The sequence below is a fragment of the Qipengyuania xiamenensis genome (assembly GCF_019711495.1).
GTDB lineage: Bacteria > Pseudomonadota > Alphaproteobacteria > Sphingomonadales > Sphingomonadaceae > Qipengyuania > Qipengyuania xiamenensis.
In genome coordinates this window covers 624,157-669,035 of the sequence record NZ_JAIGNM010000002.1, presented here as the reverse complement: position 1 = coordinate 669,035, position 44,879 = coordinate 624,157, and the positions used below count along the sequence as shown (strand labels likewise).

The following is a 44,879-nucleotide window of genomic DNA, read 5'->3' as shown; positions in this document are numbered from 1 at the left end:
GTGGCCCGTTCGTCTAGCGGTTAGGACGCGGCCCTTTCACGGCTGAAACACGGGTTCGATTCCCGTACGGGTCACCACTTCTTCCATGACAATCTGCACCGGGTACTAGCGCTCCCAGAATAGCCTCGCTAAGCGCGGCATCGTAATGAGCGAACGCGATTTTCCCTGGTCGGCATTTGCACTGGCGATCGCGACGGCCATCGGGCTGCTTGCGCTCGGCTTCCCGGTCGTCCCGGTAGCAGCCATATTGCTGGTCTGGGCCGGGTCGCTCTGGCTGGTAGGCGCCACGCCTCCGCCACCCGCACCCACCAATGGTAATGGCGCGATCTCCCGTGATAATATGGGCGATCTCTTCGAACATTCCGAAACCCCGGTGATCGTGACCGAAGGCGGGCGCGTCATCATTGCGAATCTCGCCTCGCGACGCCTCCTTGGCGCGCATATCCTGGGGCAGGACGTGAAGATGGCGCTTCGCCAGCCCGAAGCGGTGGACCTGCTCGACAGCGACCGTGACGGCGCAGCAGTTGTACGCGGGATTGCCCGGCGGCGGGATATCTGGCGCATCAACCGCAAGAAGCTCGAAAACGGGCTCGCCATCATCGAGTTCGTGAACAAAACCGCCGAGGCGGACATAAGCCGGGCACACACCGATTTCGTGGCCAATGCCAGCCACGAGCTGCGCACCCCGCTCGCCTCGATCCTTGGATATGTCGAGACGCTGCGCGAAGACGTGGACGACCTCGACCCCAAGATGGGCGACAAGTTTCTCGCTACGATCCAGCGCGAAGGCAAGCGCCTGCAGGACCTGGTCAGCGACCTGATGTCGCTCTCCCGGATCGAGGCGGAAAAGCACGACCTTCCGAGCGAGTCGATCGATCTGGGCAAGCTGGTCGACCGCGCGGCACGTGACGCCGCCGGAGATCGCGCTGAACGGCTCGACATCGATACGCATGGCGACTTCACCGTCAGCGGCGACCAGCAACAGCTCGAACAGCTCGTGCGCAACCTCGTCGACAACGGCCTCAAATATGGTGACGAGGACAAACAGGTGACGGTCCGCCTCCAGCCGCAGGGAGAAAAACGCGTTCTCCTGTCCGTGCAGGATCGCGGTGACGGGATTGCGCCGGAACACCTCCCGCACCTGACGCGCCGGTTTTATCGCACCGATCCGGGCCGCAGCCGCGCATCGGGCGGCACCGGTCTCGGCCTCGCCATCGTGAAGCACATCGTCGAGCGCCATCGCGGCAAACTCGCGATCGACAGCACGCTGGGCGAAGGAACCCGGGTCAAAGTGACCCTGCCCCTCGCTCGCTAGCGCGCCCACAACTCCCAGGAATCCGCTGTTTTCGACAGGCTGTCCATAGCCCGATGGCCTGCGCGCGCGAACTGTCACATTGCCGTAATAGAGCAGTCATAGAGGCGACCCCGGATCGTAACCTTGTAAGGGATTCGTAACATGAAGACCGCATTCCGGCTCTCCGTCCTCGCGGCGGCCATGAGCTGCACTATCGCCACTCCCGTCCTCGCGCAGGACGCCGCCCCGACCGCCGAAGAAGAGCTCGCAACCATGCGCGCAGAGCTTCAGGCACTCGTTTCGCGTATCGACCAGCTCGAAGGCGAACTGGCCGAAACCAAGGCTGCCAACGAAGTGCAGGAAACGGCCATCGCCGCGAATGCCGAGGCAGCAGCGCAGCCGGCCCCCGAGCCTGCTCCCGCAGCCGAACTCGAAAAGAAGGACGGCTGGAGCTTCAAGCCCCGCGGTCGCCTGATGTTCGACGCCGGCACGATCGGCGCGCCCGAATCGACCGGCGCAGACGACGGCTTCGGCAATGAAGTCCGCCGCGCACGTCTTGGCGCCTCGGGCGACCTGCCCGGCGGCTTCGGCTACAAGTTCGAACTCGATTTCGCCGGAAACGACGTCGAAGCAGCCGATGCCATCCTGACCTACGATGCTGGCAATGCCGAAATCGCTGTCGGTCACCACAACAACTTCCAGTCGCTCGAAGAGCTGACCAGCTCGCTGCACACCAGCTTCATCGAGCGCGCTGCCTTCACCGATGCCTTCGGTTTCGAGCGCCGGATCGGTGCTTCGGTCAGCTTCAACAGCGGCATCGTTCTTGCACAGGCCGGCGTCTTCACCGACAATTTCGATGACACCGGCACGGACAACCGCGGCTTCGACGGTCGCCTCGTCGTCATGCCGAAGATGGGCGATACCCAGTTCCACCTGGGTGGCTCGATCCATTTCAACGAGCTGGGCGAAGACGACGCGACCGTTCGCTATCGCCAGCGTCCCTTCGTGCACTTCACCTCGACCCGTTTCGTGAACACCGGCAATCTCGATGCCGACAGCGAATTCGGTGCAGGCATCGAAGCAGCAGTGATCTCGGGACCGTTCCACGCAGCAGCCGAAGGCTACTGGCAGAACGTCGACATGCCGCTGGCAATGGAAAACCCGACCTTCTTCGGCGGCTATGTCGAAGCCGGTTACTTCCTGACCAAGGGCGATACCCGCGGCTACAAGGGCGGCAAGTTCGACCGCGTGAAGCCGCAGAATCCGCTGGGTGACGGCGGCATCGGTTCGGTGCAGTTCAACCTGCGCTACGACCACCTCGACCTCAACGACGCCGGCATCATCGGCGGCGTGCAGAACGGCTACCAGGCCTCGCTGATCTGGAAGCCGGCCTCTAACACGCTCTTCAGCGTGAACTATGGCCGCATGGACTACGAAGATGCAGTCCTGCCGACCGGTTCCGGTGATACCGATTACGGCGTCGATGCCTTCGGTGTCCGCGCACAGGTCGATTTCTGATTTCAATGCCGTTATGGGGCCGCTGAAGAGATTCGGCGGTCCCGTAGCGAAAGTCACACTCTTGTCGTCAACACGTAACAATTCCGCGCTCTTGCGCGGCTAGTTGGACACCAAAGGGGTACCCACATGACCAAGACTTTCAAATTCGCACTCGCAGCCGCTTCGGCTCTCACCCTCGCCGCTTGCGGCGGCAATGAAGCTGGCAGCGCCTCGCGCGACCAGATCAAGGGCGTCGGTTCGTCGACCGTCTATCCGTTCGCGAAAGCGGTTTCCGAAACCTTCACCCGCGACAACCCGAACTTCAAGTCGCCGATCATCGAATCGACCGGCACGGGCGGCGGCATGAAGCTGTTCTGCGCCGGCGTCGGTGCTGAAACGCCCGACATCGCAAACGCCTCGCGCCGCATGAAGGCCAGCGAGTTCGAAACCTGCCAGCAGAACGGCGTTACCGACGTCATCGAAATCCAGGTCGGCCTCGACGGTATCGCTCTCGCCTCGGCGAAGGGTGGCATCACCATGAACCTGACCCCGAAGATGGTTTACGAAGCACTGGCTGCTTCGCCCTACGGCGGCGAGCAGACCAACCAGACCTGGGCCGACGTCGATCCCTCGCTTCCGGCGATCGATATCCTCGTCTACGGTCCGCCGAGCACCTCGGGCACCCGCGATGCGCTGAAGGAACTGATCCTCGAAGCGGGCTGCAAGACCGACGAAGCCACCAAGGCTCTGAAGGAAACCGACGAAGATCGCTACGACCAGGTTTGCACCGAAGTCCGCAGCGACGGCAAGTACGTCGACCAGGGCGAGCAGGACAACCTCATCGTCCAGAAGATCGAAGGCAACCCGAACGCTGTGGGTATCTTTGGCTATTCCTATCTTGAGGAAAATGCCGACAAGGTGCAGGGCCTCAACATGAATGGCGTTGCCCCGACATACGAGAACATCGCCAGCTTCGAATATCCGGGCGCGCGCCCGCTCTACGTCTATGTGAAGAAGGCACACCTCGAAGCCATCCCCGGCCTCAAGGAATTCCTCGCGCAGTGGACGCAGATGTGGGACCGCGGCGGCGAACTGGCCAAGATTGGCCTGGTTGCCAACCCTGAGGACGTAATGGCTCGCGCAGTTTCGGCCGCGACCAACTACGACACCCTCGACGGTTCCGAACTCAAGTAAGGAATAGCACAAGCACCATGTCGCCGACCCTCCTGCTTCTCCTGGCCCTCGGGCTCGGGCTCGCCGGTTGGTTGGCGGCTCGTGCGCGTGCATGGACCTTCAGGCGCGCCAGCTCCTCCGGGCGGCTGGCGAGCCTTCCCAGCTACCACGCATGGTACGTGGCGCTGTGGATCGTCCTTCCGGTCGTTGCCTTCGTCGCGATCTGGAGCGCTATCGCTCCCGGCCTCGTGACCCAGTCGGTCCTCGCATCGCCTGCGGCCGACCAGCTGCCCGCCTTCGGCTTCCAGCGCCAGACCATCCTCAATGAAGCGCGCGCGGTAGCCACAGGCGCTGCCAACGGCGTTTTCAACCCGCTCGCACGCGAATTCATCGAGCCGTATCGCGAAGCCATTTCGCGCTACAACTGGATCGGCATCATCGTGACGCTGCTGATCGCCTTCCTGGGCGGGGCCTATTCCTTCCTCAGGCTCAAGCCCGATTTTGCCGCCCGCAACCGTGTCGAAAAGATCGTCATGGCGATCCTGCTCGGCGCATCGCTGGTCGCCATCCTGACCACGATCGGCATTTTCGTCAGCCTCGTGTTCGAGACCATCCGCTTTTTCGGCATGGTCAACCCGATCGACTTCCTGTTCGGCACACACTGGGCACCGGACCCGATGGCGAATGCGGCGAACCCCGACCCCACCCGCTACGGCGCTATCCCGCTGTTCTGGGGCACGCTGTTCATCGGCGCGATCATCGCCATGATCGTGGCAATCCCGCTCGGCCTGATGAGCGCGATCTACCTGACCCAATATGCTAATCCCAAGGTTCGCGCATGGGTGAAGCCCGCGCTCGAAATCCTCGCAGGCGTCCCGACGGTCGTTTACGGTTACTTCGCAGCCCTGACGATTGCGCCCGCCATCCGCGACTTCGCGGTTTCACTGGGTATGTCCAACGCCTCGAGCGAAAGCGCGCTTGCAGCAGGCCTCATCATGGGCGTGATGATCATTCCCTTCGTCTCCTCGATGGCTGACGACAGCATCGCAGCCGTCCCGCAGGCAATGCGCGATGGCAGCCTCGCCATGGGCGCCACCACCAACGAGACGATCCGCCGCGTGATCATTCCGGCCGCCCTCCCGGGCATCGTTGCAGGCATCATGCTGGCGATCAGCCGCGCGATCGGTGAAACCATGATCGTCGTCATGGCCGCATCGACCGCTGCCAACCTGAGCGCGAACCCTCTCGAATCCATGACCACGGTTACGGTCCAGATCGTCGCCATGCTGACCGGTGAAGGCAGCTTCGACCATCCGGCCACGCTGAGCGCCTTTGCGCTGGGCTTCGTGCTCTTCATGGTCACCCTCGCCCTGAATTTCATCGCCCTGCGCGTCGTGAAGAGGTTCCGCGAAGCTTATGAGTGAGCAAGTCGCCCCCACACGCACCCCGGCGTTCGAAGCGCGCCTGAAGAAGCGTTACGCCGCTGAAAAGCGGTTCAGAGCCCTCGGCCTGTCGGCAATCGTGTTCTCGATTGCCGTTCTGATCTACTTGCTCGGCTCGATGACCATCAACGGCATCGGCGGTTTCCAGCGTGCAGAGCTGGAAGTGCCGATCGACTTCACGCAGGCAGCCATTTCGGTCGATCCGCAGGCTATCCAGGACGGCAATGCGGTGCAGTCGCTGCAGTCACAGGGTCTCCCCGAAGTCGTGCAATTTTACGCCGTCGAAGCGCTCGGCGAAGAAGGCGCAGAGGAACTCGGTACGCAGGCATGGCGCGATGTCGCCGCAGCGATCGCCCAAGATCCCGGCCTCGTGCAGAGGCAGGCCACGTTCTGGCTGCCGGCAAGCGCGGACCTTTCCGCTGGCTATGACGGCGAAGGGTCGCAGGACATGCAGGAGCTTGCCTCCACCCTCGCGAGCCAAGGCAAGCTGGACGAGAATTTCGACGCCGGCTTCTTCAGCCGCGCCGACGCCACGAACCCGCAGCAGGTCGGTATCTGGGGCGCGCTCAAGGGCTCGATCCTGACCATGATCGTGACCTTGCTGCTGGCCTTCCCGATCGGCGTGCTGGCGGCCCTATACCTTGAGGAATACGCTCCGAAGAACCGCTGGACCGACCTGATCGAACTGTCGATCAACAACCTTGCGGCGGTGCCTTCGATCATCTTCGGACTGCTCGGCCTTGCAGTCTTCCTGACGATCTTCCCGAGCTATCGTTCGGCCCCGCTGATCGGCGGTATGACGCTGGCGCTGATGACCATGCCGGTCATCGTGATCGCTGGACGCAACGCCATCAAGGCAGTCCCGCCAAGCATTCGTGACGGTGCCCTCGCCATTGGCGCATCGCCTGTTCAGGTGGTCTTCCACCACGTGCTGCCGCTCGCCCTGCCGGGCATCCTGACCGGCACCATCATCGGCATGGCCCGCGCGCTTGGCGAGACCGCTCCGCTGCTGATGATCGGCATGCGCGCCTTCGTCGCATCGCCGCCCGACAGCTTTACCGCACCGGCGACGGTACTGCCGATGCAGATTTTCCTGTGGTCCGATGAGATCGACCGCGGCTTCGTGGAACGCACGAGCGCTGCTATCATCGTGCTGCTGGCCTTCCTCCTCGTGATGAATGGCCTCGCAATTTACCTGCGCAACAAGTTCGAGAAAAAGTGGTGACCAAAGTTCACGAAAACCTTGAGAACGTCGAAGCCAAGATGAGTGCGCGGGACGTTTCCGTTTTCTACGGAGACAAGAAGGCGATCGACAATGTCTCGATCGACATCCCGACCGAATACGTCACGGCGTTCATCGGCCCGTCGGGCTGCGGCAAGTCGACTTTCCTGCGTTCGCTCAACCGCATGAACGACACGATCCCCTCGGCACGCGTCGAGGGCCAGATCATGCTCGACGGCGAAGACATTCACAGCCCGAACCTCGACGTGGTGCAGCTGCGCGCGCGTGTCGGCATGGTGTTCCAGAAGCCGAACCCGTTCCCCAAGTCGATCTACGAAAACATCGCCTACGGACCCAAGATCCACGGACTGGCCGAAGGCAAGGACGAGCTCGATGCAGTGGTCGAGAAATCGCTCCGCCGTGCAGGCCTGTGGGAAGAAGTGAAGGATCGCCTCCAGGACAGCGGCACGGCGCTTTCGGGCGGTCAGCAGCAGCGCCTGTGCATCGCGCGCGCCATTGCGGTCGATCCCGAAGTTATCCTGATGGACGAACCGTGTTCCGCGCTCGACCCCATCGCGACGGCGAAGATCGAGGAACTGATCGACGAACTGAACGGCCGTTATGCGATCGTGATCGTCACCCACTCGATGCAGCAGGCTGCCCGCGTCAGCCAGCGCACTGCGTTCTTCCACCTTGGAAAGATGGTGGAATATGGTCGGACATCTGACATATTCACCAATCCGATCGAACAGCGGACCCAGGATTACATCACGGGTCGCTACGGATAAGGCTTTGAAACCATGAACGAACATACCGTAAAAGCCTTCGACGAAGACATTACTCGCCTGCGCGGCCTGATCGCGGAAATGGGCGGGCTCGCCGAGGTCGCCATCCAGGAAGCGCTGGACGCTCTCGTGAAGGGTGACGACGATCTGGCGAAGAAGGTCGTCAAGGGCGACAAGAAGATCGACGCTCTCGAGAGCGAGATCGACAAGCTTGCAGTTCGCATCATCGCGCTGCGTGCGCCGATGGCAGACGATCTGCGCGAAGTCATCGCTGCGCTGAAGATCGCCGGCGTGGTCGAACGTATCGGCGACTATTCGAAGAACATCGCCAAGGCGAGCCGCGAGATCGGCGACAATCGCAAGCAGTTCGAGCCGCTCACCCTGCTCCCGGCCATGGCCGAAGTCGCCAGCGAAATGGTCCATGACGTGCTGACCGCCTATGCGGCCCGCGACCCGGAGCTGGCTCGTGAAGTCATCGCCGCCGACGAAAAGGTCGACGCCTTTTACAACTCGATCTTCCGCAACCTCGTCAGCCACATGGTCGAGAACCCCGCGACCATCTCCAGCGCCGCGCAACTTCTGTTCGTTGCCCGCAATCTCGAACGGATCGGCGACCACGCCACCAACGTCGCGGAAATGGTCCACTTCGCCGCGACCGGCACCTATCCGCCCGATGAAGATGGCTGACGGGACGGCTGACACAATTCTGTAGCTTGAGGGTCATACTGCCGTGCCAGACAAACTGCAGGAAGGGGCCAAGGTGCAGGCTGGCAAGCTACTATTGGTAGAGGACGATCCCGCCCTCTCCGAACTCCTCGAGTATCGCTTTTCGAACGAAGGCTACGACGTCCGCACGACCGCGGATGGCGACGAGGCCCTGCTGCTCGCGAGCGAGGAACTGCCCGACCTCGTAATCCTCGACTGGATGATCGAAGGCACCAGCGGCATCGAAGTCTGCCGCCGATTGCGCCGCGACAAGTCGACCGCGCATGTGCCCATCATCATGCTGACGGCCCGCGAAGCGGAAGACGACCGCATCCGCGGCCTCGAAACCGGCGCAGACGACTATCTGACCAAACCCTTCTCGCCCCGCGAACTGCTGGCCCGCGTCGCTGCCGTGATGCGCCGCATCCGGCCCGTACTCGCCGGGGAAAGCATCGAGGTGGGCGACCTCACTCTCGATCCGGTGGCTCATAAGGTGAGCCGTAAAGGCCAGACGATGAAGCTTGGTCCCACCGAATACCGGCTGCTCAAGTTCTTCATGGAAAGCCCCGGTCGCGTATTCAGCCGCAACCAGCTGCTCGACGGCGTCTGGGGCACCGAGAGCGATATCGAGCTACGAACGGTCGACGTGCATATCCGCCGGCTGCGCAAGGCTATCGAAGTCGATGGTGCCCGCGACCCCGTGCGCACCGTGCGCAGCGCAGGGTATTCGCTCGAAGCGGTCTGACAAAAGATGATCAGCGTAATTCTCGCCATCCTTGTCGGAGGACTGTTCCTGGGCGGTGCGCTGATGGCGGGCGACGCCCTCAAGCGTCATAGCCCGGCGAGGAACCTGGAAGTACGACTGATCGAAGGTGACCAGTTCACCATTCGCGTGCGTGGATGGGCTGGACACGAGCTCCGCACCATGTTTGCCGACTTCGCGGCGATGTACGACATCGAAGAGCCGCAGGTCGTCGAAGGACCGGGCCGCATCTTCTCCATCGACTGGCCGGATGGCCTTGAGGAACCGCATATCCTCTTCGCGGTGAACTATCTGTATTATCCGCGGGATTTCGATCTCGACAGTCGCTCGATTCTTGGCGCGGCACGTGTTCGCCCCGGCAACCTCACCGGCATTGCAGATGACCAGTCTGCGCTCGTGTTCGTCCCCGAGAATGACACCCATTTCGACAGGGTTCATGCGGTCGACGATGCCGGGCAGGCCTATCTCGGCGATTTCGGCAGCACCTCCTTCGTTCCGATCGACGATGCACGTTTGCCGCGCGAAGTCCCGAAGCTGTTCACCTGATCAACGGCAGACGCCGGTCCAGCGATCGTCCATGTCGAAATGAAAGTGATCGGCATGCGCGGCGTTGTAATCGGGCGAAAGGACGGTCGAGTAGACCGCGCAGGCGCCATCCCTCACCTCGCGCAGAAAGCGCTGCTTCTCGCCCTCGCCCGGCCAGTCCTGAAGGACAGAAATCCGGGTACCATCTTCAAGGACGAAACCACCGATATCGAGCGCATTGGCAGTCGCATGCTCGCTCCACGGGCCATCGTCACGGCCGTACATCCGGCGGCAGGAATAGGCGCCCAGATGTTCTATGCGCGCGACCTTGCTTCCGAAGATCTCCTCCGCGACCGGATCGAGACTGTTTCGCTTCCACAGCTCCATGGCGACAGCCACCGGGCACGTGGTTGCAGGAGTATCCGGGCTGAGCGGATAATCGCCTAGCCTCGTACGGTCATCGCGCCGGCATTCGCCTTCGCCGACGGGCTCCAGGGCTGTGAAGGAGACATCGCTTCGTTCGAGCACCGCGCGGCAGGCGGGCACATCGCTTCTCAATGCGAGGAGCTTTCTCTCGGTCGCCCAGCCGGTGGGATGGTCGAGGTTCAGCGGCGCCCACGGATTGTGTTCCGGATGGTCGGCAAGCCAGCTGCGGCCAGCGACCAGCAGGCCGATGAGAAGGAGCAACACCACCACGCGTCGGTCGAAAACGAACTTGCCGATGCGGCGCGATAGGGTGAGATTCACAGCTGCGTCCCGTAAAGATCGATCGCGATGAAGAGTGCGATCAGGATGAATACGATCCCGATCCCCCTATCGATCCAGCGACGCGTGGCGGCGCGCTCCATGGCCCGCGCCATCTGCTTGCCCGCTCCGATGTAGAGCCAGCCGATCAGGAGGTCGATGACCAGCGCGATGGCTGCGAGAACTGCGATTTGCCACCCGATCGAACCCGCCGGATCGACGAAGGGCGGGATGATGGCGACGACGTAAATCAGCGATTTCGGATTCCCGATCGCAACGGCGATCCCGTCGCGAAAGGCGTTGGTGGAAAGCTTGCGTTTTGGTTGGCCTGTCTCGTCCTCGCCCGCATGGAACGAGTGCCGGATCGCCTGCACCCCCAGCCATGCGAGATAGAGCACGCCCGCCACCGCGAGCGCCTTGAAGGCGACGGGATAGGCGGAGGCCAGAGTGGCAAGGCCAAGCGCAGCCGCGATCCACCAGACGATATAGCCGATCTGCATGCCCATGAGCGCCGCCCAGCCTGCTCGGGGTCCGCGCCAGATCGCCTGCCCCATGACGAACATCATGGAGGGGCCCGGCACGATGCTGGTGAGCGCGGTCACCCAGGCAAAGGCGATGAGACGTTCCGGATCGAACATTGCCGCGCCCCTAACGCGGGTCTCAGTGGAAGTCGCGCGATTTCGGGATGATGCGCACGTCGCGCGGATGACCCTGATGCCAGCCGCATTCGCGATTGCCCGGCGGCGGCTCCTGCCACGGCTCCACGGGCTGGTAGGGATCGTCTGCACCCTCGCGCAAGTTGTCGCGCGGGTTAAACTTGTCGGGGAGCGGATTGCTGACGTGGTCGGCGCGCGCGAGCGGGGCGTTGAGCATGTCGTCGGAGAGCTTGTGCAACTCGCCCGTCGCATCGGTCATGTGCTGCGCGATCACGTGGATCACCTCGTCGTCATATTCGACGCGGCCCCTCACCTCCATCAGCCGCGAGCCCATGACCACGCGGCGCTGTTTCTCCTTGAGGTCCGGCCAGACGACGAGGTTGATGACCCCGGTCTCGTCCTCCAGCGTGATGAAGCACACGCCCTTGGCGCTGCCGGGTCGCTGGCGGATCAGCACCACGCCCGCGACATGGACCATGGAGCGGAACTTCTTCGCCCTCAGGTCGCAGGCGCGCACGAAGCCGCGCTCGGCAAGGCTGGCGCGCAGGAAGGCCATCGGGTGCGCTTTCAGGCTGAGACGCGTGGTCTGGTAATCTGCCACGACTTCTTCGGAGAGCGGCATCTGAGGCAGCTGCGTGACCTGCCTCTCCGCCCCCTCATCGCGCGCGGCAGCGGCGGCGAACAGTGGCAGGTCAGGTCCGCCGACAAGGCTGCGCGCATCCCACAAGGCCTGCCTGCGGGTGAGCCCCATCGACCCGAAAGCATCGGCGCTGGCGAGCCGCTCGACATGCGCGGGCCCGGTCCGTGCCCGGTCGCGCAGGGCGCGCACGTCCTCGTAAGCACCGTTCTCCTCGCGTTCGGCGATCAGCTGCGCGGCAACCGCCTCGGGCAGGCCGTCGATCTGGCGCAGGCCGAGCCGCAGCGCGATATGCTTGTCGAGACGCCCGCTTTCGCCATGGTCCGCCCCGCCCTTGCCGATCTCCTCCAGCGTGCAATCCCATTGCGAGAGGTTCACATCCGCAGGCAGCACGCGCACCCCGTGCTCGGCCGCATCGCGCACGATCTGGGCTGGCGCGTAAAAGCCCATGGGCTGCGAGTTGAGCAGCGCGCAGGCGAAGGCGGCGGGGAAGTGGCATTTGAGCCAGCTCGACACATAGACGAGATGCGCGAAGCTCGCCGCGTGGCTCTCGGGAAAGCCGTACTCGCCGAAGCCGCGGATCTGGTTGAAGCACCGCTGCGCGAACTCGCGATCGTAACCGCGCGTGACCATGCGCTCGACCATCATGTCCTGAAGCTCGTCCACCATGCCGCGACTACGGAAGGTGGCCATGGCCTTGCGCAGGCGGTTCGCCTCCTTGGACGAGAATTTCGCCGCGTCGAGCGCGATCTTCATCGCCTGCTCCTGGAAGATCGGAACGCCCAGCGTGCGCTCGAGAATGCTCGACAGCTCGTCGGGCGGGCCGTGCTGCGGCGATGGTGCGGGGATCACCACCGGCTCCGCCCCGCGGCGGCGCTTGAGATAGGGGTGCACCATGTCGCCCTGGATCGGGCCCGGGCGCACGATGGCAACCTGGATGACGAGATCGTAGAATTCGCGCGGGCGCAAGCGGGGAAGCATGTTCATCTGCGCGCGGCTTTCGACCTGGAAGACGCCGAGAGAGTCCCCTGACCGCAGCATGGCATAGGTTTCCGGGTCCTCGCGCGGAACCGATGCGAGGCTCAGTGTGCGGCCGTGGTGGTCGTCGAGCAGGTCGAGGCACTTCTTGATGCAGGTCAGCATGCCCAGCGCCAAGACATCGACCTTGAGTATGCCAAGCGCCTCGATATCGTCCTTGTCCCACTCGATGAAACTGCGGTCTGGCATAGCGCCATTGCCCACCGGCACCGTCTCGGTCAGCGCGCCTTCGGTGAGGATGAACCCGCCAACATGCTGCGACAAATGGCGCGGCATACCAATCATTTGCTCGGTCAGTTTCAGAACGCGCTTCAGATGAGGGTCGGTCACGTCCATACCCGTTTCCTGAGCGTGCTTTTCACTGATCTCGCGGCCCCATCCGCCCCACACCGTCTTGGCGAGCGCGGCGGTGACGTCTTCGGTCAGGCCCATCGCCTTGCCCACTTCGCGGATGGCCATGCGCGGGCGGTAATGGATCACCGTGGCGCATAGTCCGGCGCGATGGCGGCCGTATTTGCGGTAGAGATACTGGATCACCTCCTCGCGCCGCTCGTGCTCGAAATCGACGTCGATATCGGGCGGTTCCTTGCGGTCTTCGGAGATGAAGCGGTCGAACAACAGTTGATGCTGCGCCGGGTCGACATTGGTGATGCCGAGGCAATAGCAGACGGCCGAATTGGCTGCGCTCCCGCGCCCCTGGCACAGGATCGGCGGGTCGACCTTGGTCCGTGCGAAATCGACGATGTCCTTGATGGTCAGGAAATAGCGCGCGAGGTCCATCTTGCCGATGAGCGCCAGTTCCTTGTGCAGCGTCTCGGTGACGCTGTCGGGAACGCCTGCGGGGTAGCGCCACTCGGCCCCCTTCCATGTCTCGCTTTCGAGATAATCCTGCGGCTCGGCCCCGCCGGGATAGAGCTCTTCGGGATATTCGTATTTCAGCTCGTCGAGGCTGAAATCGCAGGCATCGGCCACCTCGCGTGCGGCGTGGATGGCGTGCGGCCAGCGTTCGAAGAGGCGGGACATGGTCTCGGGCGGCTTGAGGTATCGCTCGGCATTGCCGTGGAGCAAGTGCCCGGCGCGGGCGACCGTGGTCTTGTGCCGGATCGCGGTCATCACGTCCTGCAGGGGGCGCTTGTCGGGTGTAGCGTAATGCACGTCATTGGTGGCGAGGATGGAGAGACCGTTCGCGCGTGCCAGCGCATCGAGCCGCTCGATCCGCGCGACGTCGCTATCGGTGTAGAGGAAGGCCGCGGCGATATGGCGCAAGGTCGGCAGGCCCGCGACGAGGTGCGGCACGATATCCTCGAAGGGTGCGGCGACCAGCTCCTGCACCTTCTCGCCGCCGAGCCCCACGACATTGCTCGCCCATGCCGGGACGGTGAATTCGCGCGCGAGGTCGCGCGGCGGCACGAGGATCAGCTGCACGCCCTCGCTATGCCGCGCGAGCATGGAAAGCGAGATGTCGCACTCGCCCTTCTCCTGCCACTCGCCCGACAGCGTGCGCATCCGCCCTGCCGAAATCAGGCGGCAGAGCCTGCCATAGGCCTTGCGGCTCTTGGGATAAGCGAGGAAGGCCAGCCCCTCGACCGTCTCGATCCGACAGCCGATGCAGGGCTTAAGCTTGAGCGTCTTCGCCTCGGTATGCACGCGCACCACTCCTGCCATGGTGTTGGCATCGGCAATCCCGATCGCGTCATAGCCCAAGGCGCGGGCCTGCAGCACGAGGTCCACCGCATCCGACGCACCGCGCAGGAAGCTGAAACAGGAAACAAGGCCGAGTTCGACGAACGCGCTGCGCGGCGGCGCGTCTATGCCGTCCGGATCGATCTCGATCGTTCGCTTGGGTATCTGCTGGTCGTTCTCGGGCATGTCACGCGAGTTCCGCCAGCCGCTCCCTCACTGCAGCGAGATCGGCATCGAACAGCCGCGCCTGCTCCTCGCGCGCTGGACCGTCGAGACGGAGGAGATAGGAGGGATGCGCGGTGACCCAGAGTTCGCTGCCATCCTCCAGCGGGATAGGCGCGCCGCGCACCTTGGAAATGCTCACCGTCTTGCCGAGCATTCCGCGCGCCGCGCTCGCGCCCATGGCAAGCACCAGCTTCGGCTTCACGATCTCCCGCTCGCTCTCGATCCACCAGCGGCAGGTGTCGATCTCCTTCGCTCCCGGGTTCTGGTGGAGGCGGCGCTTGCCGCGCTGGACGTATTTGAAATGCTTCACCGCATTGGTGACGTATGCCGCGCGGCGGTCGATACCGACCTTCTCCAGATGCGCGTCGAGCAATTGCCCTGCCGGACCCACGAAGGGGCGACCGGTCTGGTCCTCCTGGTCACCGGGCTGTTCGCCGACAATCATCAGCGCAGCATCTCGAGGCCCCTCGCCCATCACGGCGTGGTTATCGAGCTGGCCGATGGGGCACTTGCGACAGCCATGGATCGCCTTGTCGATCGCGGCGAGCGTATCGGGCCGCTCCTCGAACTCCAGCGCGCCTTTCTCGACCATCTTCGCTTCGCGCCCCTGCGCGCCCGCGATGAGGTTAGGAATGAGCGCGGCTTCGGGCATGTTCTTCCAGTATTTCTTGGGCATCTCCTTCAGCATCGCCCCGATCTTGAGGCGCGCGGGGTTGAAAATAGAGGCGTAATAGGTGCGCCAGAGATCCTCCATCGGGTCGCCGCCGGGCGCATCGTGACGCTCGGCAGGCGGGCCTTCGGACATGGTCTCAGTGTCCCAGTGCAGGCTCCCGCGCGGGGTCAGGATGGACCAGCGCATGTTCGAAAAGCGCCGCATGAAGAAGCCCGCATTGGCGCGCAGGATGTGATGCTCGGGCTCAAACCAGGCGACGTAATGCTCGCCCACCTCCTCATCCTCGCTCTCGACCAGCCGGAAGCGGACGAAGGCGTGCATCTTGTGGCTGTCGCGCCGCACGTTCTTGTCGAGTTCTTCCACCCGGCGCACGTCGAGGTCGGCCTTGTCCTCCATCATGCGAGGGTTCGACTGGAGCCGCCAGAGCAGGCGGTAGAGCAGCGCGAACCGTTCGGGGTCGGAATGGAGGATGGCATTCTTCGCAAGGCTCACGAAACGCCGGTTGGCGCGCACCGGCCTTGCGTCCATCGGCGCGACCGGCATCCGGCGCTCGCCGTGCGAGAACAGATCGCCGCTGCCGCCCGGCTCGACCCAGGCGATCCGGTCGGGCGGCACCTCGCACTGGACGAGCGCGCGCGCCCGCTCGCGCCAGAAGTCGAAATCGTCCGCTTCGGGCAGGTTGACCACGTAATAGGTGCCGAGCTTGACGTGCTGGAGAGCGGTCATGCGGCAAACAGCTCCAGCTGCTCGGACTTGGGCGCGAGCAGGCTGCGCAAGTCGGCGCGGTCGGTCAGCGTGACCGGCCGCCAGTCGACGGTGCAGATGAAGGGCCGCACCTTGGTGATCGACTGGGTGAGCCGCGCCACGTCGTCGAGCCGCAGAGCGCGGTGGCGACGGCTGGCGAGAATCTTGCCCACTGCCTTCACGCCGAGGCCGGGCACGCGCAGCAATTGTTCCTTGCTGGCGCGGTTCACATCGACCGGGAAGGCCTCGCGGAATTTCAGCGCCCATGCGAGCTTGGGATCGATATCGAGCGGCAAATTCCCGTCCGCCTCGGTCGCCTGCATGACATCGGCCGGTTTGTAGCCATAGAAGCGCATCAGCCAGTCCGACTGGTAGAGCCGGTGTTCGCGGATGAGCGGCGGGCGCTTCAGCGGCAGCACCGCGCTGGCATCGGGGATCGGCGAGAAGGCGCTGTAATAGACGCGGCGCAGGCGGAAATTGCCGTAGAGCCTGCTCGCCTTGCCCACGATATCGGCATCGGTCGCGGCATCGGCGCCGACAATCATCTGCGTCGACTGGCCGGCAGGGGCAAAGCGCGGCGCATGTTTGAACCGCTTCCTCGCATCCTTTGCCTCGACGAGGTCGGCCTTCACCTTGCCCATCGCACCTTCGATCTGGCGCGCATTCTTGTCGGGTGCGAGGCGGGTGAGCCCGCTGTCGGTCGGCAGTTCGACATTGATGGACACACGGTCGGCATAGAGCCCCGCCTGGTGGACGATCTCCGGGTCCGCCTCGGGGATGGTCTTCAGGTGGATGTAGCCGCGAAAATCGTGCTCCTCGCGCAGAATGCGGGCGACCTCGACGATCTGCTCCATCGTGTGGTTCGAGCTCTTCACGATGCCTGAGGACAGGAACAGCCCTTCGACATAATTGCGCCGATAGAAGGCGAGCGTGAGGTCCACCACCTCCTGAGGGCTGAAGCGCGCCCGCGCCACGTTCGAGCTCTTGCGATTGACGCAGTAATGGCAGTCGAACACGCAGTGGTTGGTCAGCAGGATCTTGAGCAGCGAGATACAGCGGCCATCGGGCGCATAGGCGTGGCAGATGCCCATCCCTTCGGTCGAGCCGATACCCTTCCCGCCAAGACTGTTCTTCTTCGCCGTTCCGGACGACGCGCAAGACGCATCGTATTTCGCCGCATCGGCGAGGATCTCGAGCTTCTGGAGGACAGTCTGCGCGGCCATTTGTTCACTATACGTTCTCACGCAGGATTCGCCAATATCAAAAGGCATACGCAGGCGGGAACCTTCTTTTTCCTACTGCGTATTCACCGCACGGACCGGGCCCCTCTGGCGGATGCGCAATTGCATCCGTGATGTCGGACGTATCGATGCCATCATCCCAAGATGATCGGCGAAGGTATCAAGCGGCGCGAACGCGTGGCGGGGCCGGCATTCCAACTGCCTCTGCCACAAAGCGCCGACGGTTGGAGTACACAATGAAGACTTTTGCTTCCCTTGCACTCGTCGCGCTCGCCGCGACGCCTGTTCTCGCGCAGGAAAAGGACTGGAATTTCGGTGACGGCACTGCGCCCGAACGATGGTCCACCATCAACACCGATTACGCCATTTGCGATGCTGGACTGAACCAGTCGCCGATCGATCTTGGCGCACCAAATGCGCGCGGCGAAATCGAGCTCGAAACCAATTTCGGCAACAGCACCGGCACGATCGATCTCGGCACCGAGAAGGTGCAGGTAAACTTCCCTGCCGGTTTCGGAATGAATTCGGGCGGCAAGGAGTTCAACCTCATCCAGGTGCACTTCCACACGCCGTCCGAGCACGCGATCTCGGGCAAGCGCTATCCGCTAGTCGCCCACTTCGTACACGCGACCGATGAAGGCGAACTGGGCGTTCTCGGTGTCATGTTCGAGGAAGGCGACGCAAACCCCGCGCTCGCGGAAATCGTCGGAGGTGTCGGCGAAGGCAAAGGCGCCGCCGTTGAATTCGACATCAACGAGATGGTGCCCGACGATCTCGACGTGTTCCGCTACATGGGTTCGCTGACCACTCCGCCGTGCAGCGAAGGCGTGAACTGGCATGTCGCCGACACTCCCATGACCGCCAGCGCCAGCCAGATCGCGGCGATGCAGACCAATCTCGGTTCCTCAGCACGCTCGCTCCAGCCGCTCGGCTCGCGCCTGCTGGTTGCCCCTTCCGAGTAACTTTTCCGAGCCAATGATGGAGGCGGGTCCGCTACCGGCGGGCCCGCCTTTATGGTTAAAATGGCATAAAGGCTGAAGCAAAGGTCGGCATTAACCACTGCTCGCGCACACCCGTCTGATCAACTGAGGGGTGCACGTGGCTTTATTCCAGAAACTTCCCACCATGAACGCGGAAGAGCGCCGGACCGTCCAGCGCTATTCGGTCGATTGTGAAGCCAAGCTCAAGATGCTGGGCGGCGATCGCGAAGGCCGCCTTTCAGACCTTTCGGAAGCCGGCGCGCGCTTCGAGACCGACAACCCGCCGCAGGAAGGCGTCTCCGGCCTGCTGGCATGGCGCGGTCACGAGTATTTCGGGAAGGTCGTTTGGGCCAACGAGAGAAGCTGCGGTCTCGTCTTCGAACGACCGATCCCACACAAGGTCGTTGCCGAGACCTGCGAAGTCGTCGAAGTCCAGTCCGGCCCGGTTGCCAATTTCGGCAATATCCCTGTCGCCAAGCGCGGTCGGCGCGCGTCGCTGGTTTCCTCGCAGGACTGACCGTTCACCGCTGCGTCACTTCGCCTCGTCCACTGGGGCAGGCGGAGGTCGTAAGATGAAACTCAAGCTTGCCCTTGGCGCCCTGTGCGTCGCCCTGCCGATCAGCCTTGTGTCCGCACAGGATCGACCGGCCGATGAAGGTGATCGTGACGCGAAGACCGAGCGCTGCGTACCTGCGACCGTGCTCGTCCCGCCGTTCAACGATTCTCCCGGCGCGCTCGAGCAGTCGCGCATTGCCGCTACGACGGTAGAGAACATCCGCGATCGCCGCGGCGAGGCCGCCTACCGTGTCTGCCGCAAGAGCGCTCTGGCGCCCGAGCTTTCCGAGATCGAGGGCGTGGAAGAAGAGCCGCTCACCGAAGAGGAAATCCGCGAACTCGACCCCGAAACAGCCTCCGAAGGCTGAGCCTCACGCGGATAGTCCCTGCAGGTACCAGTCGGGCGCACCGCCGCGTCCGTCCCCCACGATACCCAACCGGTAAATCCAGTAGCGCCTGCCGCGCTGGTCTTCGATCCGGTAGTAATCGCGCAGCCGCGTGGCACCGCGTTCGCGCCACCACTCGGGCGCAATACGCTCCGGACCTTCGACACGGCTGACCTCGTGTACCTCGCCGCGCCAGCGGAAGCGCTGCGGATAGCCGTCCGGCGTGGCATAGAGCACCGCAATCCGTTCCGCCTTGTCGAGCAGCTTGAGCGGCCGCTTGTGAAAGGCCAGCTGCCCCTGGCTCGCCGGTTCCGGATCGAGCGGCGCCTGCCAGCGCTGCGCACGCTCAGGGATGTGGCTCGCGAAGGGGACCGGGCGCGTGACTGCCTGCGCACCGAGACGCACGGCCAGCCGGTCCACCAGGGCAGACAGGGCGATCCCGTGGGTTTCCGCCGCCGCCTCGATATCGCCTTGGTCCAGCGCCAGCGGTTCGGCCCAGCTGGCCCGCAGGCGCAGCATCTCGATCCCGAAACCCGCGTCGATATCGTCGAGCTTGCTGGCGAAAAGGCGGACGATATGCGCCGCTTCCCGGGTGGCGGCAGCAAGCTCGAGACGCCGCACAGTAACCTCGCCATCGACACGCCACAGGCCGAGTTCGAGCCTGCGCGCGCCTTCGCCTCGCCCTTCCAGCTCGCGCGCCATGTCGTCGGCGAGATCGGACACCACTTGGTCGAGCAGCTGGCGGTGGCGGATCGGCTCGAGCAGGCGGCGCTGGACCAGCGGCATCTGCTGCGGAACCACCGGCAGCAACGGCTCCGGCACGCGGCCGAGCAACTGGTCGAGCCGGATCAGCGGATTGGCTGCGGGCGATTTGCGATTGCGGAACCGCCGCTGGATCGCATCGCGCCCGATCGTGGTCAGCTCCCCCAGCTTCTTGAGACCGAGGCGGCGCAGGACGGTGACGACATCCTGGTCGAGCCGGAGCGCGGCCACGGGAAGTTCGCCCAGCCGCGCCTCGGCATCGTCGCAGGCACCAAGGACCGTGCCCGAGGCTGCATAATGCGACAGGGCCCAGGCCGCACCCGCAGTAGGGGCGATGGCGCAGCGCACCGCCAGCTCGCGCCTTGCGAAAGCGGCCGCGACATCAGCCACCAGCTTTTCCTCCCCACCGAAGAGATGCGGCACTGCGGTTACATCGACCAGCAATCCGTCAGGCGCATCCATTGCGGACCACGGGCCCCAGCGCTGTGCCCAGACGGCGAGCTTTTCGAGGAAGGCGAGATCGCCTGCCGGATCGGAAGGGGCAGTCGCAATTTCAGGACACAGCGTTCGCGCATCGGCTAGCATCATGCCCGCCCTCGCCCCTGCAGCAGCGCCTGCGCGATTGGCAGCCTCGATCCGTGGTCCATGCGCGGTGTCGGCGATCAGGACCAGCGGCGTCTCGTCCAGCTGGCGCCTCTCGGGCGCGCCCAGCCGCCAGCGGTCCATCGCCATGGCCGGCAACCAGATCGAGAGAATGCGGCGGGCCTGCGGCGGCGGATGGGATTTGTCCGCCGTGCCAGTATTCACGCGCTGCGGGGCATGCGGCGATGCTGCAGCCCCGCTGTCCAGTTCGCCACCGCGCGATCGGCATTTTCGCGGGCCCTGCTCGCGACAAGCTCTCCGCCCTTCTCCGACAGCAGCCATTCGCCGGGCGCGTGGCTACGTGCACGGAAGAGTTCGGCCTTCCATGCCGGATCGCCCGGTGCCTGCGCATTCCATTCGGGTGCATCGGAGGGCGCGCAGGTCACATCCCAGCGCATCCGTGCCGAAGACAGGTCGCGCGCAGCATCGATGCGCAGCAGGAACAGCGGCACACCATGTTTCTGTGCCGTGAGCGTCAGCCGCCGCGAGGCGGTGAAATCGAGCGCCTTGGGATTGCCTGCAACCTCTCCGATCACGAAGCCGAGTTCGCGGCACCGCAGGCCTTCCTCCAGCGCGAAGAGCGCATCTTCCGCCTTCTCGGCCAGAACATGGATCACCCGCCCCTGCAGATCCTGCGGCAATCCGGCGCGGTAAGGCCGCCCGCCAAGGCGCGCAGCTTCACGGGTCTGCACCCACAGCACACCGCGCCGGTCTTCTGCTTCCTGTCCGTCGGCGCGGGGGGCACAGCGCCAGTCGTCGAGGGCGAGCGCCAGTGCCGCCCCTGCCCCAGCAGCCTCGCGCGACGAGGCGAATATCTCGCTGTGCAGGGCCTTCCCCTGCATCGCCGCCAGCCCCGGGCGCCAGCGTGCGCTGCGCCGCGCAGACAGCGTGGCGACGTCTTCGAAGGCCGTAATCGGCAAGGAGGCAAGATCGGGTTGGGTCATGGAGAATCGACTCGTCTGTTCCCATTATGTTCCAATCCCTGGCGATTCGCAATTCATCCTTTCGCAGTCTCGTCCTGACGCAGCTGAGGAACTGTATGCCGTTGCAAGCCGTTGATCGGGCAAACGCAATTCAGAAAGGCACCGACATGAAATACGCCGAAGGCAATCCCGACGCGCTCAAGAAGAAGTTCTGGCTGGCGCTCGCCGACTCGCCCTTCCTCTTCCTCGAACTCGACGGCCGCTCGGACACCTCGGTGCCCATGACCGCACAGCTCGACGAAGACGCCAACAGCTCGATCTGGTTCTTCACGCAGAAGAACTCGACCTTCGCCCAGCTCGGCAAGGTCAAGGCGAGCTTCGCCGGCAAGGATCACGACATGTTCGCGCGTTTCGACGGCACGCTCTCGGTCGAAAACAGCAAGGAGCGTTTCGACCAGTTCTGGAACAACTTCGTCGAGGCCTGGTACGATGGCGGCAAGGACGACCCCGACATCCTGTTCCTGCGCATGGACCTCGGCGATGCCGAAATCTGGAGCGGCGACCTTGGCCTGCTGAACACGGCCAAGATGGCGCTCGGAATGAATGTCCACGACGAGGCGGAAGAACGCCACGTGGAATCGGTCGATATCTAACTCGACCCAATAACGACAAAACGAGTCGCGAAGGGCCGCCCCTCACAGGGCGGCCCTTTTTACGTCAGCGGATGGCGATCAGGCCGGCAAGATGCTCGGGAATAGTCCGGTCACGAGGATAATCGCCACAGCGATCGGGCACAGCCATGCGATCAGGAAGCGCCACAGGCTGAACGCCCAGGGCGACAGGCCGGTGGTGGTCCGCAGCAAGTTCACGTCCGCCTTCCAGCCGATGAAGATCGAAGTCAGCAGTGCGCCGACCGGCAGCATGACCTTGCCCGTAAAGCCGTCGACCGTGTCGAGGATGTCGGTATTCTCGAACAGCGACCAGAAGCCGAGCGGACGGACATCCGACCACACATTGTAGCCGAGCAGGCAGAAGATACCGATCACGAAGGCGCCGCCGCCGAAGATCAGCGCCGATTTCGGACGGCTCCAGCCGCGCTCGCCGATGCCCCATGCGGTCGGCACTTCGAGCAGCGAGATCGAGCTGGTGATAGCAGCCACGAGGATGAGCACGAAGAAGAGGAAACCGAACAGCGCGCCTGCCGGCATCGTTTGGAAGGCGAAGGGCAGCGTCTGGAATACCAGCGTCGGGCCAGCAGCCGGGTCGAGGCCGACGGCGAGCACGATCGGGAAGATCATCAGGCCTGCCAGCAGAGCAACACTCGTATCGGCAATCGCGATCATCGCGGCCGTTCCGCCAAGGTTGCTCTTCTCCTTGATGTAGGAACCGTAGGTGATGAGCCCCGCCACACCGAGCGAGAGCGAGAACAGCGCCTGTCCAAGCGCCGAGTTCATGACCTGCGGCGTCAGCTTCGACCAATCGGGCGTGAACAAGAAGGCGACGGCATCGCCGATATCACCCTCGATTGCGCCGTAGATCACGAGGCCGACGAGCAGCACGAAGAACGCAGGCATCAGGTAGGTCGCTGCCTTCTCGATACCGGAGCTCACGCCGCGCGCGACGATGTAGAGGGTCAGCCCCATGAAGGCGAAGTGCATCGCAAGGAGCAGCGGCCAGGACGCGAACATGTCGCCAAGGCGCTGCTGGATCTGGCCCTGGTCTTCACCGACCAGTGCACCACGGAAGGGATCGCCAGCCATGATGGCCTGGAGCAGGTCCCAGCCCATCACACCGGCATAATAAAGCACCCAGCCGGCAACGACGGAATAGAATGAAACGATCAGGAAAGCCGCAATCGCGCCGATACCGCCGAAGATCGACCAGCTCGGCGATGAGTTGGATTCGCCGGCCACCTTGCGGATCGAACCGACCGCATCGGTCTGGCCAACGCGTCCGATGAAAATCTCCGAAAGGACCAGCGGAAGGCCGAGCAGGAAGACGCAGCCGATATAGAAGATGACGAAGGCGCCGCCTCCGCTTTCCCCTGCAAGCGTCGGAAAACGCCAGATATTTCCAAGTCCAACCGCAGCACCTACGGCTGCGAGAATAAAGGCTGTGCGCGAGGACCAGCCCTCGCCAGTGGTTTTGCCGGCAGCGACCATTGTCGTGTAATTCCCTCTCGTCCCGCGATGCCTCCCGCACCGCGTTTGTGTGCGGCCTTAAAGCACGGAAACCTGCGCCTGTCCAAGCGTTGCTTTGCACTCTGCACAGCACTTGCTAGGGCGAGCCACATGTCGACGACTTTCAAGCTCGATACGAGCACCAGCCGAGCCAATCCCACACCCCAGCCGATGAAGCGGCTGACGGTCCCCAAGATCCGTGCGCACAAGGCGGACGGGGAGACCAAGGACCCGCTCGTCATGCTCACCGCCTATACGGCGCGGCAGGCTCAGTTGCTCGACGCTCATTGCGACCTGCTGCTGGTCGGGGATTCGCTTGGACAGGTGATCTATGGCCTGCCCTCCACCATTCCCGTCACTCTCGATATGATGGCGAACCATGCCGCAGCCGTGGTGCGCGGGAGCTATCACTCGGTGGTCGTGGTCGACATGCCCTTCGGTTCCTACGAAGGATCGAAGGAACAGGCCTTCGAAAGCGCCTCGCGCCTGCTGAAGGAAAGCGGCGCAGCTGCAGTAAAGCTCGAGGGCGGCGAACAGATGGCCGAGACCGTCTCCTTCCTCAACCAGCGCGGTATCCCTGTGATGGGCCATGTCGGCCTTACGCCGCAGGCGGTAAACGTGCTCGGCGGTTACATGGCGCGCGGGCGTGATGGCGCAGAAGCGGAAAAGATCGTCGGCGATGCCAAGGCCTTGGACGAGGCAGGTGCTTTCGCAATCGTACTCGAAGGCGTGCTCGAACCCATCGCGATCGAAGCGACCAAGGCTGTGTCCTGCCCCACGATCGGCATCGGCGCCTCCGCGCAGTGCGACGGGCAGGTACTCGTGACCGAGGACATGCTCGGCATGTTCGAACGCGTGCCACGCTTTGTGAAGAAGTACGAGAACATCGCCGAGGTCATCGAGAAGACCGTGGCGCAATATGCAGAGGAAGTGCGCGCGCGCAGCTTCCCAACCGCAGACCAGACTTACCAGCCCAAGAAGGGCTGAGGGACCTCCGCACCCATGGAAACTATCCGCAAATACTACACCTTTTCGCTCGTCTTCACGGCGATCTGCTTCGGCCTTGCCGCATGGTATGGCTGGGCGAGCACAGGCTCCCTCACGGCGACGCTCGGCATCCTGTGGATCGTGCTGGTCCTGTCGATCCTGGAGGTGTCGCTCAGCTTCGACAATGCGGTGGTCAATGCCACCGTGCTGCGCGATATGGACCCGGTCTGGCAACAACGCTTCCTGACAATCGGCATCCTGATCGCCGTGTTCGGCATGCGGATCGTCTTTCCGATCGCCATCGTTTCGATCGCGGCGCAAGTCGGCCCGATGGAAGCTATCTCGTTATCGCTGAACAATCCGGCGGAATACGAACGGATCGTTTCCGATGCGCATATCGGCATTGCCGGTTTCGGCGGGGCCTTTCTCGCGATGGTGGGCCTGACCTTCTTCTTCGAGGAGGACAAGGACGTCCACTGGATCGCCGCGCTCGAGCGGACGATCAACAAGTTCTCCACCGTGCCCGCAGTGGAGATCGGGCTGGTCCTGATCCTCGTCTATTCGGTGTCGACACTGCTGATGCCCGATGACGCGATCACTTTCCTCACCGCAGCCATCCTCGGCCTCGTCACCTTCATCGCCGTCCACGCCATCGCCGCGATCATCGAGGCGCGCGAAGCCCGCAAGAAAGCTGCCGGCGAGATCGTGAAGTCCGGCCTCGGCGGGTTTCTCTATCTCGAAGTGCTCGATGCGAGCTTCAGCTTCGACGGCGTGATCGGCGCCTTCGCGCTGTCGAACAATATGGTGATCATCGCGCTCGGCCTGTCCGTCGGGGCGATGTTCGTGCGATCGATGACCATCCACCTCGTGCGCACCGGCACGCTGGCGCAGTACCGCTATCTCGAACACGGCGCCTTCTGGGCGATCATCGTGCTCGGCATCATCATGCTGCTGTCGGCGCGCTGGCATATTCCCGAAACGATAACCGGCCTGCTTGGCGCGGTCCTGATCGGGCTCAGCTTCTGGTGGTCGGTGCGGCATAATCGCCGCCATCCCGAAGATGCTTCGTTGACGACAGACGACTAGCCAGCGGCGCTGCCAGCACCAGCTGGAAGAAGTGGTAGAGAAGCAGCGGCAGGACGATGAAGCCTGCCTCCTCGCGCGCGAACAGGATGGTGGCGAGCGGCACGCCGACGGCGGCACTTTTCTGCGCCCCTGCGAAGAGGAACGCGATCCGGTCCCGGCGAGGGAGCCCTAGCGCGCCCGAGGCTGCCCAGGCCCCGGCATTGCCCACGCCAAGGAACAGCACGATGCCGACGGCAAGCATGCCCCATGCGAGCGGATCGAGCTTACCCCAGATGCCCTGCTCCACCGCGCCCGAGAAGGCGACATAGACAGCCAGCGCGATCACCAGCCGGTCGAGCCAGACGATGCGTGATTTGTGGCGAGCTACCCATCCGCTCGTCCAGCCCTGCACCAGCTGCCCGATCACGAAGGGCAACAGCAGGATCAGCGCGATCCGCTCGATCGTCTCCATGCCGACCGCGCCCTCTCCCGTGCCGCCCAGCAACAGGAAGATCGGCACCGATACGAAGACACCAAGAATGTTGAGCAGCGCTGCGGAGATGACCGACAGGCCGACATTGCCGTCAGCCAGCGTCGTGTAAGAAGTCGCTGACTGTACGGTAGAGGGAAGCACTCCCAGATAAAGGAACCCGACTGCGACCAGCGGCGGCAGTCCGAAGGCAACCAGCTTGCTCAGCCCCAGCCCGGCGAGCGCCATGGCCCCGAACACCCACAGCACCATCGGCAGGATGAAGCGCCAGTTGAGCAGCCCGCGCCCGATTTCCGAGCGTGAGACGCGCATGCCGTTCAACAGGAACAGCACGAAGATGCCGACATTGGCGACCGATTGCGCAATGTGAGAATTCGCCGCCGGGATCGGCAGGATTGCGGCCAGCACAACTGCTGCAACCAGCAGGCGCAGCATCGGGTCGGCAATGATCGTGCGGAGCGCCATCGGCTATGCTCCTAGCGCGCGTCCTATCCGGGCTGCAAATCGTATTGCTTGAGCAGGTCGTAAAGCGTCGGGCGGCTGATGCCGAGCAGCTTGGCCGTCATCGAGATATTACCCTGGCTGCGCGCCATCGCCTGCCGGATCATCCGCCGGTCGGCTGCTTCGCGCGCCTGCTTGAGGTTCAATGCCATCTCTTCCTCCTCGGTCCCGTCACCGAGATCGAGGTCTTCCGCACCCACCAGCTTGCCGTCGGCCATGATGACCGCGCGCTTCACGCGGTTCTCCAATTCGCGGACATTGCCGGGCCAGTGCCAGGCATCGATTGCCGCCAGCCCGTCGGGCGCGAAGCCTTTTACCTGCGGGTTCATCTCCTTGGCGAAGCGGGCGAGGAAGTGCTTGGCAAGAAGTACGCTGTCGCCGGGGCGCTCGGCGAGCGTGGGGATTTTCACCACGACTTCGGCGAGGCGGTAGAACAGGTCTTCGCGGAACGTCCCCTCGCCGATCATGCCCTCGAGGTCCTGATGTGTCGCGCAGACGATCCGCGTGTCGACCGAGATCGGCTTGCGACCGCCGATGCGTTCGATCACACGTTCCTGCAGGAAGCGCAGCAGTTTCACCTGCAGCGGCAGCGGGATATCGCCGACCTCGTCGAGGAAGAGCGTGCCGCCATCGGCCATCTCGATCTTGCCCTCGGTGGTCTTGACCGCGCCGGTAAATGCGCCCTTCTCGTGCCCGAAGAGCTCGCTTTCGAGGAGATTTTCCGGGATCGCGGCGCAGTTGATCGCGATGAAGGCACCATTGCGGCGGTCGCTTGCCTCGTGAACACCCTTGGCGAGCAGTTCCTTGCCCGTCCCGCTTGCGCCCAGCAGCATGACCGACACATTGGTCGGTGCCACGCGCTCGATGGTGCGGGCGACCTTGGCCATTTCGGGCGCGGCAGTGATCATCGTGCCGAGCACGGTCTGGTCCTCGCCCACCTTCTCCGACAGTCGGCGATTTTCGCCCTCGATCCGGCTGAGCTTGAAGGCACGCTCGACGATCAGGCCGAGTTTCTCGATATCGACCGGCTTCTGGTAGAAATCATAGGCTCCGCGCTCGATGGCCTGCAGTGCACTTTCCCGCGCACCGTGCCCCGATGCGACGACGACTTTGGTGTCAGGCTTGATCTGCATGATCGCATCGAGCACCGCGAAGCCCTCGGTGGTACCGTCCGGATCTGGCGGCAGGCCGAGGTCGAGGGTCACGACGGCGGGCTCCTCGCTGCGCACGGCAGCAAGCGCCTGGTCGCGATTGCCCGCGATGATCACTTCGTAATCATCGTAAGCCCACTTGAGCTGGGCCTGCAGGCCCTCGTCGTCCTCGACGATCAGCAGCTTGGGTTTGGCATCTGCCATCAGGCGGGTTCCTTGTCTTTTGCGGTACCTTGTCCGCCAATGATCGAGCGGGCGGACTTGAGCGGGATCTTGATCAGGAAACGCGTGCCGAGCCCCTCGCGCGATTCCACTTCGAGGCGCCCTCCCATGGCACGGATCATCTCGCGCGCTTCGAACGCGCCGATACCGAAGCCGCCTTCCTTGGAAGAGACGAAGGGCTTGAACAGGCTGTTGCGAACGAAGGCGGGGCTCATGCCGACCCCGCTGTCGAGGACCTGGATATTGCCCGAAAGCCCGTCGCTGAAGGTTTCGACCTGCACTGCCGAACCGTCTTCGCTCGCATCGATGGCGTTCTGGACGATATGCAGGAGAGCCTGCTCAAGTGCTTCGGGCTGGCCGGAAACGATCACCAGTTCGTGGCGCAGCAAGTCCACCTGATGGTTGGTAGACGACCGCTCGACCACCGCCTCGGCAATGCCGCCAAGGTCGAAATCCTGCAGGTTTTCGACCGAGCCCGTTCCATAGCGCCCGAGACGAGCGAGCAGGATATTCAGCTTGTCGGAGCTGTTCTTCAGCGTGACCAGCATGTCCTTGCGGAATTCCGGTTTTTCGGCGTGTTTCTCGGCGTTGCGGAGCAGGAGCGACATCTGGCTTGAGAGGTTCTTGATGTCGTGCATCACGAAAGCCATGCGGCGATTGAATTCGTCGAACCGCGAGGCTTCGGAAAGGGCCTCCTGACCCGCCTGCTCGGCGAGGTAGCTCGCAAGTTGCTGGCCGACGATGCCGAGAAGGTCGAAGTCCTCCCAGTCGAGTTTGCGCTGCTGGAGCGGGCGGGCGAGGATGATGACTCCCACGAGGCGATCGAAGTGGATAAGCGGCACCGCAGCCCAGGCGCGCGTCTCCTCGCGCAGCCATGGCGGTACGAGCGCGTTCTCGCCGTGATAATCGACCCCGTCGCGGACTTCATCGAGGTCGAGGATCAGGCCCTCACGCTCCATGATTGCACACAGCTCGAGCGGGAACGCATCGGCCGGCACCCCCATCTGCGGCCAGCGCCAGTGCGCCGCAAGTTGCAGCGCGCCTTCATCCTCTCCGCACAGGAGGAGGCCGGAGGGGCTGTCGGTGATGTCGGCAAGCGCCTTGATCACGCGCTGCTGGAGGCTGGCATCGTCGAGACCGGCCCGGCCGATGGTGTGGGTGAAACGTATCCACTCGTTGCGGTAGTCGTAGCGATGCTTGAAGAGGTGCTTGATCGCCGTCACGCGCAGCCAGCCGCGCAGCTTGTTCGACGGTAGCCAGATTAGTGCGAGCGCCCCGGCCGCGATCACGAGGCCCACCTGCGTCAGCCGCGCTCCGCTGCCCGTCAGGATATCGAGCCAGCTGGCAAGGCCCAGCATGACGAGCAGGTATCCGCCGATCACCAGCAAGGAGAGGAAGCGGAAGGTAACCGCACGCGAAGGGCTGAATGTCAGGCCTGCCGCGCGCTTGGCGAACCCCAGCGCGAAGGGGATGGCCACCACCGCCGATGCAAGCCCGCGGAATGCGAACATTTCCGTCGGATAGTCGCCAGCGAGATAGGCGATGGTGTGATAATTCAGGGTGAAAGCCCACAGGCCCGCCAGCCCCGCAGCATTCCAGCGCAGGATCCTGCGCGAAGAGGGAGAAGCCCCGACGTAGAGATTGTGCAGGAGCACCAGCGCCCCGATCGAGACCAATACCCGGAACAGGGTCGATGTCTCGAATGTCAGCGCGGCCAGATCGGCAGTAACCGCATAGCGTTGCTGGATGATCAGCAGGACGAATTGCAGGCTTTCGACAAAGCCGAGCGCGATTGCCGCCGGCCGAACGATACGCAGGCTCTCGTCGCGGCCATCATTGGCGAACAACCGGAAGAGGACGTAAATCCACCCGAGATTGGCCGTCAGCTCGGTGAACTGGACGAGGACATGATCGGCCGAGAAGCTGGCTGCTGCAAAGCACCAGTTTGCCGTCAGGACGAGCGCCACGACACCTGCCCAGCGGTCGGTGCGGTCCTTTGCCCCGGCCCTTGCGATCCACAAGGCTGCAAGACCACATACGATCGCGCCCAGCGAATAGGACAGGTAGGAAAGCGAGCTCGCCCAGGCCATCAGGCACGGCCTCCACGCCCGGGCGCGGCAATCGGCAGGAACTGGTAGCAGGCGCGGGTCATTGCGAGCGTCCGGAAGGTTGATCGATACCCTTCCTTAACTACCCGCAAAGGGTGAACTGTCGGTAAATTTTACAGCATTTGGATGCAGAAAGGGCGACCCTTCCCAAGGAAGCGTCGCCCTGCCTGACAGTTTTTGCCGGAGTGGCGCCGATCAGTTCTCGACGGCTTCCTCGACAGCTTCGCCGGCATTCTGGGCGGCATCGCCGACCTGGTTGGCAGCTTCACCAACCTGCTCCGCTGCACCGGCCACGGCATCGTCCTTGGCGATTTCCGCATCGCTCATCTGCGAAAAGACAACGAAGGCGCCGATCGCAAGAACGATAAGGATGATGATCAGCCCCCACGAAGTGCCGCCGCTGCGGCCCTCGTTATCCGTGACAACCGTATGGGTCGTATGGGTATTGCCGGCTGCATCGGTGGTTTCGGTAATGCGTTCTTCAGTCATAAGAAAATTCCAGTTCTGAACCTTTGAATGTGGCGAAAACGCGGCGCCATGCGTTCAGGTTCCGAGCAAAGAAGGTTAACGCAGCAAAATTCACCGCTCGCCGAATTCGAAGGGCGAAGTTCCGCGGCGCATCCTGTCGAAGTGCAATTTCCGACCGCTCGGCGGAAGCGAACGCTGGGAACATCCCTCACGGAAACATGCTGCACAGCCCGGACCGATGCGCTGCGCGTCATTGGGCCGCAAGGAAAGCCCGCGCGCCTGCGCAAGATCGGTGGCGAGCACCGCCTCGATCCCGACCGCGACCACGAAGCGCGCCTCGCCCGGCGCTCCGCTTCCCTCGACACTGCGCATCATGGTGAGCCAACCTCCCTGCCCCTCACCGGCATCGTCGAGGCTTACGTACTGGACCACTAGCTCACCCCCGCGCTCGAACGCGCGATGCGCATCCCAGAGCGGACAGGAGACGTCTTCACTTGCGAAGCGGGCAGTGCTCGCACCCATGAAGCTTTTCGAGAACTGCCCTGCACGATCGAGCCGAACCATGAAGAATGGCAGGCCGCGCTGGCCGACACGCTGCAATGTCGTGAGGCGGTGAGCGAGTTGTTCGAAACTGACCGAGAAACGTCGCTCCAGTACAGGGAGGTCATATCCGGTTGCATCGCAGGCTCTCAGAAAGCGACCGTAGGGCATGAGCAGCGCAGCGGCGAAATAGCCGTCGAGATGCCGCTTGAAGAGCGCGCGGGCGGCCTCGTCCTCGAACTGTGCGCCTTGTGCAATCGACTGGATAGCGTCCGCCTTCTCGAGCTGCGCGATCTGGAGCGCCAGCTGGAAATTGCGCGATGCAGGCCCCAGCATTTCGGAAAGCTGGACCTGCCGCGCATGCAGGTCGAGCCGGCTGAGGCTGTCGGGCAGGACCTCGCGCGGCAGGATCCGGACCGAGAACTGGTGACGCTCGCGCAACCTTTCGGTCAGGGCCAATCCGATATCGCCGCGCGATAGGCGCATCTCGTCGGCCAGTTCCTCGGCAGCATGGTCGAGGTCGGCAAAATGATTGCGCCACTTCTCGATTTCCCGCCGAGAGGCCGCGAGCGCGCTGTCTTCCTGATGCGCCGCTGTACCTGCCTTGTCGTACAGGCGCGCGAAAGCGGCAGCGACTTGCGGCGAGGTAGCGAGGAATTCATCGAGCTCATCGCGGTCCACCGCGAGATCCGCGAAGCGTTCATCGGCAAAACGGCGGACCAGCCCGTCGAGGCCGCCGATGGCTTCGTCCTCGCGAATGCTGCGCGGATCGAAGTCAAACTGCTCGACCAGCGCCATGACCACGCGCGCGCTGACCGGTCGCTGGTTGCGCTCGATCAGGTTGAGATAGCTCGGTGAAATGGACAGGCGCGTAGCCATCGCCGCCTGGGTCAGATTCTCGCGCTTTCGCAGCCGCTTGATCGCGGGGCCTGCGCGGACGGCATCTTCGGCCATTTGTAAATTCCTTTACATCTTTACAGACCGAATACGCCCAAACTAGGTTTTCTGACAAGATATTTTGTAAATTTCCCTGCCCGAATCGCCTGCCAGCGCGCATTGTCACTGCAACAGCCCGCCAATTGCGGGGCGACACGGACAGGAGACTACCCATGACCTACCAGAGCCACATCGCTCAGATGAACGAGACCATCGGCCAGAACGGCGACAGCTGGGCTGCCATCGACGCTGCCAGCGCTGCTCGCATGGCTGTCCAGAACCGCTTCCCGACCGGCCTCGACATCGCGCGCTACACCGCGAAGATCATGCGCGAGGACATGGAAGCCTATGACAAGGACCCGGCGAACTACACGCAGTCGCTCGGTTGCTGGCACGGGTTCATCGCGCAGCAGAAGATGATCTCGATCAAGAAGCATTTCGGCAGCACCAAGCGCCGTTACCTCTACCTCTCGGGCTGGATGGTTGCCGCGCTGCGCAGTGAATTCGGTCCCCTGCCCGACCAGTCGATGCACGAGAAGACCAGCGTTCCGGCGCTGATCGAGGAACTCTACACTTTCCTCAAGCAGGCCGACGCACGCGAGCTCGGCGGCATGTTCCGCGAACTCGACGAAGCCAAGGCCAATGGCGATGCCGTCAACACGCACCGCCTGCTGAAGGAAATCGACGAGCACCAGACGCATGTCGTGCCGATCATCGCCGATATTGACGCCGGTTTCGGTAATGCCGAGGCGACCTACCTGCTCGCCAAGAAGATGATCGAGGCCGGCGCCTGTGCGCTGCAGATCGAGAACCAGGTGTCGGACGAGAAGCAGTGCGGCCACCAGGACGGGAAGGTTACCGTTCCGCACGAGGACTTCCTCCAGAAGATCCGCGCGATCCGCTATGCCTTCCTCGAACTGGGCGTTCCTGACGGCATCATCGTTGCTCGTACGGACAGCCTCGGCGCTGGCCTGACCAAGCAGATCGCCTTCTCGAAGGAGCCGGGTGACCTCGGCGACCAGTACAACGCTTTCCTCGATTGCGACGAAGTCGATCCGGCAGACATCACCAATGGCCAGGTCTTCATCAGCCGCGACGGCAAGCTGCTTGCGCCCAAGCGCCTGCCCAGCAATCTCTACCAGTTCCGCGCCGGAACGGGTGAAGACCGCTGCGTGCTCGACTGCATCACCGCGCTCCAGAACGGTGCCGACCTGCTGTGGATCGAGACCGAGAAGCCGCATGTCGAACAGATCGCCGGCATGGTCGACCGTGTCCGCGAGGTGATCCCCAATGCCAAGCTGGTCTACAACAACTCGCCCAGCTTCAACTGGACGCTCAATTTCCGCCAGCAGATTTTCGACAAGTGGGAAGCCGAAGGCAAGGACGTGTCGGGCTATGATCGCGCCAAACTGATGAGCATCGACTACGACGGCACCGAACTCGCCGCCGAAGCCGACGAGAAGATCCGCACCTTCCAGGCCGATGCCGCGAAGCGTGCCGGCATCTTCCACCACCTCATCACGCTGCCGACCTATCACACGGCTGCGCTGAGCACCGATAATCTCGCCAAGGAGTACTTCGGCGAACAGGCGATGCTCGGTTACGTCAAGAACGTGCAGCGCGAGGAAATCCGTCAGGGTATCGCCTGCGTGAAGCACCAGAACATGGCCGGTTCGGACATCGGCGATGACCACAAAGAATACTTTGCCGGTGAAGCGGCCCTCAAGGCCGGCGGCAAGGACAACACCATGAACCAGTTCGCAGCAGCGTAAGGAGAGGAAGGATGACTACGATGACCGAAGACACTCCGAAGACCGAGCCCGGGCGCGCACGCGCGCTGTTCTCGACTGCCGATTTCCGCCTCTTGCGCACGGCCCTGACAAGCTACGCGCGCCAGACGGAAGACCGCGAGGAGCTGGCGAAGATCAACGCCCTGCACCACCGCCTCGGCACTTACGTCCCTTCGGACGGCTAACCGGGCTCAAGCAGCGAAGCGTTAGCCCGACAAGAAACACCACCCTTCTTTAAAGTTCTCCTGGGGAGGAGAAACGGCTGCCGGAGTGCCCCAACACTCCGGCAGCCGTCAATTTATCCGGCCTCAGCCGCCGTTGGCAGGCATCAGGTCGAGCGCGGCGCTCGCCATGGCTTCGGCACCGGTTTTCACCACCGCTTCGGCATCAGGCGCCCAGAAGGGCGAGTGAAGCGAAGGCAAAGGCTTGCCCTCTTCCTCAAGCGCGGTGAGCATCTCTGCAGGCGTACCGCTGATCCAGAAGATCATCGATTTCACGCCTTCGGGATCGGCGCGGCGGAACTGGCTGAAGTCCTCGCCGCCCATCACCGCAGGCCACTGCATCACGCGATCCTCGCCGAAACGGGCGCGGAAGGCTGCGGCGCGTTCTTCGCTGAAACCGGGATCGTTGAAGGTCGAGGGCGTATAGGGATCCTCGACCGTGATGACCGGCATGAGTTCTGCCGGAAGACCGGCTGTGATCGCTTCGCCCTGCGCGACGCGGCGGATGCCGTCGAGCAGGAGCTTGCGGCTTTCGTCCGAATAACTGCGCACCGTCAGCTGGAGCTTGGCTTCATCCGAAATGATGTTGTGCTTGGCGCCGGCATGGAAGCTGCCGACCGTAATCACCGCCGGGTCGAGCGGCGAGGAGTTGCGGCTCACCACGGTCTGCAGCTTCATCACGATCGCGCTTGCAAGCACGATCGGATCGACCGTCGTATGCGGATAGGCGCCGTGCCCGCCGATCCCTTTGACCGTGATATCGACGCTGTCGACATTCGCCAGTGCGTAACCGGGCGTGTAGCCGATCGTACCAGCAGGGGCCGGTGCGGCAGCGTCATGAAAGGCGATCGTGTAATCCGGCTTGGGGAAGCGCTCGTAGAGACCGTCTTCCAGCATGGCGAGCGCGCCCAGTCCGAGTTCCTCGGCAGGCTGCAGGATCATCACCAGCGTCCCCTGCCACTCGTCCTTGCGCTCTGCGAGGAGCTGTGCGGCCCCGATGAAGCCGGCCATGTGCGTATCGTGACCGCAGGCATGCATCACGCCGGTCGTCACGCCGCTGGCAGGCGTGGCGGTCCGCTTGCTCGCATAGGGCAGGCCGGTTTGTTCGATGACAGGCAGGCCGTCCATGTCCGCACGCAGCATGACGACAGGGCCGTCACCGTTGCGCATGACCGATACGACGCCGGTCTGGCCGACGCCTTCGGTTACCTCGAACCCGAGCGCCCTCATCCGTGCGGCGAGCTTGGCTGCGGTTTCGTGCTCCTCGAAGCTCAACTCGGGATTGGCGTGGAGGTCTCGGTACAGCTCCATCAGGCCGGGCATGTCTTCTTCGAGACTGGCGCGCAGGTCGTTCGCCTGTGCAGGGCTGGCGAAAGCGATCGCTGCAGCAGCGCAGGCGGTGGCAAGGTGTGTAGGACGCAAATAGGACATCGTCTGGGCTTCCCCCTCAGGATGGAACACATGGAACACGGTCCAGTGGAAGAAATCCCCTGCCCCGCAGATCCCGGTCATTTCGCGCGGAGACTGGCACGGTCCCCGCGAATAGGAAAGCGCCCTATAGGCTGTAAGTGATCGCGAGGCCGGCCGACAGCACCGTCACCATAATCAGCACTAGCGGCACGCCGGTCTTCACATAGTCGCCGAAATCGTAGCTGCCTTCGGACATGATCAGCATGTTCGTCTGATAGGCAATCGGAGTCGCATAGGAGAGGTTGCAGCCGAACAGAACCGCCAGCACCAGCGGCTCCGGCGGCAGGCCGAGCTGCGCTGCGACCGCGAAAGCGATCGGGGTGCCTACCGTTGCCGCAGTCGCATTGGAGGCGAAATTGGTGAGCAGCGTCACGAACAGCATGATCGCTGCGAGGACCGCTGCGGGGGAAAGGTAGATGAGGCCCACTGCCAGCAATTCCCCGAGCCACGCCGCTGCCCCGCTTTCGAGGATGATGCGCCCGATGGCGATACTGGCGGCCACGAGGACGATGACCTGCGCCGACAGCGCGCGCCCGACACGGTCGAACTTCACGCAGCCGGTCAGGAACATGAGGATCGCGCCTGCGAGCGAAGCGATGGCGATCGGCAGCAGTCCGACTGACGCGAGAGCCACGGTACCGCCCATGATACCGGCCGCAAGCCACGCCTTGGAGCGGCGCGGAAGCTCGCGGCGCCCTTCGAGCATCAACAGGCTGTCTCCGTTCGCGAAACTTTCGAGATCGTGCTGCAGTCCCATGACCAGCAGCACATCGCCTTCCCGCATCCGGATATCGCCGACGTCGCTATACTGGTCCTTCTGGCCGATCAGCGTTTCGGGGCGATGGATGCCGACCACGGCCACACCGTACAGGTCCGCAATGCCCGAGGTGGGCAGCGTACGGCTGATCAGGCGGCTGTCGGCGGTGACCGTCATCTCGACGACCTGGATATCCTCACCGGTCTCGTTATGCGCGCGGTTGATGCGTTCGAGCACCCAGCTCGGCGCAGCCTCGCCGCGCATGACCTGGATCACTTCCTCGATCGCTTCATGCGTGCCCGAGACCTTGATGCGCTGGCCCGGACGGAAAAGCCCCGGCTTCACGTCATGGAATTCGATACCGGCAGGCAGGCGCGAGGCGATTTGCGAGAGCTCGCGCCCGTTGAGCAGGCTGTTTTCCGTGACCCTCAGGCGGGTGAAGAACTTGCGTGCCTCGTGCACCTGCTCGACGCGGTTGTCGTCGAGCATCTTGGGCATGACCAGCCAGATATAGGGCAAGGCCACCAGCGCAGCTGCCAGCACGATGGGGGTGAAATGGAACACGCCCATCATCGGCATGCCGAGATCGACCGCGATCGATACGACAAGGATGTTGGTTGAAGTACCGATTGTGGTCGCAAGGCCGCCGATCAGCGACGCGGCGTTGAGCGGCATCAGGGTCTTGGAGGCAGGCATCGCCCCGCGCGCCGCCAGTGTCACGAAGATCGGGATCAGCAGGACCAGCACCGGCGTGTTGTTGACGAACATCGACAGCACGAAGGCCAGCACGAGTGAAAACAGCAGGCCGATCTGCAGGTTGAACTTGAAGATGCGCTCGAGGAACCTCGCCGCAGGTTCCAGCGCGCCCGTAACCACCAGCCCCCTGCCGAGGATCATCAGCGCGCAGATGGTGATCAGCGCGTAATGTCCGAAGCCGGAGAATGCGAGCGCGATCCCGTCAGTAGGCTGGGCGCCATCCAGCGGGAAGAAATACAGGCCCACCGCGATGACCGCGATGGTCAGGAGCGAAATGATTTCGATGGACATGCGTCCGCGCGCAAAGGCGACGAACATTGCGACTGTGACGGCCATTGCCGCCATCGCGTGATAGGATGGGATCCCGATCATCCGGAGCGGTAAGTCTCACCACTCGGGCGGAATATCAAGGGGTTTCAGCCTTCCCGGGCGCTTTGTGCAGGCTGCAGGAACAGCACGAGTGCCAGCAGGGCCGTCACCGCCGTTCCCGCCGCGCCTGCGGGGAAAGTCCAGCTTTCGGAATCGATCATGGCGAAGAACGACAGGCCGATGGCGGCAAGGCCCGCAGCAATGGAGAAACCACCTGCGCCCCTCGAAGCGAGCCCCCCGGCACGGACCGCCTGATACCCAAGGACGATTGCCGCGACCCCGAGCAGGAGCTTGGCGAGGAAATAGAAGAAGAAGGCACCGGCGAGGATCGCGAGGAAGAGTTGCGGGACCGCTTCCTGAGCATCCATGGCGGGCGCGAACATCGACAGGCCCATTCCGACCTGGATCACATTGAGAATTCCGGCGAGCGCAATGGTCGACCAGACAGCGGCCTGCACGGGGCGCCGCGCAGCCAGTGCGAGGGCGAAGATCACGGATGCTGAGAAAGCGAAGAGCTCGGTGAACCACGTCGCCGGGCGGAGCATCTCGTTGGGCGATCCGGACACCACCGTGATGTAGAAGATCTGGCTCGCCACCGTCACGAGGAGTACGGCGGCAAGCCCCTTGATGAGGCCGCGATCGGTCATTGTCAGTCCCTTGTCTGGTAGGCGCAGAATGCACCCTTGCGACCCAATTCGAAAGGGCGCGCGAAAAGTTACACAGAGACTGAAAAAAGTGGTGGTACCCCCGGCCGGACTCGAACCGGCACTTCGTAAGAAACTCGATTTTGAGTCGAGCGCGTCTACCAATTCCGCCACGGAGGCACGTGCTGGAGCGCGGGAGTTAGCCGCGCCCCACGTTCGCTTCAAGCCTTGAGGGCGTTGGCGAGCATTTTGTGCAGTTTCGAATGCAGCTGGTCGTTTGCGGCGAGCACCTGCTTGGAATGGATCTGCTGCGAACGGCCACGGAAATCGGACACGAAGCCGCCAGCCTCGCGTACGATCAGGCAGCCTGCAGCGGTATCCCAGTCGTTGAGGCCGCTTTCCCAGAAACCGTCGTAACGACCGGCCGCAAGCCATGCGAGATCGAGCGAGGCAGCACCGAAGCGGCGGATGCCCGCGACATTGGGACCGATCGCATTGAAGATCTTCGACCACTCGGCGAAATCGCCATGGCCCGCGAAGGGTATGCCGGTCGCGATCAGCGCTTCGGACGGATTGCGGCGCGAGGAGACGCGCAGGCGGCCGTCGTGCAGCCATGCACCGCGGCTCTTCTCGGCCCAGAACGTTTCGTCGGTGACCGGGTTGTAAACGACCGCGGCAGTCACATCCCCCCAGTCGTCGCTGCCCAGCTTGCGCTCCTGCACGGCGATGCTGATCGCGAAATGCGGGATGCCGTGGAGGAAGTTGCTGGTGCCGTCGAGCGGATCGACGATCCAGCGCGGCATGCCGTCCGCGCCTTCGATCGTGCCGGCTTCTTCCATCTCGAAGCCCCAGTCGGGGCGTGCGGCGAGAAGCTCGTCATAGATCGTGCGTTCGGCACGGAGGTCTGCCTTGGATACGAAATCGGCAGGGCCCTTGCGGCTCGCCTGCAGGTGTTCGATTTCGCCGAAGTCGCGGCGCAGGCGTCCACCCGCCTTGCGGGCGGCCTTTTCCATTACGCGGATCAGTCCGGAAATTGCGGCCATTATAGTCTCTTACTCGGTTACTCGGTGAGGACGCGGATCGAACGCGCCTGGAGGTGGATGTCGCCCCACTCGCAGGCCATGTCGAACTTGGTGCCCTCGATGTTGAATGTCTCGATCGCGAAGCGGCGCTGCATCTTTTCGCCTGCAGCATCGCGGCGGTCGAGCTGGAGCTTGCTGATCCCGGCGAACTTCAGGAGACCGGGATGCCAGCAGCAGTCCTCGCCTTCCAAAGGTTGCTCGTAATCCTCGTGCTCGGGCTCGAGGCAGAAATCCATCTCCAGCGTCAGCTCATCATCATTGATGATGACGGCACGCAGGGTGCTCTTGGCGATATCGATGTTATCGAAGCGGCTGGCGATGGATTTGCCCATGGATGCGACCCTTTTGCTTGACGATGCTTAGCTGGCTTTGCCGACGTAGGTCTGTTCGTACACGTCGACCACGATACGCGTGCCGCTTTCGATGTGCGGCGGAACCATGATGCGAACGCCATTGTCGAGCACGGCGGGCTTGTAGCTGGACGAAGCGGTCTGGCCCTTCACCACGGCGTCGGCTTCGACGATTTCGGCTTCGATGTGCTGCGGAAGTTCGACCGAAATCGGCTTTTCTTCCCACAGTTCGAGCTTCACCTGCATGCCGTCCTGAAGAAACGGGCGTGCATCGCCGAGCAGGTCGCTCGGCAGGTTGATCTGCTCGTAGGTGTTCTGGTCCATGAAGACGAGCATGTCGCCATCTTCATACAGGAACTGGTAGTCCTGCGTATCGAGGCGCACCTTCTCGACCGTGTCGGCGCTGCGGAAGCGGACGTTGGTCTTGCGGCCGTCCTGCAGGTTCTTCATCTCGACCTGCATGTAGGCACCGCCCTTGCCGGGCTGGGTGTGCTGGATCTTGGCGACTTTCCAGATACCGCCTTCGTATTCGATGATGTTGCCCGGACGGATGTCCACGCCGCTGATCTTCATGGGAATATGCCTCGATGTGAAAGAGCGCCACTGCTTGCCAGTGGCCGTGTGGAGCGCGCCTTACAGGCTGGCGGTGCCGACGGCAAGGCGGTGGAAATTTTCACCCCTCGCCCCTATATCAGGTGATTGGAGGGTAAGACATGAAACCGGTTCGTTACGCAATCCTGGCCGCTGCGGTTTTCGCCGCAACGCCGTCGCTCGCGCAGGGCCGCCTCGGCCTGTTGCCGCAGGGCGAATATGTGTGCGCGCTGCCGGGTGTTGCCGATGGCGCTGCATGGAACGAGGTCGAAGGTCACGGCTTCTCGATCACCGGCGCATCCAGCTACACGACCGACAAGGGATCGGGCACCTACCTCCTCGAAGGTCGCCGCGTGACCTTCACCCGCGGCCCGCTCAAGGGGCACAAGATGATGCGCGTCTCCTCCGGACTGCTCCAGGAACTCGGCAAGGACGGCAAGCTTGGCCGCCTGCGCTGCCACAGGGCCGGACCGGTCCGCGACTAGCGCCGGGTCAGCAGCGGATAGGGATTGACCGCATTGGCCGGCTCCCACCATTCCGCATCGGCAGAGGTCTGCAATATCGCGAAGTGAAGATGCGGCGCTTCCTCCGAAGCATTGCCCGAAGACCCGACCGTGCCCAGCCGCTGGCCGCGGCGGATCTTCTGTCCTTCCTTCAGCCCCTGCGCATATTCGTCCAGATGGGCGTAATAGTGGATCGTCTCGCGGTCGTTCGAGCGCACGTAGATCGTCAGCCCGCCAGCATCCGACCGGTACAGTTTTTCAACCGTACCCGGCGCTGCTGCGACGACGCTGGTGCCCTTGGGCGCCATGATGTCGATCGCTTCGTGCAGCCGCTGCCCGCCGGCGCGCGAATCACTGAAGGTATCGGTGAGATCGCTTGCCCTGATGTTCTTCACCGGGATCATTAGCTGGCGCGCCTGCTCATCGCTCGGCGCAGAGACTTCGGACGTGTCCAGCGTGCCCGCGTCGGGAGCGTCGGTCGCGGCGTCTGCGACGCCGGACGCGGTTTCGCTCGGCGACGGGCTCGGCGCAGCTTCCGCAGGACGGGTCGCCTCGCGCTGGCTGTCGGCAGTGGCATTCTCGATTAGCGAACCGCCCGCCACGATCCAGATCGCGCTGGTAATCGTGGCGGTGATGACGATGGTGAGCAGTCTGTCGACGAAGTTCATGTCCCCTCCCTAGCCTCTCAGGACTCGAAAATCACCTGCGTCGACTGGGACACCATTCCCGCAAGGCGGGCAGCATCCCAGTTGGTCAGGCGAACGCAGCCACTCGATTGCGCGCGGCCGATGGTTTCGGGGTCGGGCGTGCCATGGATGCCGTAATGCTCCTTGGACAGGTCGATCCAGATCACCCCGACGGGCGAATTGGGTCCGGGCGGGAGCATGTACTCCTTCCCGTCTTCCTTGCCTCCGGACAGGACTGCGGGATCGTAGCTGTAGGGCGGATTATACGCCTCTCCGACGATGTCCCATTCGCCCAGTGGCAGTGGAAATTCGCTCGACCCGGAGCTGACGGTGAACAGCGCGACAAGCTTCTCGCCCTGATAGGCCTTCAGCGTCTTTCCAGCCTTGCTAACGACGATGCGGTCGACCTCGGGCTGGTCGCTACCGACACCGAGGCTGGCGAGCGTGCGCTGCCAGTCGCGATCGCCGATCTTGCCCTTCTCGATCCGGTCGCCGCCGATATTGGGTACGCGGATCTGCTGGCCGGCAGTGAAATAGCTGGCCGACTTGTCCTTCGGCTGCTCCTTGTCGGTCTGCTCGTCCTCTGCCGAAGCCTCCATCCCCGCCGGACGACCATCGGGATTGAGCTGTTTCAACACGTCTACGGTCGTATGGAAACGCTCGGCCAACCGCTCGTCGAGCGATTTGTAACCCATCCGCTCGAGTTCGGCCTTGGCAGCCGTTTCTTCGGGAATGTCGACATATTCCGCATTCGACCAGCTTGCCGGGATAGTGACCACACGCGTCGCGGGGATCGAATCCCAGTCGGAAAGCGCAGTCTTGGTCGCCTCGTCCAGTTCGCCGGTCACATCGAGACCATTGGCCTCCTGGAAACCGTTCAACGCGTTCTCGGTGCTCATGCCCATCTTGCCGTCGATCACGCCGGGGCCGAAGCCGATGCGATCGAGCACGACCTGTGCCTGCATCACCGGGCGTTCTTCGCTGTCGGGAATATCCTGGTCCTCGCGCGCAACGCTGTCGCCCATTCCCTGAGCATCGTCGTTCGAAGCCATCGTATCGGCGAGATTGTCCTCGTCGTAGGTTTCGTAGCCATAGTCTTCGGCGGGTTCGGCCTGTGCCGTCGTGGTATCGGTGTTTTCCTCGGCATCATTGGTGCCGCAGGCGACAAGCGCGAGCGAAGAAACAGCGACGAAAAGAAGGTTGCGCATTGGGGACCTCTCCTGGATTTCGGGGAGGCGACCCGCCCCGTACAGGAAAGAGAACTCACGCCGAGGCGATTTGCTCCGCAAAGTCTTTTACAACAGCAACTTCGTCACCGCCCCAGACCGCGCCGGACACGGCAAGGAAGTCCGCGCCCGCGTCGATCAGCGGACGGCAATTCTCCGGCGTGATCCCGCCGATTGCGACCGAGGGGATTTCGACCATTTCGTGCCACCATTCGAGCAGGTCGGTTTCGGCCTGGTGCTCGGTTTCCTTGGTGTTGCTCGGAAAGAACGCGCCGAAGGCGACATAGTCGGCGCCTGCTTCGCCGGCTTCTAACGCAAGGTGGCGCGAGGCGTGGCAGGTCACACCGATCTGCGCTTCGCGGCCAAGTTCGTCGCGCGCTTCTTGGACATCTCCATCGCCCTGCCCGAGGTGCACACCGTCCGCTCCCAGTCGCTTCGCAAGCGCTATCGAATCGTTGACGATGAAGGCCACCTCATGGGCAGCGCAAATCGCCTGCAGCGGCTCTGCCAGGGCAGCGGCTTCGTGCTGGTCGAGGCCCTTCACGCGGAACTGGAAAGCGGTCACCACGCCCTTGCCCGCCTCGAGCGCGCGTTCGAGCCTCTCGGGAAAATCGCCCGACACGTCGAGCGGCGAAATCAGGTAGAGCTGGGTGGGAATTTCTTCGGCCATCTTCGCGCCTTATCGCCTCGTCGCGGCTTCGTCACCCGTTCAGCGATACGAAAGCGCGACAAGCGTCTAGCGGGGACATGAAAACGCTCCTCGCACCGCTCGCCCTCCTCTCGCTCAGCGCCTGTGCGATCATCCCCGATACCCCGCGAGTCGGGCAGGAATCCGCCTCGCAGGGGACGCCAGTCGGCCTTGGCAAGGCGGTCTGGGCTGGCGATGTCATCCTGACCCCGCAGGCGGTAAAGGAAGACAGCCGCTGTCCTGCCGACGCTACCTGCGTCTGGGCGGGCAAGCTCACGGTGACGACGCGCATCACCGCAACGCACTGGGCGCAGACTGCCCAGCTCACTCTCGGCGAACCCTACGAAGTCATGGGGCGCACTTTCGTGCTTGCCTCCGCCACGCCCGAAAGGCGCAGCGAAGGGGCGATTCCTTCCGGCGATTATCGCTTCGTCTACGAGCGGCGCTAGGCCGCTCGCAGCAGCAGGTCAGGCGACGCTGGCGGCGTGGATCTGGTCGATCGCGCCCGACAGCGTGCCGTCGAATTCATCGTCGCTCTGCGCCTCGCGCAGGTCCTGCAGCAGGCCGCGGCTGAAGCTGGCGATCATGCCGGGGTTCTTCGCGAGTTCGCTGCAAGCCTCGTCGGTCGAATAGCCGCCCGAAAGTGCGACCACGCGCAGCACCTTGGGGTGCTTGGCCAGGCCTGCATAGAGACCGGCTTCCCTGGGGATCGACAGCTTGAGCATGACCTGCTGGCCTTCTGGCAGCGCGTCGAGACCTTCTTCGATGGCTTCGAGCATGATCTTCTCGCCTTCGGCACGATCTGCCGCGGTGATGTCATACTCGGGCTCGAGCATCGGCATCAGGCCGCAGCTGAGGATGCGCGCACCTTCAGCGAACTGCTGGCGGACGCATTCCTTGATGCCGACCGGATTGGCCGACTTGATCACGCTGCGCATCTTGGTGCCGAACACGCCGAGTTCCTTGGCGCGGGCGCACATGGCTTCGAGGTTCGGATTGGGCTTCATCAGCTGCGCCCCGTTACGCTCGTCCTCGAGACCCTTGTCGACCTTGAGGAACGGCACGATGCCGCGTTCCTTGAGGCGAGCGGGCACGCTCTTGCCGCCGCTTTCGCCTTCCATGGTCTTCTCGAACAGGATCGCGCCGATGACCTTGCCATTGCCGAAGCAGGGAGCTTCGATGATGCGCTGGCGCATTTCGTGGATCATGCCGAACATCTCATCGTCGCCTTCCCACTCATTGTCTTCCACGCCGTAGCCGCGAAGTGCCTTGGGGGTCGAACCGCCCGACTGGTCGAGTGCGGCGATAAAGCCCTGTCCGGTTGCAATCCGCTCGCGCATTTCATCGAAAGTCATGTGAGAATCCCTTGGGTCGTGCATTCGTATGCGCGGCCCATACAAAAGGGCTTTCGCACCTGCAACACCACCAATGTAACTAATCCCGAAGCGATGCGTCCGGGTCGCAGCCCGGTCAGTTGGGCCTTTTCAGTACCGCGACGAGATTGATCGCGATCGAAATGCGGGTGCCCTCGCCCTTGAAGGGTCGCACCGCGTGCTGGAGCCAGCTCGGGAACATCACGATCATGCCGGTCTTGGGCCGCAGCGAAACCTCACTGTGCATCGGCTGGCCGTCAGGTTGCTTGAGCCTGAGATCGGGTGCTCCCATGCGGATCATGGGCATGCGCGGATCCTGCAGCTGGAGTTCCCCGCCAAGGCCCGGATCGGGGTCCCCGTCATAGCCATCGTCGATATAGGCGACCGCCGACCAGAAACTGCCCGGGTGGAAATGATACTGGTTCGCCGC

Annotated in this window: 43 protein-coding genes and 2 tRNA genes (1 of these 45 running past the window's edge); 20 read left to right on the top strand and 25 right to left on the bottom strand. The window is 63.3% G+C overall.

Annotated elements, in window-relative coordinates; all coding sequences use genetic code 11:
- The first annotated feature begins 2 nt into the window (after positions 1–2).
- The 10 genes from K3165_RS11485 to K3165_RS11440 all read left to right on the top strand — a co-directional run bounded on the left by K3165_RS11485 (position 3) and on the right by K3165_RS11440 (position 9,427).
- Positions 3–77, top strand: a tRNA-Glu gene (locus tag K3165_RS11485).
- 68 nt (positions 78–145) lie between these two features.
- On the top strand, positions 146–1,315 hold the full coding sequence (locus tag K3165_RS11480) for a sensor histidine kinase (protein WP_221548993.1): 1,170 nt from the start codon (positions 146–148) through the stop codon (positions 1,313–1,315).
- Positions 1,316–1,456: 141 nt separating this feature from the next.
- Entirely contained in the window at positions 1,457–2,812 is a 1,356-nt protein-coding gene (locus K3165_RS11475) for an OprO/OprP family phosphate-selective porin (RefSeq protein ID WP_221548992.1), read from the top strand.
- 126 nt (positions 2,813–2,938) lie between these two features.
- The gene (locus K3165_RS11470; protein ID WP_221548991.1) at positions 2,939–3,985 is read left to right on the top strand and encodes a substrate-binding domain-containing protein; all 1,047 of its coding nucleotides are present in this window, start codon (positions 2,939–2,941) and stop codon (positions 3,983–3,985) included.
- A 17-nt stretch (positions 3,986–4,002) separates the two neighbouring features.
- Positions 4,003–5,388 carry a phosphate ABC transporter permease subunit PstC gene (pstC, locus tag K3165_RS11465; RefSeq protein WP_221548990.1) on the top strand — a complete coding sequence of 462 codons (1,386 nt, stop codon included), beginning with the start codon at positions 4,003–4,005 and terminating at the stop codon, positions 5,386–5,388.
- Positions 5,381–6,631 (top strand): phosphate ABC transporter permease PstA, encoded by a 1,251-nt coding sequence (gene pstA, locus K3165_RS11460; protein WP_221548989.1) that lies wholly within the window; start codon positions 5,381–5,383, stop codon positions 6,629–6,631. Before pstC ends, pstA begins: the two co-directional genes overlap by 8 nt.
- Positions 6,632–6,669: 38 nt before the next feature.
- On the top strand, positions 6,670–7,416 hold the full coding sequence (pstB, locus tag K3165_RS11455; RefSeq protein WP_247714122.1) for a phosphate ABC transporter ATP-binding protein PstB: 747 nt from the start codon (positions 6,670–6,672) through the stop codon (positions 7,414–7,416).
- Between the two features lie 12 nt (positions 7,417–7,428).
- Complete coding sequence (gene phoU / locus K3165_RS11450) at positions 7,429–8,100, top strand: phosphate signaling complex protein PhoU (RefSeq protein WP_221548987.1); 672 nt, start codon at positions 7,429–7,431, stop codon at positions 8,098–8,100.
- Between the two features lie 73 nt (positions 8,101–8,173).
- Complete coding sequence (phoB, locus tag K3165_RS11445) at positions 8,174–8,863, top strand: phosphate regulon transcriptional regulator PhoB (RefSeq protein WP_221549038.1); 690 nt, start codon at positions 8,174–8,176, stop codon at positions 8,861–8,863.
- Positions 8,864–8,869: 6 nt separating this feature from the next.
- A complete protein-coding gene (locus tag K3165_RS11440) occupies positions 8,870–9,427 on the top strand; it encodes a hypothetical protein (RefSeq protein ID WP_221548986.1) in 558 nt (185 codons plus the stop codon).
- On the opposite strand, the gene K3165_RS11435 is transcribed toward K3165_RS11440, so the two are convergent.
- The 5 genes from K3165_RS11435 to K3165_RS11415 are packed head-to-tail and all read right to left on the bottom strand — an operon-like array spanning position 9,428 to position 17,029.
- Positions 9,428–10,153 (bottom strand): extensin-like domain-containing protein, encoded by a 726-nt coding sequence (locus K3165_RS11435; protein WP_221548985.1) that lies wholly within the window; start codon positions 10,151–10,153, stop codon positions 9,428–9,430.
- Positions 10,150–10,788, bottom strand: coding sequence for a LysE family translocator (locus tag K3165_RS11430; protein WP_221548984.1), 639 nt, complete (start codon positions 10,786–10,788; stop codon positions 10,150–10,152). The genes K3165_RS11435 and K3165_RS11430 overlap by 4 nt, the downstream gene beginning before the upstream one ends.
- Before the next feature lie 22 nt (positions 10,789–10,810).
- Positions 10,811–14,350: an error-prone DNA polymerase gene (locus K3165_RS11425; RefSeq protein WP_221548983.1), complete on the bottom strand. Its 3,540-nt coding sequence runs from the start codon at positions 14,348–14,350 to the stop codon at positions 10,811–10,813.
- A gap of 1 nt (position 14,351) precedes the next feature.
- A complete protein-coding gene (locus tag K3165_RS11420) occupies positions 14,352–15,788 on the bottom strand; it encodes a UdgX family uracil-DNA binding protein (RefSeq protein WP_221548982.1) in 1,437 nt (478 codons plus the stop codon).
- Positions 15,785–17,029 (bottom strand): putative DNA modification/repair radical SAM protein, encoded by a 1,245-nt coding sequence (locus K3165_RS11415; RefSeq protein ID WP_221548981.1) that lies wholly within the window; start codon positions 17,027–17,029, stop codon positions 15,785–15,787. The genes K3165_RS11420 and K3165_RS11415 overlap by 4 nt, the downstream gene beginning before the upstream one ends.
- 254 nt (positions 17,030–17,283) lie before the next feature.
- Between K3165_RS11415 and K3165_RS11410 the strand changes: the two genes are divergently transcribed.
- The 3 genes from K3165_RS11410 (at position 17,284) to K3165_RS11400 (ending at position 18,950) form a co-directional block, all read left to right on the top strand.
- Positions 17,284–18,009 carry a carbonic anhydrase gene (locus K3165_RS11410; protein ID WP_221548980.1) on the top strand — a complete coding sequence of 242 codons (726 nt, stop codon included), beginning with the start codon at positions 17,284–17,286 and terminating at the stop codon, positions 18,007–18,009.
- Between the two features lie 136 nt (positions 18,010–18,145).
- Positions 18,146–18,544, top strand: coding sequence for a PilZ domain-containing protein (locus tag K3165_RS11405; protein WP_221548979.1), 399 nt, complete (start codon positions 18,146–18,148; stop codon positions 18,542–18,544).
- A gap of 55 nt (positions 18,545–18,599) precedes the next feature.
- Positions 18,600–18,950, top strand: coding sequence for a hypothetical protein (locus tag K3165_RS11400; RefSeq protein WP_221548978.1), 351 nt, complete (start codon positions 18,600–18,602; stop codon positions 18,948–18,950).
- 3 nt (positions 18,951–18,953) lie between these two features.
- On the opposite strand, the gene K3165_RS11395 is transcribed toward K3165_RS11400, so the two are convergent.
- Positions 18,954–20,462 carry a DUF6504 family protein gene (locus tag K3165_RS11395; RefSeq protein ID WP_221549037.1) on the bottom strand — a complete coding sequence of 503 codons (1,509 nt, stop codon included), beginning with the start codon at positions 20,460–20,462 and terminating at the stop codon, positions 18,954–18,956.
- 71 nt (positions 20,463–20,533) lie between these two features.
- Positions 20,534–21,316, bottom strand: coding sequence for a hypothetical protein (locus tag K3165_RS11390; protein ID WP_221548977.1), 783 nt, complete (start codon positions 21,314–21,316; stop codon positions 20,534–20,536).
- Between the two features lie 146 nt (positions 21,317–21,462).
- Here K3165_RS11390 and K3165_RS11385 point away from each other — a divergent pair, with 146 nt between their 5' ends.
- Complete coding sequence (locus K3165_RS11385) at positions 21,463–21,948, top strand: pyridoxamine 5'-phosphate oxidase family protein (protein ID WP_221548976.1); 486 nt, start codon at positions 21,463–21,465, stop codon at positions 21,946–21,948.
- A 78-nt stretch (positions 21,949–22,026) separates the two neighbouring features.
- Here K3165_RS11385 and K3165_RS11380 read toward each other — a convergent pair whose 3' ends face one another.
- The gene (locus tag K3165_RS11380; protein ID WP_221548975.1) at positions 22,027–23,457 is read right to left on the bottom strand and encodes a sodium-dependent transporter; all 1,431 of its coding nucleotides are present in this window, start codon (positions 23,455–23,457) and stop codon (positions 22,027–22,029) included.
- Between the two features lie 129 nt (positions 23,458–23,586).
- On the opposite strand from K3165_RS11380, the gene panB reads away from it, so the two are divergent.
- Positions 23,587–24,462, top strand: a complete 876-nt coding sequence (panB, locus tag K3165_RS11375; protein WP_221548974.1) for a 3-methyl-2-oxobutanoate hydroxymethyltransferase — start codon at positions 23,587–23,589, stop codon at positions 24,460–24,462.
- Positions 24,463–24,477: 15 nt separating this feature from the next.
- Entirely contained in the window at positions 24,478–25,548 is a 1,071-nt protein-coding gene (locus K3165_RS11370) for a DUF475 domain-containing protein (protein WP_221548973.1), read from the top strand.
- Here K3165_RS11370 and K3165_RS11365 read toward each other — a convergent pair.
- The 5 genes from K3165_RS11365 to K3165_RS11345 form a co-directional block, all read right to left on the bottom strand.
- Complete coding sequence (locus K3165_RS11365) at positions 25,478–26,482, bottom strand: bile acid:sodium symporter family protein (protein WP_221548972.1); 1,005 nt, start codon at positions 26,480–26,482, stop codon at positions 25,478–25,480. The genes K3165_RS11370 and K3165_RS11365 overlap by 71 nt on opposite strands.
- A gap of 23 nt (positions 26,483–26,505) precedes the next feature.
- Positions 26,506–27,873, bottom strand: a complete 1,368-nt coding sequence (prsR, locus tag K3165_RS11360; protein WP_221548971.1) for a PEP-CTERM-box response regulator transcription factor — start codon at positions 27,871–27,873, stop codon at positions 26,506–26,508.
- Positions 27,873–29,981 carry an XrtA/PEP-CTERM system histidine kinase PrsK gene (gene prsK, locus K3165_RS11355; protein ID WP_221548970.1) on the bottom strand — a complete coding sequence of 703 codons (2,109 nt, stop codon included), beginning with the start codon at positions 29,979–29,981 and terminating at the stop codon, positions 27,873–27,875. The genes prsR and prsK overlap by 1 nt, the downstream gene beginning before the upstream one ends.
- A gap of 213 nt (positions 29,982–30,194) precedes the next feature.
- A complete protein-coding gene (locus K3165_RS11350) occupies positions 30,195–30,488 on the bottom strand; it encodes a hypothetical protein (RefSeq protein WP_221548969.1) in 294 nt (97 codons plus the stop codon).
- 90 nt (positions 30,489–30,578) lie between these two features.
- A complete protein-coding gene (locus K3165_RS11345; RefSeq protein ID WP_221548968.1) occupies positions 30,579–31,961 on the bottom strand; it encodes a helix-turn-helix domain-containing protein in 1,383 nt (460 codons plus the stop codon).
- A 155-nt stretch (positions 31,962–32,116) separates the two neighbouring features.
- On the opposite strand from K3165_RS11345, the gene K3165_RS11340 reads away from it, so the two are divergent.
- Positions 32,117–33,715, top strand: a complete 1,599-nt coding sequence (locus tag K3165_RS11340; RefSeq protein ID WP_221548967.1) for an isocitrate lyase — start codon at positions 32,117–32,119, stop codon at positions 33,713–33,715.
- 20 nt (positions 33,716–33,735) lie between these two features.
- Positions 33,736–33,918: a hypothetical protein gene (locus K3165_RS11335; RefSeq protein WP_006832439.1), complete on the top strand. Its 183-nt coding sequence runs from the start codon at positions 33,736–33,738 to the stop codon at positions 33,916–33,918.
- A gap of 123 nt (positions 33,919–34,041) precedes the next feature.
- On the opposite strand, the gene K3165_RS11330 is transcribed toward K3165_RS11335, so the two are convergent.
- The 7 genes from K3165_RS11330 to efp form a co-directional block, all read right to left on the bottom strand.
- Positions 34,042–35,385 (bottom strand): amidohydrolase, encoded by a 1,344-nt coding sequence (locus K3165_RS11330; RefSeq protein WP_221549036.1) that lies wholly within the window; start codon positions 35,383–35,385, stop codon positions 34,042–34,044.
- A gap of 124 nt (positions 35,386–35,509) precedes the next feature.
- Positions 35,510–37,309, bottom strand: coding sequence for an SLC13 family permease (locus K3165_RS11325; RefSeq protein ID WP_221548966.1), 1,800 nt, complete (start codon positions 37,307–37,309; stop codon positions 35,510–35,512).
- A 44-nt stretch (positions 37,310–37,353) separates the two neighbouring features.
- Positions 37,354–37,953: a hypothetical protein gene (locus tag K3165_RS11320; protein WP_221548965.1), complete on the bottom strand. Its 600-nt coding sequence runs from the start codon at positions 37,951–37,953 to the stop codon at positions 37,354–37,356.
- Between the two features lie 92 nt (positions 37,954–38,045).
- Positions 38,046–38,130, bottom strand: a tRNA-Leu gene (locus K3165_RS11315).
- Between the two features lie 41 nt (positions 38,131–38,171).
- Positions 38,172–38,993 carry an inositol monophosphatase family protein gene (locus K3165_RS11310; RefSeq protein WP_221548964.1) on the bottom strand — a complete coding sequence of 274 codons (822 nt, stop codon included), beginning with the start codon at positions 38,991–38,993 and terminating at the stop codon, positions 38,172–38,174.
- A 17-nt stretch (positions 38,994–39,010) separates the two neighbouring features.
- Entirely contained in the window at positions 39,011–39,364 is a 354-nt protein-coding gene (locus tag K3165_RS11305) for a hypothetical protein (protein WP_221548963.1), read from the bottom strand.
- Positions 39,365–39,391: 27 nt separating this feature from the next.
- The gene (efp, locus tag K3165_RS11300; RefSeq protein WP_221548962.1) at positions 39,392–39,955 is read right to left on the bottom strand and encodes an elongation factor P; all 564 of its coding nucleotides are present in this window, start codon (positions 39,953–39,955) and stop codon (positions 39,392–39,394) included.
- A gap of 140 nt (positions 39,956–40,095) precedes the next feature.
- Between efp and K3165_RS11295 the strand changes: the two genes are divergently transcribed.
- Entirely contained in the window at positions 40,096–40,458 is a 363-nt protein-coding gene (locus tag K3165_RS11295; protein WP_221548961.1) for an elongation factor P, read from the top strand.
- On the opposite strand, the gene K3165_RS11290 is transcribed toward K3165_RS11295, so the two are convergent.
- From K3165_RS11290 to thiE, 3 genes are read right to left on the bottom strand one after another with little or no spacing between them, the layout of a single operon-like run.
- Positions 40,455–41,144, bottom strand: coding sequence for a M23 family metallopeptidase (locus K3165_RS11290; RefSeq protein ID WP_221548960.1), 690 nt, complete (start codon positions 41,142–41,144; stop codon positions 40,455–40,457). The two genes, K3165_RS11295 and K3165_RS11290, sit on opposite strands and share 4 nt — an antisense overlap.
- 17 nt (positions 41,145–41,161) lie before the next feature.
- Positions 41,162–42,370, bottom strand: coding sequence for a L,D-transpeptidase family protein (locus K3165_RS11285; protein ID WP_221548959.1), 1,209 nt, complete (start codon positions 42,368–42,370; stop codon positions 41,162–41,164).
- A 55-nt stretch (positions 42,371–42,425) separates the two neighbouring features.
- Positions 42,426–43,058, bottom strand: coding sequence for a thiamine phosphate synthase (gene thiE, locus K3165_RS11280; RefSeq protein WP_221548958.1), 633 nt, complete (start codon positions 43,056–43,058; stop codon positions 42,426–42,428).
- Positions 43,059–43,135: 77 nt separating this feature from the next.
- On the opposite strand from thiE, the gene K3165_RS11275 reads away from it, so the two are divergent.
- Entirely contained in the window at positions 43,136–43,525 is a 390-nt protein-coding gene (locus K3165_RS11275) for a hypothetical protein (protein ID WP_221548957.1), read from the top strand.
- Positions 43,526–43,543: 18 nt separating this feature from the next.
- Here K3165_RS11275 and K3165_RS11270 read toward each other — a convergent pair whose 3' ends face one another.
- Complete coding sequence (locus K3165_RS11270) at positions 43,544–44,431, bottom strand: fructose bisphosphate aldolase (protein WP_221548956.1); 888 nt, start codon at positions 44,429–44,431, stop codon at positions 43,544–43,546.
- Between the two features lie 115 nt (positions 44,432–44,546).
- On the bottom strand, positions 44,547–44,879 hold the 3' portion of the coding sequence (locus K3165_RS11265; RefSeq protein ID WP_221548955.1) for a 2OG-Fe(II) oxygenase family protein. The gene runs 309 nt beyond the window's last position; 333 of the gene's 642 nt are visible here — the last part of the coding sequence; its start codon lies off the right edge, out of view; it ends in the stop codon at positions 44,547–44,549.

Coding starts and splice junctions, on each gene's coding strand:
- K3165_RS11330 (WP_221549036.1), bottom strand. CDS start 35,385: ATGTCCTATTTGCGTCCTACACACCTTGCCACCGCCTGCGCTGCTGCA.
- K3165_RS11270 (WP_221548956.1), bottom strand. CDS start 44,431: ATGACTTTCGATGAAATGCGCGAGCGGATTGCAACCGGACAGGGCTTT.
- K3165_RS11420 (WP_221548982.1), bottom strand. CDS start 15,788: ATGACCGCTCTCCAGCACGTCAAGCTCGGCACCTATTACGTGGTCAAC.
- pstC (WP_221548990.1), top strand. CDS start 4,003: ATGTCGCCGACCCTCCTGCTTCTCCTGGCCCTCGGGCTCGGGCTCGCC.
- K3165_RS11305 (WP_221548963.1), bottom strand. CDS start 39,364: ATGGGCAAATCCATCGCCAGCCGCTTCGATAACATCGATATCGCCAAG.
- K3165_RS11480 (WP_221548993.1), top strand. CDS start 146: ATGAGCGAACGCGATTTTCCCTGGTCGGCATTTGCACTGGCGATCGCG.
- K3165_RS11320 (WP_221548965.1), bottom strand. CDS start 37,953: ATGACCGATCGCGGCCTCATCAAGGGGCTTGCCGCCGTACTCCTCGTG.
- K3165_RS11390 (WP_221548977.1), bottom strand. CDS start 21,316: ATGACCCAACCCGATCTTGCCTCCTTGCCGATTACGGCCTTCGAAGAC.
- K3165_RS11290 (WP_221548960.1), bottom strand. CDS start 41,144: ATGAACTTCGTCGACAGACTGCTCACCATCGTCATCACCGCCACGATT.
- K3165_RS11415 (WP_221548981.1), bottom strand. CDS start 17,029: ATGGCCGCGCAGACTGTCCTCCAGAAGCTCGAGATCCTCGCCGATGCG.
- K3165_RS11430 (WP_221548984.1), bottom strand. CDS start 10,788: ATGTTCGATCCGGAACGTCTCATCGCCTTTGCCTGGGTGACCGCGCTC.
- K3165_RS11350 (WP_221548969.1), bottom strand. CDS start 30,488: ATGACTGAAGAACGCATTACCGAAACCACCGATGCAGCCGGCAATACC.
- K3165_RS11285 (WP_221548959.1), bottom strand. CDS start 42,370: ATGCGCAACCTTCTTTTCGTCGCTGTTTCTTCGCTCGCGCTTGTCGCC.
- K3165_RS11295 (WP_221548961.1), top strand. CDS start 40,096: ATGAAACCGGTTCGTTACGCAATCCTGGCCGCTGCGGTTTTCGCCGCA.
- K3165_RS11310 (WP_221548964.1), bottom strand. CDS start 38,993: ATGGCCGCAATTTCCGGACTGATCCGCGTAATGGAAAAGGCCGCCCGC.
- K3165_RS11410 (WP_221548980.1), top strand. CDS start 17,284: ATGAAGACTTTTGCTTCCCTTGCACTCGTCGCGCTCGCCGCGACGCCT.
- K3165_RS11275 (WP_221548957.1), top strand. CDS start 43,136: ATGAAAACGCTCCTCGCACCGCTCGCCCTCCTCTCGCTCAGCGCCTGT.
- thiE (WP_221548958.1), bottom strand. CDS start 43,058: ATGGCCGAAGAAATTCCCACCCAGCTCTACCTGATTTCGCCGCTCGAC.
- phoU (WP_221548987.1), top strand. CDS start 7,429: ATGAACGAACATACCGTAAAAGCCTTCGACGAAGACATTACTCGCCTG.
- K3165_RS11385 (WP_221548976.1), top strand. CDS start 21,463: ATGAAATACGCCGAAGGCAATCCCGACGCGCTCAAGAAGAAGTTCTGG.
- K3165_RS11425 (WP_221548983.1), bottom strand. CDS start 14,350: ATGCCCGAGAACGACCAGCAGATACCCAAGCGAACGATCGAGATCGAT.
- K3165_RS11345 (WP_221548968.1), bottom strand. CDS start 31,961: ATGGCCGAAGATGCCGTCCGCGCAGGCCCCGCGATCAAGCGGCTGCGA.
- prsR (WP_221548971.1), bottom strand. CDS start 27,873: ATGGCAGATGCCAAACCCAAGCTGCTGATCGTCGAGGACGACGAGGGC.
- K3165_RS11380 (WP_221548975.1), bottom strand. CDS start 23,457: ATGGTCGCTGCCGGCAAAACCACTGGCGAGGGCTGGTCCTCGCGCACA.
- pstB (WP_247714122.1), top strand. CDS start 6,670: ATGAGTGCGCGGGACGTTTCCGTTTTCTACGGAGACAAGAAGGCGATC.
- K3165_RS11400 (WP_221548978.1), top strand. CDS start 18,600: ATGAAACTCAAGCTTGCCCTTGGCGCCCTGTGCGTCGCCCTGCCGATC.
- K3165_RS11475 (WP_221548992.1), top strand. CDS start 1,457: ATGAAGACCGCATTCCGGCTCTCCGTCCTCGCGGCGGCCATGAGCTGC.
- K3165_RS11440 (WP_221548986.1), top strand. CDS start 8,870: ATGATCAGCGTAATTCTCGCCATCCTTGTCGGAGGACTGTTCCTGGGC.
- K3165_RS11395 (WP_221549037.1), bottom strand. CDS start 20,462: ATGGCGATGGACCGCTGGCGGCTGGGCGCGCCCGAGAGGCGCCAGCTG.
- efp (WP_221548962.1), bottom strand. CDS start 39,955: ATGAAGATCAGCGGCGTGGACATCCGTCCGGGCAACATCATCGAATAC.
- K3165_RS11370 (WP_221548973.1), top strand. CDS start 24,478: ATGGAAACTATCCGCAAATACTACACCTTTTCGCTCGTCTTCACGGCG.
- prsK (WP_221548970.1), bottom strand. CDS start 29,981: ATGGCCTGGGCGAGCTCGCTTTCCTACCTGTCCTATTCGCTGGGCGCG.
- K3165_RS11335 (WP_006832439.1), top strand. CDS start 33,736: ATGACCGAAGACACTCCGAAGACCGAGCCCGGGCGCGCACGCGCGCTG.
- K3165_RS11340 (WP_221548967.1), top strand. CDS start 32,117: ATGACCTACCAGAGCCACATCGCTCAGATGAACGAGACCATCGGCCAG.
- panB (WP_221548974.1), top strand. CDS start 23,587: ATGTCGACGACTTTCAAGCTCGATACGAGCACCAGCCGAGCCAATCCC.
- K3165_RS11470 (WP_221548991.1), top strand. CDS start 2,939: ATGACCAAGACTTTCAAATTCGCACTCGCAGCCGCTTCGGCTCTCACC.
- K3165_RS11365 (WP_221548972.1), bottom strand. CDS start 26,482: ATGGCGCTCCGCACGATCATTGCCGACCCGATGCTGCGCCTGCTGGTT.
- pstA (WP_221548989.1), top strand. CDS start 5,381: ATGAGTGAGCAAGTCGCCCCCACACGCACCCCGGCGTTCGAAGCGCGC.
- K3165_RS11325 (WP_221548966.1), bottom strand. CDS start 37,309: ATGATCGGGATCCCATCCTATCACGCGATGGCGGCAATGGCCGTCACA.